The organism is Streptantibioticus parmotrematis (genome assembly GCF_019890615.1).
Taxonomy (GTDB): domain Bacteria; phylum Actinomycetota; class Actinomycetes; order Streptomycetales; family Streptomycetaceae; genus Streptantibioticus_D; species Streptantibioticus_D parmotrematis.
Genome location: NZ_JAINVZ010000003.1, coordinates 1 through 56,502 on the forward strand (window position 1 = coordinate 1; position 56,502 = coordinate 56,502).

Consider the following 56,502-nt stretch of genomic DNA (forward strand, 5'->3'; position numbering starts at 1 on the left):
ACCGGAAAGCGAGGAGGGACGTCAGGCGGGCAGCACGACCGCCGCCCGCGGCGGCCCCCTGGAGACGATGGCGTTGGCGAGCAGCAGCACGAGCGGTGAGAACAGCCGGACGGCGACCGCCCGGCCGAGCTGGAACGCGGCACGCTCCCCATAGGCCAGCCAGACACCGCAGAGCACGGCGGCCAGCATGCCTCGTCCGCAGCGAGCGCCACCGCGAGGTCGTCGGGACCGCCTTCGTCACCGCCCGGTCAGCACACCCCCACGTCTCGCAGCGCGTCGCGCTGGGCCGGTGAGGCGTCGGTCGGCCAGTACAGGTACACCACCCCGCCCGACCCGCTCCCCACCTGGCCGTTCGCCAGGTAGCGCTTGGTGCGCAGCCAGATGTTCTCGAACTGCCGTCGCTGGTAGACGTGGCGGACCGCCGCGTCGTCGGGGCTGGCGGGGTCGTTGACCACCACGTCGCCGGTCGTGGTGAATCCCGCGACGCACATCAGGTGGCCCGCCGTGCTGTAGCCGGAGCCGTCGAGTTCCGAGGCCAGGAAGGACTGGGACGTTATCACCGGGATGTCCGCGGCGATCAGCCGTTCCACGTCGTTCAGGGAGCGCAGCCGGGTGATGACGGCGTTCATGTCGCGGTAGCTCGCCGCGTAGGCCGCGTTGAACGGCCAGTTGCCGCAGCCCTGGTACTGGTAGTCGTAGGTGTAGCGGGCGGCCTGGTCGACCTGGGGGTCGGCGTAGGAGGGGTCGACCCAGGCGAGGCCGGCCGGGGTGGGCTTGCGGCCCCAGTACTCCAGGGCCATCTGCGAGGAGGTCGGGCTGCACCACGCCTCGCCGCCGTTGTCGTACTGCGGGTACTGGCCCTTGTGGATGTCCTGCGAGTAGCACGGCACCGGCAGCCGCTTGCCGAGCGCCAGCCGGGGGGTGGACGCCGGGACGGTGAAGCGGTCGGGGATGTCGGAGGCCATCGCGCCGAGCCGCCACACCACCGGGGTGAGCCGGGTGCCGGGCTTGCGGTACAGCGTCAGGCGCAGCCGGTACGCGGCCAGCCGCAGGCCGCTCGCGGGCTTGTCGACGGCGAAGGTGTCGGTGGAGATCGCGCTGCGTCCGTCGCCCTGGCCGTCCACGGAGGTGCGCCTGATGTCGCCGTCGCCCGCCGCCCAGCGGCCCATCACGTACCACGGGGTCGCGGTGCCGTCGCTGTAGGTGCCGCCCAGTTCGACCTGGATCCAGGTGCCGGCCGGAGTGTCCGCGTTCCAGGACGCGACGAGTTCGGTGGCCGGGTGCGGGAGCCCGCGTTCCGGCGAGGTCCACACCGCGTACTCCCACTCGGCGGTGGTCCCGGTGTGCGGGTCGGTGTACGAGGTCGTCCCGGCCGGGCGGTCGACGGCGACGCCGGGGCGGGATCCGGCGCGCACGGTCGTTCCGCGTCCGGCGCCGCAGCGCCAGTCGGTGTACGAGGTCCAGGCGTGGTAGTCCACGGGTGCCGCCTCCCCGGCGGTTCCGGGCGCGGTCGCCGCCCGGTCCGGGCCGGTGGCCGCGGCCGCCCGCGCCGGGACGGCCACGGCGGCGGTCGCGGCGGCGGCGAAGGCGGCGGCCAGAACGGTGCGGCGCGGCGCGGGTCTCGTCATGGCTGGGCCCCGTCTCCTTCGTCGTCGTGCGGCCGACGCGCCGCCTTGCGGCAACTATCGCCCCTGCGCCCGCCGTTCGGAACCGTTCCCACGCGGCCCGGCGATGTTCATTGGCGCAGACCACTGGCATGGCTCAGCCGGGCAGCACCACCAGGTCGCGCCCGGTGACGTTGAGCCGTTCGCCGCCGTCGGCCGTGCAGACCGCGATGTCCTCGATACGGGCGCCGAACCTGCCGGGCAGGTAGATGCCGGGCTCGATGGAGAAGGCCATGCCGGGTTCCAGCGCGAGGTCGCTGCCCGCCACGATGTACGGCTCCTCGTGCGTCTCCAGGCCGATGCCGTGGCCGGTGCGGTGGATGAAGTGGTCGCCGAAGCCCGCGTCCTCGATGATGTCGCGGCCGACCGCGTCCAGTTCCTGCGCGGTGATCCCGGGCCGTACCGCCTCGGTCTGCGCCTGCTGGGCCCGTCGCAGTACGGCGTACAGCTCGCGGAAGTCGGAGTGCGGCTCGCCGACCGCGTAGGTGCGGGTGGAGTCCGAGCAGTACCCCTCCGGCGTGGTGCCGCCGATGTCGACCACCACCGGGTCACCCGGGCGGATCACCCGGTCGGAGACCTCGTGGTGCGGGCTGGCGCCGTTGGGCCCCGATCCGACGATGACGAAGTCGCAGGTGGCGTGGCCGGCCTGGAGGATGGCGTCGGCGATGTCGCGGGCCACGTCGCGTTCGGTGCGACCGGGCTTGAGCCACTCGCCGATCCTGCGGTGCACCCGGTCGATCGCCGCCCCGGCCCGGCGCAGCGCCTCCACCTCTGCGGGGCCCTTGCGCATCCGCAGCTCCCGCAGCACCTCACCGGCGAGGGACTGTTCGGCGTCCGGCATGGCGGCCCGGAAGGCCAGCAGCTTCTCGGCCCACATGTGGTTGTCGACGGCGATCCGCTTCACGTTCCTCGGCAGCCGCTCGGCGACCACCGCGTACGGGTCGTCGGTCTCCGCCCAGCCGATGACCTCCAGGTCGAGGTCGCCGGCCGGGGAGGCCTCGGCCGCGGGCTTCTCCAGCGCGGGCACCACCAGCAGCGGGTCGCCGTCGGCCGGGATCACCAGGCAGGTCAGGCGCTCCAGCGGATGGGCGTGGTATCCGGTCAGATAGCGCAGGTCGGCGCTGGGTGAGACGAGCAGCGCGTCGAGCCCGGCCTCGGCGGCGGCCCGGCGGGCCCGCTCGATCCGGTCGGCGGGGTAGAGGTCGGTGGCGGCTGGGGAGCCCGGGGTGTCAGTCACGACGATCACGTTAGACGCCCGGTGCCGCCGCGGGCGCCGGGCACGCACGAGCCGCCGCGACGCGCAGGGGGCGGCCCGGGGGCTCCGCGTCCGATGGCCGGATTCGTGCGCACGCACCGTAGGCTGGAGCGCGATGGACCGGACCACGAAGGACGCCTCCCCCGAGGCGCCCACCCCGCTGCCCGCCTACGCCGCCGGGCTGCGCGCCCTCGCCCCGTCCTGCGGCCCGGTGCGGCTGGTCGCCGTCGACGGGCACGCGGGCTCGGGGAAGTCCACGTTCGCCGCACGGCTGTCCGGCGCCCTCGGCGGTGCTCCCGTGGTCCACCTCGACGACCTCGCCACCCACGACGAACCGTTCGGCTGGACGCGGTCGCTGCGCGAACGGGTGCTGGAGCCGTTGTCGCGCGGCGCGGACGCCGTCTGCCCGGTCTACGACTGGACGGCGCGCCGCTTCGGCCCGGGCCGCCCGGTGCCGTGCGCCCCGGTGGTGATCGTCGAGGGCGTGGGGGCCGGACGGGCCGCGCTCCGGCCGTTCCTGGCCAGGACGCTGTGGATGGAGATGGCCCCCGAGTCGGCCTGGGCGCGCGGCCGGCACCGCGACGGTCCGGCGCTGCGGGAGTTCTGGGACGGCTGGATGCGGGCGGAGACCGAACACTTCGCGGCCGATCCGACACGCCCGTTCGCCGACGAGGTGGTGCGGCAGGTACCCGGCGGTCACCAGGTGCTCTCGGGGCCGATGGGCCCGCGCTGAGCAGCCCGGTGCCTCACGTACCGTGACGGCGCGCAGCCGGTGTGCCGCCGGACACGATTCACTCCCGGCCAGTGGCTCAACGTGGCTTGACCTGGGGGGCGTACAGGACTTACGTTCTCAATGCGCGGTCCGTCACGGATCGCCCCGAGCACGAAGCCCCCGGTTGTTCCCCCGTGACCGGGGGCTTCGTCCTGTTCCGGGCGGACGGGTATTTCCGTTTCGCCGGATAACGCCCTCCGGCGGTCCTCACCCTCCGTCACGATGTCGCGGAAGCCGGTGCACAGGCCGGTTCCTGGCCCGTTCCGCCGCCGGGCGGTGCGCCTCCCCCTCCCAGGCGCCAACACCGCAGGTACGATGCCCAAGGGAGCGCGGCAGGTTGTCACGGCGGTCGCTCCGGCGCCAACTTCCGTACGGAGAGCCGCTGTTCGGCCCCGGCCGGAGCGCGGCGGCAGGCCACCGGGGGCACGGTAGTGGGGGACCTGATGGACTTCGGCACTGAGGCGGTACCCCCGCAGGGCGGGGCTGGCTCCGGCGCCCCCGCCGACCTGGCGTGGCTGCGCGGCGTGGACGCCTACACGGTCGGCGCGTACGCGCAGGCGGAGGAGGAGTTCCGGGCGGCGGTGCGGCTGGACCCGGGCATGGCCGACGCCTGGCTCGGGCTGCACGCGCTGCGCGCCGACACCTCGACGGCGCTGCTGCGGATGTACCGGCACCGGGACCGCTTCGGCGAGCAGCGGCGCCGCTATCTGCGCGCCCTCAACTCCTGGTACTGGCTGGGGTGGTGGGTGCAGCCGGTGCTGGAGACCCCGCGCGACCTGCTGCTGGCGCACGCCTCGCACTGGCTGGACGGCCGGCACGTGGCCGACCTCGACCGGGCGCTGGCGGACTGTCCCCCGGTGGACACCGATCCGCAGGTGCGCTTCCTGCACGCGTGTCGCGCGTACCTGGTCAAGGACTGGGAGCAGCTGATACGCCACGCGGAACCGCTGCTGGAGGACCCGGTGCTCGGCATAGAGGCGGGGCTGTTCGGCGGGATGGCCCGGGTGCGGCTGGAGATGTGCGGGCAGGCGGAACCCCTGCTGGCCACCGCGCTGATGCGCTGCCGCAGCGAGCAGCCGCAGCGCAAGGAGCTGCGGTACTGGCTGGCCCGCGCCTACGAGGGCACCGGACGCACCGCGGCCGCCCTGCCGCTGTACCGGGCGGTGCACCGGGTGGACCCGGCGTTCATGGACACCGCCGCGCGGCTGGCCGCGATCACGGAGGCCGAGGACGGGCTGCACGAGTCGCAGGACCTGGCCGCGATCTCCCTGCCCGGCTACGGGCAGACCGCCCCGGACGGCCTGCCGGACACCGACCCCGGCGCGCCGTGCGACTCCCCCGGCGAGATCGGCGGGCCGGGCGGGCCCGGCGAGACGGCGGGCGAGGGCGGGGACGCGGCGGGGGGCCCGGGCGGTGCGGTGACCGGGTCGGCGCCGGTGGACGACGCCGGAGCGCGGCGCAAGGCACTGCTGCCGGTCTCCCCCATCACGCCGCCGGGCGTGCCGCTGGGCACCGCCGATCCCGCGCTGCTGGCCGACGCGCTGGCCGAGCTGGAGCGGATGGTGGGGCTGGAGCCGGTGAAACGGCAGGTCAAGGCGTTGTCGGCGCAGCTGAGGATGGCCCGGTTGCGAGCCGGCCAGGGCCTACCGGTGCAGCCGCCGAAGCGGCACTTCGTCTTCTCCGGCCCGTCCGGCACCGGCAAGACCACGGTCGCCCGCATCCTCGGCCGGGTCTTCTACGCGCTCGGGCTGCTCGGCGGCGACCACCTGGTGGAGGCCCAACGCGCCGATCTGGTGGGCGAGTTCCTGGGCCAGACCGCGGTGAAGGCCAACGAGCTGATCGACTCGGCGCTGGGCGGCGTGCTCTTCGTCGACGAGGCGTACAGCCTGTCCAACTCCGGCTACGGCAAGGGCGACGCGTACGGCGACGAGGCGTTGCAGGTGCTGCTCAAACGGGCCGAGGACAACCGGGACCGCCTGGTGGTGATCCTCGCCGGGTACCCGGAGGGCATGGACCGGCTGCTGGCGGCCAACCCGGGGCTCGGCTCGCGGTTCACCACCCGGGTGGACTTCCCCAGCTACCGCCCGCTGGAACTGACCCGCATCGGCGAGGTACTGGCGGCCGACGGCGGCGACCACTGGGACGAGGAGGCGCTGGAGGAGCTGCGCAGCATCAGCGGACACGTCGTCGCCCAGGAGTGGATAGACGAGCTGGGCAACGGCCGCTTCCTGCGGACGCTGTACGAGAAGAGCTGCGCCTACCGCGACCTGAGGCTGTCGGCGTACACCGGCGCCCCGACCCGCGAGGACCTGTCCACCCTGCGGCTGGCGGACCTGATGCAGGCCTACGGTGAGGTGCTCTCCGGCCGCGGTCCGGGGCAGCCGCCGCAGTGACGGTCGCCCCGGTCCGCTCCGGTCCCCGGCGGGGTCAGCCCGCCAGCGCCCGCGACTGGGCGCCGGAGCGGGGGCCGGGCGCGGCGTGGCCCGCGGCGTCCCGGTGGGCGGGGTCGCGCACCTCCCCGACCAGCATCTCCAGCACGTCCTCCAGCGCGACCAGGCCCAGCACCTCACCGTCCGCGTCGGCGACCGCCGCCAGATGGGAGGCGGCCCGGCGCATCGCGGTGAGCGCGTCGTCCAGCGGCAGCTCGGCCTTGAGCGTGGTCATCGGGCGCCACAGCCTGCGCGGCACCGGCCGGTCGCCCTCGTCGTTCTCGGCCGGTTCCAGGACGTCCTTGACGTGCAGGTAGCCCAGGAAGCCCCCGTCGGGCCCGGCGACCGGGAAGCGGGAGTAGCCGGTGGAGACGGTCAGCTCCTCGACCTGGTGCGGGGTGACCTCGGGGCCGACGGTGACCAGTTCGCCGGGGCGCAGCAGCACGTCGGTGACCGGGCGGCTGCCCAGCTCCAGCGCGTCGGACAGGCGCTCCTGCTCGGCCCGGTCGAGCAGGCCCGCCTGCCCGGAGTCCTCCACCAGGTAGGTGAGCTGCTCGCTGGTGTAGACGGCCTCGATCTCGTCCCTCGGCTCGACCCGGAAGATCCGCAGCACCAGCCGGGCGCAGGCGCTCAGCACCACGATGACCGGCCGGAAGACGCGGGCGCAGCCGACCAGGCCGGGGCCCAGCCACAGCGCCGCCTTCTCCGGGGAGGCCATCGCGAGGTTCTTCGGCACCAGCTCTCCGACCACCAGGTGGAAGAAGATCACCACGGCGAGCGCGACGACGTAGCCGATCGGGTGGACCAGCTCGCCGGGCACGCGCAGCGCGGAGAAGACCGGCTCCAGCAGACGGGAGACGGTCGGCTCGGCGACGGCACCGAGGGTCAGCGAGCAGACGGTCACGCCGAACTGCGCGGCGGCCATCATCCGCGGCAGGTTCTCCAGGCCGTGCAGCACGGTGCGGGCCCGGCGCTGGTCCGCGGCGAGCGGTTCGATCTGGCTGCGGCGCACCGAGACCATGGCGAACTCGGCGCCGACGAAGAAGCCGTTGCCGAGGACCAGCAGCGCCGCGAAGAACAGTTGCAGCACACTCGTCATGACCGCTCCTCGCGCCCCGCGCCCACGCGCGTCAGCCGGATGCGTTCGGCCCGGTGGTGGCCGACCTCCAGCACCTCGATCCGCCAGCCGGGCAGCTCGGTCACGTCACCGGCCTGCGGGATGCGTCCCAGCAGGTCGGCGACGAGCCCGGCCACCGTCTCGTACGGGCCTTCCGGTGCCTCCAGGCCGATCCTGGCCAGGATGTCGGTGCGACAGGCACCGTCGGCGTCCCACGCCGGGTGGCCGTCCTGCGCCGGTGCCTGGGCCAGCTCGGGCGTGTCGGCGTCGGCGTCGTCGTGCTCGTCGCGGACCTCGCCGACGAGTTCCTCGACGATGTCCTCCAGGGTGACCACCCCCGCCGTGCCGCCGTACTCGTCCACGACCACGGCGATCGGCTGCTCGCTGCGCAGCTGCTCCAGCAGCGGCTGCACCGGCAGCGTCTCGGGGACCAGGAGCGGCGCCACCGCGATCCGGCCCACCGGGGTGCGGTCACGCAGGTGCTTGGGCACCGACAGCGCATCTTTGAGGTGGACCATGCCGACCACCTCGTCGAGCCGCTCGCGGTAGACCGGGAAGCGGGACAGGCCGGTGGCCCGGGTCAAATTGAGCACGTCGGCCGCGGTGGTGGTGTCCTCCAGGGCGCTGACCTTGACGCGGGCGGTCATCACCGACTGCGCGGTCAGCTCGCCCAGGCCCGCGGTGCGCACGAACAGGTCCGCGGTGTCCTGCTCGATGGCTCCGGCCAGGGCGGAGTGCCGGGCCAGCGAGACCAGCTCGCCCGGGGTGCGGGCGGAAGCCAGTTCGTCGGTGGGCTCCACGCCCAGCGCGCGGACCAGGCGGTTGGCGGAGGCGTTGAGCAGTTCGATGACCGGGCGGAACAGGCGGCTGAAGGCGCGCTGCGGTCCGGCCACCATGCGGGCGACCGCCAGCGGCCGGGAGACCGCCCAGTTCTTGGGCACCAGCTCGCCGATGACCATCTGCACGCTGGAGGCCAGGACCATGCCGAGCACCACGGCGACGCCGGACGCGGCCTCGCCCAGGCCGATGGCGGTGAGCGGGCCGGTGAGCAGGTGGGAGAGGGCCGGCTCGGCGAGCATGCCGACCACCAGCGAGGTGATGGTGATGCCCAGCTGGGAGCCGGAGAGCTGGAAGGAGAGCCGGCGCAGGGCGGCGACGACGCCGCGGGCCCGGCGGTCACCGGCCGCGGCGGCCCGTTCGGCCTCGGGCCGGTCGACGGTCACCAGACCGAACTCGGCGGCGACGAAGAAGCCGTTGGCCAGGATGAGCAGGAGTGCCGCGCCGAGCAGCAGAAGGGAACTCATGCCGCCACCACCGCGCGCGGGGCGCTTCGGTCGGGGGCGGCGCAGGTACTACAGGACGATTCGTCCATCGCCGGAAAAGTGTCACTCCTCGGATCGTTCCGGTTCCCCGCGAGCCGCGCTCGGGGCGCGGCTCGTACACGGCGGGGGCGGGCGCACCGGCGCCTCGCTCTTCCAGAGTAGTCAAGCCATGCCCTGCGGCGGGAGTCACGACGGGCCGCCGCCGCGCCGGATTCCACCCGCGGTGGCGGACCGGTTACGCGGCGTCCGCGGGACCGGTGCCCAGCGCGTCGGCGAGTGCGCGCAGCCTGCGCGCGTCGCTGACCGCCTGCTGGCGGGCGATACCGGGCTGGATGCCCATCGCCGCCAGGCTGGTGCCGTCGGCGAGGTCGAGGTAGACCCACGGGTCACCGGCCCGCAGGTTGACGCGCAGCACCTCAGCCCACGCCAGCCGGCGCACCGTGGTGAGGTTCACCACCGTGACGCCGTCCCGGGTGGCGACCACCTTCGGGCGGCTGAGCAGCGCCAGCACGGCGAAGATGATCAGCCCGGTGCCGATCATGGTGGCCCGGTCCGCCGCGGCCCAGGGCGCGGGCATGGCCAGCGCGACGGTGGCGAAGGTGATCAGCATGACGCTGCCCACCGTGAGCAGCACCACCCGGGTGCGCACCGGGCGGAAGGTCACCGGCAGCGCGGTCGGTTCGTCGGGTGCGGGCATGTCGGCGGTCTTCCCGGTACGGGACGCGGCGGAGGTCATGGTGGGCGCTTCGCAGGAGTTCGGAGGGCGGGTGGAACGGGACGGGCGCGGGCCGGTGGCGGCCCCGGCACGACGCCGGGGCCGCCCGGGGTCACAGGCGGCAGGCGTGGATGCCGGTGGTCAGGATGGCACGGGCGCCCAGCTCGTAGAGGTCGTCCATGATCCGCTGGGCCTCGCGGGACGGGACCATGGAGCGCACGGCGACCCAGCCCTCGTGGTGCAGCGGGGAGATGGTGGGCGACTCCAGGCCCGGGGTGAGCGCCACGGCCTTCTCGACCTTCTCGGCGCGGATGTCGTAGTCCATCATCACGTAGCGCCGGGCGACCAGGACGCCCTGCATGCGGCGCAGGAACTGCTGGACCTTCGGCTCGTCCTGGGGCGCGCCGACACGGCGGATGACGACCGCCTCGGACTCCAGGATCGGCTCGCCGATGATCTCCAGGCCCGCGTTGCGCAGGGTGGTGCCGGTCTCCACGACGTCCGCGATGACCTCGGCGACGCCGAGCTGGATCGCGGTCTCGACGGCGCCGTCGAGGTGGACCACGGAGGCGTCCACGCCGTTGTCGGCGAGGTGCTTCTCCACCAGCCCGGCGAAGGAGGTGGCGATCGTCATGCCGCCGAACTCCTTGACGCCGGTGGCCGTCCCCGGCCGGGTGGCGTAGCGGAACGTGGAGGCGGCGAAGCCCAGTTGGAGGATCTCCTCCGCCTGCGCCCCGGAGTCCAGCAGCAGGTCGCGGCCGGTGATGCCGATGTCGAGACGGCCGGAGCCGACGTAGACGGCGATGTCCCTGGGGCGCAGGAAGAAGAACTCCACCTGGTTGTCGGAGTCGACCAGGACCAGTTCGCGGCGGTCCTTGCGCTGCCGGTAGCCGGCCTCATGCAGCATCGCCGACGCAGGCTCGGACAGTGAACCCTTGTTGGGGACGGCGATGCGCAGCATGGAGCGGTTTCCTTTACGACTCGTTGATCACGGAACGTACGGACGCACTACGGACGGTCACAGGTGAGCGTATACGTCGTCGAGGGAGATCCCCCGCGCGACCATCATCACCTGAACGTGGTACAGGAGTTGGGAGATCTCCTCGGCGGTGGCGTCGGCGCCCTCGTACTCGGCGGCCATCCACACCTCGGCGGCCTCCTCGACCACCTTCTTGCCGATGGCATGGACGCCCTTGCCCACCAGCTCCGCGGTGCGGGAGGTGGCGGAGTCGCCCGAGGCGGCCTTGTCCTTCAGCTCGGCGAAGAGCTGCTCGAATGTCTTGTTCGCCATGGTGGTCCTACTCTACGTGCTCGGACCGCCGCGCTCAGCGCCAGGGCTCGGACACGGACCGCAGGATCGCCGCCGTGGCGAGCGCCGCGGTGACCGCCTCGTGGCCCTTGTCCTCCGACGAGCCGGGCAGCCCGGCACGCTCCAGCGCCTGCGCCTCGGTGTCGCAGGTCAGCACGCCGAAGCCGACGGGCACCCCGGTCTCCACCGAGACCTGGGTGAGCCCCGCGGTGACGCCCTGGCAGACGTAGTCGAAGTGCGGGGTGCCGCCGCGGATGACCACGCCGAGGGCGACGATGGCCTCGTAGCCGCGGGAGGCCAGCGCCTTGGCGACGACCGGTAGTTCGAAGCTGCCCGGCACCCGCAGCAGGGTCGGCTCGTCGATGCCCAGTTCGCGCAGCGCCCGCAGCGCGCCGTCGACCAGGCCGTCCATGACCTGCTGGTGCCACTGCGCGGCGATCACCGCGACCCGCAGGTCACTGCAGCTCTTCACGGTCAACTCGGGGGCGCCCTTACCGCTCACGTCTCTCCTCGGTGCTTCGGTGCTTCGGTGCTGTCGTCGGTGCTTCGCGTTGGTGCTGGTGGTGGTCGGTGCAGTCTGTCGTACCGGTCACTGGTTGCCGCAGGCGCCCGTGGGGCCGCCGTCCAGCCAGGGCAGGTCGTGGCCCATGCGGTCCCGCTTGGTGCGCAGGTAGCGCAGGTTGTGCTCACCGGCCTGGACCGGCATCGGCTCGCGGCCCTCCACCCGCAGTCCGTGCCGGACCAGGGCGTCCACCTTGTCGGGGTTGTTGGTCATCAGCCGCACCGAGCGCACCCCGAGGTCGGCGAGGATGCGCGCCCCTGCGCCGTAGTCGCGCGAGTCGGCGGGCAGGCCGAGTTCCAGGTTGGCGTCGAGCGTGTCGCGCCCGCGTTCCTGGAGTTCGTACGCGCGCAGCTTGTGCAGCAGGCCGATGCCGCGGCCCTCGTGCCCGCGCAGGTAGATCACCACACCGCGGCCCTCGGTGGCCACGCGTTCCAGCGACGCCTGCAACTGCGGGCCGCAGTCGCAGCGCAGCGAGCCGAAGACGTCGCCGGTCAGGCACTCGGAGTGCACCCGCACCAGCACGTCCTCGCCGTCGCCGATGTCCCCGGTGGCGAGCGCGATGTGCTCCACGCCGTCCACCGTGCTGCGGTAGCCGTAGGCGCGGAAGTCGCCGAAGGCGGTGGGCAGCCGGGTGACGGCCTCGCGGCGCACCGTCGGCTCGCTGGTCTCGCGGTAGGCGATCAGGTCCTCGATGGAGATGATCGTCAGGCCGTGCTTGCGGGCGAACGGGACGAGTTCGGGCAGCCGCGCCATGGTGCCGTCCTCGTTGGCGATCTCGCAGATCGCGGCGGCCGGGCGCAGTCCGGCGAGCCGGGCGAGGTCGACACCGGCCTCGGTGTGCCCGTTGCGGGTGAGGACACCGCCGGGGCGGGCGCGCAGCGGGAAGACGTGGCCGGGGCGCACGAAGTCGCCGGGGGCGCTCGCCGGGTCGGCGAGCATCCGCAGGGTCAGCGCGCGGTCGGCGGCGGAGATGCCGGTGCTGGTGCCACGCGCGGGGGCGGCGTCGACGCTGACGGTGAAGGCGGTGGTCATCGACTCGGTGTTGCGGGCGACCATCTGCGGCAGGTCGAGCCGCTCCAGCGTGTCGGCCTCCATCGGGGCGCAGATCAGGCCGCGGCACTCGGTCATCATGAAGGCGACCAGTTCGGGGGTGGCGAGTTCGGCGGCGAAGATCAGGTCGCCCTCGTTCTCCCGGTTCTCGTCGTCCACCACGACGACCGGGCGGCCGGCGGCGATGTCGGCGACGGCCTGCTCCACGGAGTCGAGCAGCGGGGTGCCGTCGCCCCTTGAGTCCTCGGGGTCGTACCAGGTCGGCGCGGTCGTCATGCCGGCGCTCCTTCCAGGGCTCCCGCGTCCGGGCGGGAGGTTCGGGTCCGCAGCCACCAGGCCCGCAGGCCGAGCAGGACCAGGACGAAGTAGATGACGTAGACCAGGGCGGAGAACTTCAGGTCGCTGCTCCAGGCGAGCGGCACGCCGACCAGGTCGACGGCGAGCCAGGCGAACCAGAACTCGACCCAGCCGCGGGCCATGGCGACCATCGCGGCGAGGGTGCCGACGAAGATGTACGCGTCCGGCCAGGGATTCCACGACAGCGACGGGAAGAGGGTGAACAGCCCGACGACGGCGAGGGTGCCGACCGCCGTGCCGCCGACCAGCCAGCCGCGTTCGCGCCAGGTGGCGAAGCGCACCTCGACCTGTCCGGACTCGCGCCGGCCGCGGCGCCACTGGATCCAGCCCCAGGCGGCGACCACGACGACGAGCAGCTGTTTGCCGACGCCGCCGGTCAGGTGGGCCGACCAGTAGGCGATCACCAGCACGGCGCCGGACAGGAGTTGGACCGGCCAGGCCAGCAGCGCGCGGCGCCAGCCGAGCGCGAGCCCGGCCAGGCCCAGCAGGTTGCCGGTCATGTCGGCCCACTTGACGTGTTCGCCGAAGACGGAGAACGCGACGCTGTTGAGCGAGTCGAGGGAACTCACCGCCCGGCCTCCGTCCCGGGGGTCAGCGGGGCGGGCGCTCCGGCGCCGGGCGCGCGGTCGCCGAGCAGCCGCTCGACGTACTTGGCGAGCACGTCGACCTCCAGGTTGACCGGGTCGCCGGGCTGCTTGATGCCGAGGGTGGTGAGCGCGAGGGTGGTCGGGATGAGGCTGACGGTGAAGTAGTCGTCGGCGGCGTCCACGACGGTGAGGCTGATGCCGTCGACCGTGATGGAGCCCTTCTCGACCACGTACCGCGAAAGCTCCTGCGGCAGGCCGACCTTGACGATCTCCCAGTGCTCGCCGGGGACGCGCTCCAGCACGGTGCCGGTGCCGTCCACGTGGCCCTGGACGAGGTGGCCGCCGAGCCTGCCGCCGAGCGCCATCGGCCGCTCCAGGTTGACCCGGGTGCCGACGTCCAGCGCGCCGAGGCTGGAGCGCTTGAGGGTCTCGGCCATCACGTCGGCGGTGAAGGCGCCGTCGGCGGTGTCGACCACGGTGAGGCAGACCCCGTTGACGGCGATCGAGTCGCCGTGCTCGGCGTCCTCGGTCACCAGCGGGCCGCGCAGGGTGAACCGGCAGGAGTCACCGAGGTTCTCGACGGCGGTGACCTCACCCAGCTCTTCGACGATTCCGGTGAACACTCAGTTCTCCTCAGTGCGGCGGGGATACGCGGTGACGCGCAGATCGGGGCCGAGCGTGGCGGTGGCGGCCACGTCGAGCCGCAACGCCCGCGCGATGGTGGTGATTCCGGCGTCGGCGAGGACCGCGGGTCCCGCGCCGAGCAGGGCGGGGGCGAGATAGCCGGTGACCTTGTCGACGGCGTCCGCCGCGACGAAGGCACCGGCGAGGGTGGGGCCGCCTTCCAGCAGCACCGAGCGCACGCCGCGTTCGTACAGCGCGGCCAGCAGCGCGGGCACGTCCAGCCCGCGTCCGCTCGCGGCTCTGGGCAGCCGTACGACGTCGGCCCGTCCCTTCAGGTGGTCGGCGTCGGTGTCGTCGGCGACCGCGATCAGGGTGGGCGCGGCGTCGTCCAGCACGCGGGCGGCGGGCGCGACGGTGGCGTGGGTGTCGAGGACGACGCGCAGCGGCTGGGTGACGTCGCCGTCCAGGCCGCGTACGGCGAGCTGCGGGTCGTCGGCGCGCAGGGTGCCGGAGCCGACGAGCACGGCGTCGGACTCGGCGCGCAGCCGGTGGACGTCGGCGCGGGCCGGTCCCGAGGTGATCCAGCGGCTGGTGCCGTCGGCGGCGGCGCTCCTGCCGTCCAGCGTGGCGGCGTACTTCCAGTGCACGAAGGGGCGGCCGAGGCGGATCGCGGTCAGCCACGCCTCGTTGCCGCGCGCGGACTCGGCCTCGAGCAGCCCGCTTTCGGTGTCGATCCCGGCGGCGCGCAGGGTGGCGGCGCCGCCCGCGGCCGAGGGGTTGGGGTCACTGACGGCGTGCACGACGCGGGCGATCCCGGCGTCGACGAGCGCCTGGGCGCACGGGCCGGTGCGGCCGGTGTGGTTGCAGGGCTCCAGGGTGACGACGGCGGTGCCGCCGCGGGCCCGCTCGCCCGCCTCGCGCAGCGCGTGGATCTCGGCGTGCGGTCCCCCGGCCCGGCGGTGCCATCCCTCGCCGACGACCCGGCCGTTGACGTCGAGGACGACGCAGCCGACGACCGGGTTGGGGCTGGTGGAGCCGAGGCCGCGGGCGGCGAGCGCGATCGCGCGCCGCATCGCGTCGGTTTCCTCGGGGGTGGCCACCGGGTCCTCCTGCCTCTTCGGGCACGGACTCCGGGGCGATAGGGGAATGCCACGGGACGCTTCGCACGGGGAACGCCGGGACGGCCGAGGAACGTCGCGTACGGCGGGGAGCCGGTGGCGACGACCGCTCGGGGCGGCGTACCCGTGAGGTCCCGCCGCGCACTGCCTCCCATCCGGACTTTAACCGTCGGTCCAGGAATTTCACCTGGTCAACCGGCCGCTGGCAGCGGACGGGTCGCGGACTGTAACCGCCGGTTCGGACTTTCACCGACCCCGGAGTGCGCCAAACGTCACTGGTACGTCTTCAGTCTGCCACGGACGGCGCAACCCATGCGGCCGGACCCTTGTGGCCTGGGTCACATGAGCACGACAAGTCAGGATGTTTCGGCGCTTGTCCCGGCGCGCCCCGGCCGGACTCCAGCGCGGCGCGCCGGGCCCGCGAGGCGCGGGCCGGTCGACGGCCGTCGCGGAGCGCCGAACTACGATGTCGGGCGGTTCATCCCGCGAAGATCCGGATCGTCCCCGCGGGAGGGCCGCCGACACCGACCGACGAAGGACACGGAGCACCACGAATGGGCCTGGGCGTGCGCTGGACCCTCCACGGCGACGGGCGCACCCCCGCCCCCGGCGCGGTCGTCAGACCCGACGAGCGGCTGAGCTGGCCCCGCACGGTGGGCCTGGGCGCCCAGCACGTGGTGGCGATGTTCGGGGCGTCGTTCGTGGCGCCGGTCCTGATGGGACTCAACCCGAACCTGGCGATCATGATGTCGGGCGTCGCGACGATGATCTTCCTGCTGGCGACGCGCGGCCGGGTGCCCAGCTACCTCGGCTCCAGCCTGTCGTTCGTCGGGGTGGCGGCGGTCATCCGCGCCCAGGGCGGCGGCACGGCGGCGGTGACCGGCGCGATCCTGGTGGTCGGAGCGGTGCTGTTCGCGGCGGGTCTCGCGGTGCGGCGGTTCGGCGCCCGGGTCGTCCACGCGGTGATGCCCCCGGTGGTGACCGGCGCGGTGGTCATGCTGATCGGCTTCAACCTGGCGCCGGTGACGGCGACCACGTACTGGCCGCAGGACCAGTGGACGGCGCTGCTGACCATGCTGGTGACCGCGCTGGCCATCATCGGGCTGCGCGGCTTCTGGTCGCGTATCGCGATCTTCCTCGGGCTGGTCTTCGGCTACGCGATCTCCTGGCTCTTCGACCGCGTCTTCGGCCGCATCCACTCGGTGGACGGCTCGGGCCACGTGACGTCCCACTGGCGGCTGGACCTGTCGGGCGTGGGCAGGGCGCACTGGGTCGGGCTGCCGCCGCTGCACGGGCCCGCCTTCCACTGGTCGGCGGTGCTGGTGGCGCTGCCGGTGGTGATCGCGCTCATCGCGGAGAACGCGGGCCACGTCAAGGCCGTCGGCGAGATGACCGGCGATCCGCTGGACGACAGCCTGGGCACGGCGATCGCGGCGGACGGCGCGGCGACGGTGCTCTCCACCTCGTTCGGGGGCCCCGCGACCACGACGTACTCCGAGAACATCGGGGTGATGGCGGCGACCCGCGTCTACTCCACCGCCGCCTACTGGGCGGCCGCGTGCTTCGCCCTGCTGTTCGGCCTGTGCCCGAAGTTCGGCGCGATCGTCGCGGCGGTCCCCGGCGGCGTGCTCGGCGGCATCACGGTGATCCTCTACGGCATGATCGGCCTGCTGGGCGCGCAGATCTGGACGCACAACCGGGTGGACCTGCGCAATCCGCTGCACCTGGTGCCGGTCGCGGCGGGCGTCATCATCGGCATCGGCGGGGTGGGCCTGCGCATCAGCGGCGACTTCGAGCTGAGCGGCATCGCGCTGGGCACGATCGTCGTCCTCGTCGGCTACCACGGCCTGCGGCTCCTGGCCCCGGCCCACATGAAGCGGCCCGTCGGCGAACCACTGCTGGACGAGGGCACGTCCGGGTACGACGAGGGCCCGGCCGAGGGCTGACGGCCCCGCGTCGGGCCCGGCGCGGATCGCTCGTCGTCCGGCGCGGATCGCGGATCGTCCGGCGCGGATCGCTCGTTGTGGGGACGCGGCGTCGCGTCGTCGTGGCGGGGTACCCCGGCGCTGCCAGTCTTGCGCCATGACTTCCGTGGACGCCGTGGTGGCGCGGATGACCGCGCTGTCGGCGCGACTACCCCCGCACGACGGGGTCGCGGTGTTCAACGCGGTGTACCTGTCGGTGACGCGCGAGCTGAACGGGCGCCTGGGAAGCGGCTTCTTCCCGCACCCGGGCCGCACCGCCGAGCTTGGCGCCCGGTTCGCGGCGCGCTATCTGCTGGCCGTCGAGGCGGAGGAGGCCGGGAGCCGTCCGCCCGACTGCTGGCGCCCGCTGTTCCGGCTGCGCCACCACCGCGACGTCCGCCCGACGCAGTTCGCGCTGGCCGGGATCAACGCCCACGTGGGGCACGACCTGCCGCTCGCGGTGCTGGACACCTGCGTGGCGCTCGGGGTCGAACCGCCCGCGCTGGAGACCGACTTCGAGCGGGTCGGCGACGTGCTGGAGGCGATCGAGGAGCGGGTCCGCGAGGAGCTGATGCCGGGGCCTGACCTGCTGGAGCTGGCCGATCCGCTGACCCATCTGCTGGGCTCGTGGAGCCTGGAGCGGGCCAGGGACGCGGCCTGGTCGACGGCGGGCCTGCTGTGGCGGCTGCGCGAACTCCCCGTGGTGTACGAGGAGTTCGCGCGGCGTCTGGACGCGGGCGTGGGCCTGGTGGGCCGCTGCCTGCTGACCCCGTTGCCGTACGGACCGGACCGGGGGCCGGTCGTCCCCGGGCGGCTGCCGTATCCGATCTCCCGTCAGTCCTCCGGGAGTTCGACCGGGGCGATCTCGTCGTAGACGTCGCCGGGGCCGGGGTTGGACGGGTCGGTGGCGCCGCCGAGGTGGTGCATGACGCCCCACACGGCGTTGAGCGCGGTCTGCACGGCGCCCTCGGCCCAGCCCGCGGTCCAGGAGATGTCGTCGCCGGCGAGGAAGATGCCGCGCTTGTCCTGCGGCAGCCGGTCCTGCATGAAGTGGGTGAACAGCCGCCGCTGGTAGCGGTAGTGGCCCGGCAGATTGGCCTTGAACGCGCCCATGAAGTAGGGCTCGTCCTCCCAGGAGATGGTGACCGGGTTGCCGATGACGTGCTTGCGGATGTCGACCTTGGGATAGATCTCGCCGAGCGACTTGAGCATGACCTCCAGCCGCTCGTTGGGGCTCAGCGGCAGCCACTTGAGGCTGTCGTCGCACCACGTGTACGACAGGCAGATCACGGCGGGCTTGTCCGGGCCGTCGTCCAGCAGGTAGGTGCCGCGGGTCATGCGGTCGGTGAGCGTCATGCTCATGGTGTCGCGCCCGGTCTCCGGGTCCGGGTCCAGCCAGAACGGCCGGTCCACGGGCACGAAGAGCTTGGAGGACTCCATGTAGTGGGTGCGCTCGATGGCCGTCCAGTGGTCGATCGGGAAGAGCGCGTCGTCGCAGTCGATCTTCGACAGCAGCATCCAGCTCTGCGCGGTGAACACGACCGCCTTGTACGAGCGGATGTCGCCGGAGGCGTCGGTGACGGTGGTGCGGTTGCCCGCGGTGCGGTGCAGCCGGGTCACCGCCGGGCGCGGGGTGCCGCCGTGCAGCGAGGCGAGCGAGGTGCCGGGCGCCCAGTGCACCAGCTTGGCGGGTTCCTCCTCCCACAGCCGCAGCGGCAGTTGCTGGCTGCCGCCGACGATGCCGCGGTGGTCGTCGTCCGCGCCGGTGTAGACGACGCGCAGGATCTCCAGGATGGAGTTGGGGAAGTCGGTGTCCCAGCCGCCGGTGCCGAAGCCGACCTGGCCGAAGATCTCCCGGTGGCGGAAGCTCTTGAAGGACGGGGAGTCGCACAGGAAGCCGTAGAAGGTCTGGTTGTCGAGCCGGTCGACCAGCTCCGCCCAGATCTCGCGGATCGTGGCCACGTCGCGCTCACGGATGGCGCGCTGCATCTCGGAGAAGCGGGCGCCGTCCTCCAGGCAGGCGTTCCAGGCGTCCATCACCTGGTGGTAGACCGCGGGCAGGTCGTCCAGGGTGCGGGCGTAGTGCGACTCGCCCTTGAGGTCGACGACCGTCGAGGGGGTCTCGGGCGCCAGCGGGTTGGGGAACGCCTTGGTGGTCAGGCCCACCCGGTCCACGTAGTGCTGGAACGCGGTCGAGCACGGCGGGAAGCGCATCGCGCCCATCTCGGCGGTCAGGCTCTCGTCGCAGCCGTCGAAGCCCTCGGTGCGCAGCCGTCCGCCGATCCGGTCGGCCTCGTAGACGACGGGCTTGAGGCCCATCTTCATCAGCTCGTACGCGGCGACGATGCCGGACAGGCCGCCGCCGATGACCGCCACCTCGGTGCCGTGCTCGGTCGCCGGGACGGAGCCGAGCCCGGCCGGGTGGGCCAGGTAGTCGTCGTAGGCGTAGGGGAAGTCCGGGCCGAACATGGTGACCGGCCGGGCCACGGGCTGCTCCTGCTCGTCGTGGACGGCGGTGGGCACGGTGGAGGTCATGGGCGTGGTTCTCCTTGGAGCGGGCGGTACGTGAAGGCGCGGCGGCGGACCGGGACCGGGCGGCGGGACTCCGGCCAGGGGCTCAGGTGAGCGGCCCGTACAGCTCCGGGCGGCGGTCGAGCAGGTAGGGCAGTTCCTCGCGGGAGGCGGCGAGCAGGGCCGGGTCGACGTCGGCGAGGACCAGGTCCTCCCCGGTCCCGGCACGCGCCCGTACGACGCCATCGGGACCGGCGAGGCAGCTGAGCCCGGTGAAGTGGAACTCGCCCTCGGCGCCGCAGCGGTTGGCGTAGGCCACGTACAGCTGGCTTTCGTACGCGCGGGCCGGGACGAGGGTCTGGGGGACGAACTCGAAGGGACGCATCAGGGCGGTGGGCACGACCAGCAGGTCGGTGCCGGCCAGCGCGTGCGCCCGCACGGTCTCGGGGAACTCGACGTCGTAGCAGATCAGCAGGCCCACGATGAGCCCGCCGAGGTCGGCCTGGACGACGGCGGTGTCGCCCGCGGTGAAGTGGGCGGCCTCGAAGTCGCCGAACAGGTGGGTCTTGCGGTAGTCGGCGAGGACGGCACCGTCCGGGCCGGTCAGCCGCACCGAGTTGAAGACCGCGTCGCCCGCGCGCTCGGGGTAGCCGTGGGCGATGGCGATCCGGTGCGCGGCGGCGATCTCGCGGACCCGGTGGGCGGAGGGGCCGTCGGCGGTCTCGGCGCGGTCGGCCACCGCGTCGCCGATCGCGTAGCCGGTGAGGTACATCTCGGCGGTGACCAGCAGTCCGGCTCCCCCGGCGGCGGCACGGCGGGCGGCGTCGTCCAGCGCGGCGAGGCTGTCGGCGGCGGACGCCGGAACGCCCGCGGGGCCCTGGTACAGCGCGATGCGCAGCGGCGGCGTCATGGAACCTCGTCATGTCGAATGCCGGTCGGTGGAGCGGGATCGATACGACGGTACGGGCGCGCACCGGACGCCAACAAGGCCGTCCCGTTGCGCGTGGACGGGCGATTCGTTGCGTCTTCACCCACTGGAGCGGCGATTCGTTGCGCGCGGGCGGAACGCGAGCTGTCGACAGCCCGACGAAGCGGTTACGCGGGCGCGCCCGCGCCGTACCTGCGCAGCAGCGGGGACAGGACCAGGACGGACTTGGTGCGCTCGACGAAGGGCTCGCCCGCGATCCGTTCCAGGACGCGTTCGAAGTGCCGCACGTCCTCGGCGTAGATCTGCACCACGGCGTCGGCCTCGCCGGTCACCGTGGACGCGGCCGCCACCTCCGGGTAGCGCTCCAGGCCGCGCTTGATCGCCTCGGGCGAGGTCTTGTGGCGGCAGTAGATCTCGACGAACGCCTCCGTCTCCCAGCCGAGCGCGGCGGGGTCGACGCGGACGGTGAAGCCGGTGATCGCGCCGGTGGCCAGCAGCCGGTCGACGCGGCGTTTGACGGCGGGGGCGGACAGCCCGACCTCGGCGCCGATGTCCGCGTAGGAGCGGCGGGCGTCCTCGGCGAGGGCGTGCACGATGCGTTCGTCGAGATCGTTCAGGGACACGGCGGGCGGTTCACTTCTCCGGTTCGGGGCGGGCGAGCCGGGAGCGGCGCAGCCCGTAGGCGAAGTAGATCACGAGGCCCACGGCCATCCATCCGCAGAACACCATCCAGGTGGTGAACTCCAGGCTCGTCATCATCCACAGGCACAGCCCGAAGCCGATCAGCGGCGTGACCGGGCTGAACGGCGTGCGGAACGACCGCTTCAGCTCAGGCCGCCTGCGGCGCAGCACCAGCACGGCGAGGTTGACCAGCGCGAACGCGAACAGAGTGCCGATGCTGGTCGCGTCGGCGAGCTGGCCGAGCGGCACGACGGCGGCCAGCACCCCGCAGAACAGCGAGACGATCACGGTGTTGGCGCGCGGCACGCCGGTGCGGGCGTGGACGGTGGAGAAGACCTTGGGCATCAGGCCGTCGCGGGACATCGCGAACAGGATGCGGGTCTGCCCGTACAGCACGGTCAGCACGACGCTGGCGATCGCGACGACCGCACCGAGGGCCAGCAGCACGGCCCAGAAGCCCTGTCCCGTGACCTGCTGCATGATCGTGGAGAGCGTGGCGTCGACGTCGCCGAACGCCTTCCACGGCATCGCGCCGACCGCGACGAGCGCGACCAGGCAGTACAGCACGGTGACGATCAGCAGCGAGAGCATGATGGCGCGCGGCAGGTCGCGCTGCGGGTTCTTCGCCTCCTCACCGGCCGTGGAGGCGGCGTCGAAGCCGATGTAGGAGAAGAACAGGGTGGCGCCCGCCGCGCTGACCCCGCCGACGCCCAGCGGCATGAAGGGCGCGTAGTTGCCGGACTTGATGCCGGTGAAGGCGACCGCGCAGAACAGCAGCAGGGAGACGATCTTCACCGCGACCATGACGGTGTTGGCCCGGGCGCTCTCCTTGGCGCCGCCGAGCAGGAAGCCCATGGCGAGCAGCACGACCAGCAGCGCGGGGACGTTGACGATGCCGCCGCCGCCCGGCGGGGCGGACAGCGCGGCGGGCAGGGTGACGCCGAGGGTGCCGTGCAGCAGTTCGTTGAGGTACTGGCCCCAGCCGACCGCGACCGCGGCGACCGAGACGCCGTACTCCAGGATCAGGCACCAGCCGCAGATCCAGGCGACCAGCTCGCCGAGGGTGGCGTACGCGTAGGAGTAGGAGGATCCGGCGACCGGGATGGTGCCGGCCAGTTCCGCGTAGGACAGGGCGGAGAACAGCGCGGTGAAGCCCGCGATGACGAAGGAGATCACGACGGCGGGCCCGGCCTTGGGGACCGCCTCGCCGAGCACCACGAAGATGCCGGTGCCGAGGGTGGCGCCGATGCTGATCATGGTGAGCTGCCACATGCCCAGCGAGCGCCGCAGCGTGCCACCGGTGCCGGTGCCGCCCTCGGCGACCAGCCGCTCGACGGGCTTGCGGCGGGCCAGCGCGGCGCCCAGGCCCGCGCGGGCCGGTGCGGCGGGTGCCGTCGCCTGCTTCGCCGGCCGCGTGCCGGTATTCACCACTGACCTCCATCGGGATGCGGACGCGGTCTGCATACTCATGCGGAACCGCAGGTACCTATGCTAAACGGTACCTGCGGTTCCCTGCCCGTATGAGGTTGTGGCCTGCGTCTCAGAGGGCGGACACCCTCTGCTGCCTTACGACCAGCTGCTGTGCAGCGGCTTGCCCTCGGCATAGCCGGAGGCGCTCTGCACGCCGACCACGGACCGCTCGTGGAACTCGGCCAGCGATCCGGCGCCCGCGTAGGTGCAGGAGCTGCGCACGCCCGCGATGATCGAGTCGATCAGGTCCTCCACCCCCGGGCGGGCCGGGTCGAGGAACATCCGCGAGGTGGAGATGCCCTCCTCGAACAGCGCCTTGCGGGCCCGGTCGTATCCGGACTCGTCGCTGGTGCGGTTGCGCACGGCGCGGGCCGAGGCCATGCCGAAGCTCTCCTTGTACAGCCGCCCGTTGGCGTCCTGCTGGAGGTCGCCGGGCGACTCGTAGGTGCCGGCGAACCACGAGCCGATCATCACGTTGGACGCGCCCGCGGCCAGCGCCATCGCCACGTCGCGCGGATGGCGCACGCCGCCGTCCGCCCACACGTGCTTGCCGTACTTGCGTGCCTCGGCGGCGCACTCCAGCACCGCGGAGAACTGCGGGCGGCCCACGCCGGTCATCATCCGGGTGGTGCACATCGCGCCGGGGCCGACGCCCACCTTGATGATGTCGGCGCCCGCCTCGATCAGGTCGCGCACGCCCTCGGCGGCCACGATGTTGCCCGCCACGATCGGCACCCGCGGGTCGAGGCCGCGCACCGCCCTGATGGCGGAGATCATCGACTCCTGGTGGCCGTGCGCGGTGTCGATGACGAGCGTGTCCACGCCCGCGTCGAGCAGCTGCTTGGCCTTGCCCGCGACGTCGCCGTTGATGCCGACCGCGGCGGCGACGCGCAGGCGGCCGTCGGCGTCGACGGCCGGGGAGTACAGGGTGGCGCGCAGGGCGGCCTTGCGGGTGAGGATGCCGACCAGGCGGCCGTCGGCGTCCACCGCGGGGGCGAGCTTGCGGTGGGCGTCCTCCAGGCGGTTGAACGCCTCGCGCGGGTCGATGTCCGCGTCCAGCAGGAGCAGGTCCCTGGACATGATCTCGCCGAGCTGGGTGAAGCGGTCCACCCCGGACAGGTCCGTCTCGGTGACCACGCCGACCGGGCGGCCGTCGGCCACCACCACGCCCGCGCCGTGCGCCCGCTTGGGCAGCAGCGCGATGGCGTCGGCGACGGTGTTGTTCGGGGCGAGCACGATGGGGGTGTCCAGCACCAGGTGGCGCTGCTTCACCCAGGAGATGACCTCGGTCACCACCTCGATGGGGATGTCCTGCGGGATGACGACCAGGCCGCCGCGGCGGGCCACCGTCTCGGCCATCCTCCGCCCGGCGATCGCGGTCATGTTGGCGACGACGAGCGGAATGGTGGTGCCCGTACCGTCCGGCGACGACAGGTCCACCGCCTGCCGGGACCCCACCGCGGAACGGCTGGGGACCATGAAGACGTCGTCGTAGGTCAGGTCGTACGGGGGCTGAGCATCATTGAGAAAGCGCACGTACTTCATTTTTGCACGGGAGGGGGGAAATCCCTGCTTGGAGGAACCTCCCGGATCGCCGGAACGTTGTTGGGGCATGATCCGAGACAGTGTTCCGGGACGCGGTTCCGGGCAGTGTCCTGGGGCCGCTCGGGGCTTGTACGGTCACGACGGAGAGACAATCGAAGCAGGCGTCCTCCGGCCAGACGTGACCGGCCGGGCCCTCGGACCCCGGGAGGGGATATGAACCGCACGCGCTTTGCCCCGGACCGGGGGCTGTCCAGTCGCATGGTCGTCACCATGTTTCTCATCGGCCTGCTCTACGTGGTCTTCGTGGGCGCGCTCCTCGCGCTGCTGCGCGGCGCCTGGCCGATCATCCTGATCATCGCGGGCGGCCTGTTCATCGCGCAGTTCTGGTTCAGCGACAAGATCGCCGCGTTCAGCATGGGCGCCCGGGAGGTCACTCCTGAGGAGTTCCCGCAGCTGCACGGCGTCGTCGACCGGCTCTGCGCGCTGGCCGACATGCCCAAGCCGCGGGTCGCGGTCGCCGACAGCGACGTGCCCAACGCCTTCGCCACCGGCCGCAACGCCGACAAGGCCATCGTCTGCGCCACCACCGGCCTGCTGCGCCGGCTGGAGCCGGAGGAGCTGGAGGGCGTGCTCGCCCACGAGCTGTCCCACGTGGCGCACAAGGACGTCGCGGTCATGACGATCGCCTCGTTCCTCGGCGTGCTGGCCGGGATCATCACCCGCATCGGTCTGTGGGGCGGCTTCCGCTCCCGGGGCAACAACCAGAACGCGGCCATCGTCGCCCTGCTGATCCCACTGGTCAGCGCGGTGGTCTACGCGATCAGCTTCCTGCTGACCCGGATGCTGTCGCGGTACCGCGAGCTGTCCGCCGACCGCTCGGCCGCCCAGCTGACCGGCCGCCCGTCCGCGCTGGCCTCGGCGCTGACCAAGGTGAGCGGCACGATGGCCCGCATCCCGACGGAGGACCTGCGCAAGGCGGAGCCGTTCAACGCCTTCTACTTCGCGCCGGCCATCGCCTCCAAGGAGAGCCTGTCCAACCTGCTGTCCACCCACCCGACGCTGGAGCAGCGCCTGGAGCAGCTGGGCCGGATCTCCACCGAACTGAACGAGGCCTGAGCCCCGGTCCACCGCCTCGCGGCCCGGGTCCTGGGGTACCCGGGCCGGGGCGTGCCGGCGTCGTCGTGGCACCGGCGCCCTGGGCGCCTTCGCCCGGCGGCCGACCGCCCCGCCGCTTCCGCGGTCCCTCCCGCCCTTCCCCGTCTCGCCGTCCCCCTCGTTCGCCAAGGAGCTACCGCCCGTGGGATTCCTCGACACCCTGCTCGGTCGCAGCAAGCCGGTACGTCCCGACCTCGACCAGCTCTTCGGACTGCCCTCGGCCGCGGTGACCCTCCAGGCCGCCGCCGGGTTCCAGCCCACCGGTGAGGGCTCGGTGTGTTTCGCGGCCGTCGAGGGCGGCGCCTTCGCCCAGGCCCGGGAGGAGGTGCAGGGGCTGCTGGACGCGGACGTGGAGACCGGCGGGATCCCGGTGGAGTTCCACCAGGACGACTACCACTACACCTGGCTGCTCTCCCGGCACACCCCGGACGACGTGGCGGGCCTCGTCAACGACCTGCACGCGGTCAACACCATCCTCCAGGACGGCGGCTTCGGCCCGCAGTTGCTGTGTTCGCTGGTGGGATTCCGCAACGCCGAGGGGCAGTCGCTGGCGCTGGTCTACCTCTACAAGCGCGGCACGTTCTACCCGTTCGCGCCACGCCCGGGCGAGAAGCGGGACAACGCGCTGGAGTTGCAGATCAAGGCGATGGTCGCCAACGACCTGCGGGTGGAGGACGACCTGAGCCGCTGGTTCCCGGTGTGGGGAGCCCCGGGCATCGCGGACTGACGGCCGGTGCACCCGCCGGCAAACTGACTGACGCCCCGTCAACCACCTCACGCGGCAAGCCTTTTGAAGCCCTGTCAGGTCGGCACGGGGTCCTAGGCCTCGCCCGGGTCCGCGCGGTCCAGGGCCGGACGGGAGCCCGGGGACTGCTGGTCGAGCAGGTGGTCGGCGGCCGCGGTGTCGGTGACCAGGCTGGTGACCAGGCCGGAGCGCAGCACCGCGCCGACCGCGTTGGCCTTGCGGATGCCACCCGCGATGGCGACCACCTCGGGCACCGCGCGCAGCCGGTCGGCGTCCACGGTGATGCAGCGCTCGCGCAGGTCGCGGCCGACGCGGCGGCCCTCGGCGTCGAAGAGGTGGGAGGACATCTCGGCGGCCACGCCCAGGTCCGCGTAGTGCTTGCGCTCGGCGTCGGACAGCGCGTCGTACACCGTCGAGACCCGCGGTTCCCACGAGCCGATGGAGACCACCGCGACGGTGACCTTGTCGAAGTAGCCCATGGCCGCGGCGATCCCGGTCTGCTGGCGCAGCGCGGCGGCGGTCGCCGCGTCGGGCAGCACCATCGGCGCGTACAACGGGTGTGCCTCCCCGCCGGAGACGGCGGCGGCCCGGCGCACCGCCTCGACCGAGCCGCGTTCCGCGGTCCCGGCGTCGTACACGCCGGTCAACTGCACGACGGTGCACGGCGGGAGGCGGTCCAGCGCGTTCGCCATGGTGATGATGGAACGGCCCCAGGCCAGCCCCAGCACGTCGCCCTCGGTGACCAGCTCGCCGAGCAGTCCGGCGGCGACCGCGCCGAGGTTCTCCGGGTCCGGGGAGTCCTGGTCCTGGTCGGCGGGGGACTCCACCACGACGGCGTGTCTCAGCCCGTAGCGGGCGCGCAGCGCGTCGGAACGCTCGGCGTCGAGTTCGGCGGGGACGCGGATCTCGATGCGGACCAGATCACGCTCCAGCGCCGATTCCAGGACCCGGGCCACCTTGAAGCGGCTGACGCCGAACTCCTCGGCGATCTGGATCTTGGACTTGCCTTCCAGATAGAACCGGCGGGCCATCGCTGCCGCCTGCACCATCTCGGCGGGGCCCATGCGGACCGGTGAGCGGCCAGTGGTCACGTCACCCTCCCCTGGGGGTCCCCCTGCGGGCACAGGGGGCTCATCTGATTGCCAACACGCTCATTCTTGCAGATTACGCGGCGTCCTGACCGGTACGACGATGACTACTTCCCGGTCTTTCGCTCCGCCGCCCTCCTCAACATACGGGAACGGCGCCTCCCCGGCTCGGGCCCGCGAGCCCGCTTACCCGGCTGTGCCCCCGTGCGCCGTCCGCTGTTCAGCGAGGGTTCAGTGACCGCAGGCCCAGGGGGCCGAGGCCGCCGCGGACTCCGCCTGGGCGCGCAGCCCGCGCACCGCCTCGGCCGGATCACCGGCTCCGTAGACGGCGGATCCGGCCACGAAGACGTCCGCCCCGGCCTCGGCGCAGCGCTCGATGGTGGACTGCGAGACGCCGCCGTCCACCTGGAGCCACAGGTCCAGTCCGTGCTTGGCGATCAGCTGCCGGGTGCGGCGGATCTTGGGGAGCATGATGTCGAGGAAGGACTGGCCGCCGAAGCCCGGCTCGACCGTCATCACCAGAAGCATGTCGAGCTCCGGCAGCAGGTCCTCGTACGGCTCGATCGGGGTGGCCGGGCGCAGGGCCATCGCCGCACGCGCGCCCTTCGCGCGGATCTCCCGGGCCAGCTTCACCGGCGCGGCCGCCGCCTCGGCGTGGAAGGTGACGGATCCGGCGCCCGCCTCCACGTATTGCGGGGCCCAGCGGTCCGGGTCCTCGATCATCAGGTGGCAGTCGAGCGGGGTGCCGGTGGCCTTGCGCAGCGACTCCACGACGGGCACGCCGAGCGTCAGGTTGGGCACGAAGTGGTTGTCCATCACGTCGACGTGGAGCCAGTCGGCCCCGGAGACGGCCTCCGCCTCCTCGGCGAGCCGGGCGAAGTCGGCGGACAGGATGCTCGGGTTGATCTGCGCGCGCATGCGCCCAGTATGGCGGGTCGAACGCCCCGCCGAGGAAACGGGGGCGGCGGGATGGGCGCCGCCCCCGCCGGTCACGCGGTGCGCCGCAGCAGCGCCAGGTACATCGCGTCGGTGCCGTGCAGATGCGGCCACAACTGCACGTCCGGGCCGTCACCCAGCTCCGGCACGCCGTCCATCGTGGGGCGGGCGTCGAGGAACTCGGCGGTGATGTCCGCGCCGGGCCGGGCCAGCACGTCGTCCACCACGGCCCGGGTCTCGGCCGGGTGCGGCGAGCAGGTCGCGTAGCCGACCACCCCGCCGACGCGGACCGACCGCAGCGCGGAACGCAGCAGCTCCCGCTGGAGCGGCGCGAACCCCGGCACGTCCTGCGGGCGCCGCCGCCAGCGCGCCTCGGGCCTGCGCCGCAGCGCGCCGAGCCCGGTGCACGGCACGTCCACCAGCACCCGGTCGAACGCGCCCTCCCGCCAGGCCGGACGCGTGCCGTCGGCGGTGACGACCTGGTACGGGCCCGGGTTGCCGTCCAGCGCGCGGGCGACCAGCCGGGCGCGGTGCGGCTGCTTCTCGGCGGCGACCAGGGCCGCGCCGCGCTGCGCCGCCAGCGCCGCGAGCAGCGCCGCCTTGCCACCGGGACCGGCGCAGCCGTCCAGCCAGAGCCGGTCGGGGCCCTCCAGCGGCGCGCCGGCCAGCGCGAGGGCGACCAGCTGACTGCCCTCGTCCTGGACTCCGGCGCGGCCGTCGCGTACCGCCTCCAGCGCGGCCGGGTCGCCGCCGTCCGCCATCCGCAGCGCGTACGGCGACCAGCGGCCCGGCTCCGCCTCCTCGCCCACCTCGGCGGCGAGTTCGGCGGGGGCGCAGCGTCCTGGACGGGCCACGAGCGTCACCTCGGGGCGCTCGTTGTCGGCCGCGAGCAGGTCCTCGATGCCCTGCCTGCCGCCGCCGAGCGCGTCCCACAGCGCGGAGACCACCCAGCGGGGGTGCGAGTGGACGACCGCGAGGTGTTCCTCGGGGTCCTCGTCGTACGGCGGCGCCACCCGGTCCAGCCAGCCGTCGAGGTCATCGGCGGCGATCTTGCGCAGCACCGCGTTGACGAAGCGGGAGCGCCCGTCGCCGACGACCGCGCGGGCCAGCTCGACGGTGGCGGAGACCGCGGCGTGCGGCGGGATGCGGGTGCCCAGCAACTGGTGCGCGCCGAGGGTCAGCACGTCGAGGACCGGCGGGTCGACCTCGCCCAGCGGACGGTCGACGCAGGAGGCGATCACCGCGTCGTAGGTGCCCTGGCGGCGCAGGGTGCCGTAGACGAGTTCGGTGGCGAGCGCCGCGTCCCGGCGGTCGAAGTCCCCGGCGCGCTCGGCGTCCCGCAGCAGCGCGGGCAGCACGAGGTTGGCGTACGCGTCCCGCTCGTCCACCGCGCGCAGCGCGTCGTAGGCGAGCTTGCGGACCGGGTCGGGCGCGGGCTTGCGGTAGGGCTTGCGCTGCGGCGTGCCGTGCGGCCTGGCCTGCGGACGGCGGCGGGGGTGGTCGTTCAAGGAAAGGTGCTCCGGAAGAGGATCGGCGGTGGCGCGAGCCGCCTCGCGTCGTGCGGCCGCCCTGCGCCACCAGCGTACGGCGTCACTCCCCCAGGCGATCACCGGAGGCCAGCCGGACCCCGCGGGCCCAGTCCGCCGCGCGCATGCGCTTCTTGCCCTGCGGCTGGACTTCGGTCAGCTCGACGGGGTGCGAGCCGGTGCCGACGTGCACCGCGTTCTTGCCCACGGCCAGCTCACCGGGGGCGAGGCCCAGGTCCGCCCGGTCGGCGGCGAGGGTGACGGGGGCGAGCTTGAGGCGTTCGCCGTGCAACAGCGTCCAGGCACCGGGCGCCGGGGTGCAGCCGCGCACCACCCGGTCGACGCGCAGCGCGGGGGCCTCCCAGTCGACCCGGGCGTCGTCCACCGTGATCTTCGGGGCGAGGGTGATGCCGTCGGCGGGCTGGGGGCGGGCGACCAGGCTGCCGTCCTCGATGCCGTCCATCGTGGCCACCAGGAGTCCCGCGCCGCTGTGCGAGAGCCGTTCCAGCAGGTCGCCGCTGGTGTCGCGGGGACGCACCGTCTCGGTGGTGACCCCGTAGACCGGGCCGGAGTCCAGGTCCTGTTCGATGAGGAAGGTCGCCGCGCCGGTCACCTCGTCACCGGCCAGCACCGCGTGCTGAACGGGGGCCGCGCCGCGCCAGGCGGGCAGCAGCGAGAAGTGCAGGTTGACCCAGCCGCGCGCGGGGATCTCCAGCGCCGCCTTGGGCAGCAGGGCGCCGTAGGCGACGACCGGGCAGCAGTCCGGGGCGATCTCGCGCAGCCGGGCGAGGAAGTCCTCCTCCTTCGGGCGGCCCGGCTTGAGCACCTCGATCCCGGCCTCCTCGGCCCGCTGGGCCACCGGACTCGCCACCAGCCTGCGGCCCCGCCCGGCGGGCGCGTCGGGCCGGGTGACCACCGCGGCGACCTCGTGCCGGTCGGACGCCAGCAGCGCGTCCAGGGCGGGAACGGCGACCTCGGGGGTACCGGCGAAGACGAGCCTCATCGTGGGTGGGATGCCTTTCGGGAACGGTGGATTGGCGAGCCGGGCAGTCGGCGGGGGTCGGCAGGTCGGACGGTCAGGGAACCGGGCGGGGAGCTGGGGCGGCGACCAGCGGTCTCACAGGGCTCGTCCGAAGGTGCTGTGCGGGGAGTCCTTGACCTGGAGCGGTGCCTCGCCCGCCCATTCCGCCTCGCGTATCGCCCGCAGCGCGGCCTCGCGCTGCTCGGGGTCGAGGCGGTCGATGAAGATGATGCCGTCGAGGTGGTCGGTCTCGTGCTGGACGCAGCGGGCCAGCAGTTCGGTGCCCTCGACGACGACCGGGTCGCCGTACATGGTGAAGCCCCGGGCGACCACGCCGTGGGCGCGCTTGCAGTCGTAGCGCAGGCCCGGCAGCGACAGGCAGCCCTCGGGGCCGTCCTGCTCCTCGTCGGTGAGGGTGAGGTCCGGGTTGACCAGGTGGCCCAGCTCGCCGTTGACCCGGTAGGTGAACACCCTCAGCGACACCCCGAGTTGGGGCGCGGCGAGACCGGCGCCGGGGGCGTCGACCATGGTGTCGGTGAGGTCCTTGACGAGGGTGCGCAGTTCCTTGTCGAAGACGGTCACCGGCTGGGCCTTCATGCGCAGCACCGGATCGCCGAACAGCCGGATCGGCAGGACGGACACGGGCGGACTCCTGTCGACGGGCGACGGCACGGAAGGAACGGAGGAACGAGGGAACGGAGAATCGGCCCAAGTCTATGTCCCGCCCGGCGTGTCCAGGGGCGCGGGCGAGCCGTCCAGGGGCTCGAACAGCGCGTTCCCCGCCCACCGGTCACGACCGGCTCGTCCCGGGGGCGTACGAAGCCGTGCGCGCCTCCTGGCCGCCCCGGTACGCCCCTGGTGCGTGACCCCACGGGCGGCTGGCGCGTTGGTCAAGAGAGATTGACCGGACGGGTCGCCCGGCGGCCCGTCGTCTCCTGGACCCTCAGGTTTCCGTACACACTCACAGCATCGCCGGTTCGAGAGGCTTGTTCATGGCCGACCACGCAACCCACGACGCCCAGGCACGGGCCAGCCTGCACCTGCTGGTGCGGGACATCGAGCGGGTCCGCCGGCAGGTGGACGCACTGCGTACCCTCACCGCGCAACTGGGCAATGTGTATCGCCCCAGGCGCAGCGGGCCTGCCGCGGGATTCGTCGTCTACGGGCGCGCCCCCGCGCCGACCGTCCGCCTGGCCCAGGAACTGCGGGACAGCGTCGAGACCCTGGTGACCGCCGCCGTCGACTTCGACCGGTCGCTCGGCTTCTCGTGGGACGCGGTGGGCTCCGCCCTCGGTGTGACGAAGCAGGCGGTGCACCGGCGTTACGGGACGCGCCGGGCCACCGCGCCGGGGGCGCAGGAGGAGGCGCCGCGCGGCACGGTCCCGGCGGCCCGCACGATGCCGATGGGACCGCAGCCCGCGCCGGGAGTGCGCGACGACGCCTTCCCCGGGGCGCTGCCGGGGCCGCGCAACGGCTGACGCGAGCCGACAGGCCGCACGACGGCTGACAGGACCGGGTCCGGCCCGCGCCCGAACGATCCACCCCCGCACGCGCCGCGTTCCGCACCGCCGCCCGCCACGCCGACAGGTCGGGCGCCGGAGCGGACGCGAGCGCCGGGTGCGCGCCCCCCGATGACAACCACCGACAACTGCTGACAACCGCTGACAACCGCGCGTCCGCCGCGTCACCCGATGTCGGGCGGGTCGATCCGTACCCGCACCGGATCCGTCTGCCGGCGGGCCGTGCGCGCGATCTGGGCCGTCTTCAGCGCCGCCGCCAGCGCGCCCCCGTTGCCCGGGCGCACCCGCAGCAGTACCCGGTCCCACCGCTCCCCCGGCGGCGGGTCGCCGGCCCGCCGGGGCCTGCCGGGCGGCGCCTCGGGCAGCGGCACCGGGCCCAACACGTCCGTGTCGTCCGGCAGTTCCGCGGTCTCCAGCAGGTCCGCCACCGCGGCGGGGAGCCCGGTCAGCGAGGCCATCCGGGAGACCGGGGGGAAGCCCAGCTCGGCCCGGTCGGCGAGTTCGCGCGCCGCGTGCCCGGCCGGGTCCCAGCGCACCAGGGCCTGCACCGGCCGCAGCGTGGGCTCGGCGAGCGCCACCACGGTGCCGCCTTCGTGCCCGGGCCGGACGAGCGCGGAGGCCAGCAGCCAGCGGCGCAGCGCCTCCTCACCGGCCCGCAGGTCGGGACGGCCCAGCAGCGCCCAGCCGTCGAGCAGCAGCGCCGCCGCGTATCCGGGGCCGTCCGCCACCGGTTCGGCGCCCGGCGTGGAGATCACCAGGGCGGGCCGGTCCGGCACCCGGGTGAGGACCGCGTCCCGCCCGGAGGTGCGCACCGGGACGGCGGGGAAGGCGCGGCCGAGTTCGTCGGCGGTGCGCCGGGCGCCGACCACCTGCGCGCGCAGCCGCGTACCGCCGCAACTCCCGCAGTTCCAGGCCGCCTCGGGCCTGCCGCACCAGCCGCAGTGCAACGTGCCGCCGCCCTCGCGCGGCGCGTCCGCCAGCTCCAGCGGTCCGGCGCAGTGCGCGCAGCGCGCGGGTTCCCGGCAGCGCTCGCAGGCCAGCCGGGGCACGTAGCCGCGCCGGGGCACCTGCACCAGCACCGGCCCGTGCTGGAGGGCGTCGCGGGTGACCTGCCAGGCCAGCGACGGCAGCCGGGCCGCGCGCGCGGCGGCGTCCCGTGCCTGGTCGCCGTCGCCCACCGTCCGGATCAACGGCGCGGCCTCGCGGACCCGTTCACGGTCGGCGGTCAGGGGCGCGGCCCAGCGGCGCTCCAGCAGTTGGGCGCCCTCGACGGTCATCGCGTGGCCGCCGAGCAGGAATCCGGCGCCCTCGTCGGCGGCGCGCAGCAGCAGCACGTCACGGGCGTGCGGCTGCGGGGCGTGCGGTTCGGCGTGGCTGGAGTCGCCGTCGTCCCACAGCGCGGCGAGTCCGAGGTCGCGGACGGGGGCGAAGACGGCGGCGCGGGTGCCGACGACGGCGCGCACGGTGCCGCGGTTGACGGCGAGCCAGCGGCGGTAGCGCTCCTCGGGGCCGCTGTCCGCGGTGAGCACGACGTGGTGGCCCTCCCCCAGCAACGCGGTCAGGGCGGCGTCGGCCCGGGCGACCGCCCGGCCATCCGGCAGCACGGCGAGCGCGCCACGGCCCGATGCGAGGGTGGCGGCCATCGCGCGGGCCAGCTCGTCGGGCCAGCCCGGCCCGGGCAGCGCGGTCCACACCGCGCGCGGCGACCCGCCCCCGGCCAGGGCCTCCAGGTAGCCGGGGCCGGTGGGGTACCGCGTCCAGCCGCCGGGCGCGGGCGGCGCGGGAACGGGCGGCGGCTCGCCGGGCGCCGCGTTCTCCGGCCGGACCCGGCGCGGTGGCACCGCCAGTTGCACGACGTCGGCGAGCGCCCCGGCGTAGCGGTCGGCCACCGCCCGGCACAGCCGCAGCAGCGCGGTCCCCAACACCGGCTCAGGGGACAGCACTTGGGCGAGCGGGGCGAGCGGGCCCGGGTAGTCGCTGGACGGCAACCGCTCGATCACGAAGCCGTCGTGCAGCTCACCGCCCTCCCGGCGCCCCTTGACCACCCGCGCCCCGAACCGCACCCGCACCCGCACGCCCGGCTGCGCCTGCTCGTCCATCGCCTCGGGCACGGCGTAGTCGAAGTACTGGTCGAGGTGGAGCAGCCCCTTGTCGACCAGCACCCGGGCCACCGGCAGCTCAGGCGCCAGCGCCACCCCCCGCCAGCTGCGCGGCTTGGCCCGCGGCTGCTTGGCCTTGCGCACCTCTTCCCGGATGAGCGCGAGCTGCTCCCCCCCGGCCCCCGCCCCCGGGGCACCCGGCGCTTCGTCGTCCTCGCTGCTCACAACGCCATTCCTACCAGAGGGGTCGGACAGTAACGGGCGCGTGGGGAGCCGTTCCGGGGAACGCCCGGGGCCCGGACGGCTGGTCGCCGTCCGGGCCCCGGAAGGTGGTGCGTGGTGCGGGCGCGCCCCCTACAGCCCCGCTGCCGCGCGCAGGGCGTCGACGCGGTCGGTGCGCTCCCAGGTGAAGTCGGGGAGTTCGCGGCCGAAGTGGCCGTACGCGGAGGTCTGGGCGTAGATCGGGCGCAGCAGGTCCAGGTCGCGGATGATGGCGGCCGGGCGCAGGTCGAAGACCTGGGAGATGGCCTGCTCGATCTTCTCGACGTCCGCCTTGGCGGTGCCGAAGGTCTCCACGAACAGGCCGACCGGCTCGGCCTTGCCGATCGCGTACGCGACCTGCACCTCGCAGCGGGAGGCGAGGCCCGCGGCGACCACGTTCTTGGCGACCCAGCGCATCGCGTAGGCGGCCGAACGGTCGACCTTGGACGGGTCCTTGCCGGAGAAGGCGCCACCGCCGTGGCGGGCCATGCCACCGTAGGTGTCGATGATGATCTTGCGGCCGGTGAGGCCGGCGTCGCCCATCGGGCCGCCGATCTCGAAGCGGCCGGTCGGGTTGACCAGCAGCCGGTAGCCGTCGGTGTCGATCTTGATGCCCTCGTCCAGCAGCGCCTTCAGCTCCGGCTCCACCACGAACTCGCGGATGTCCGGGGCCAGCAGGGAGTCCAGGTCGATGTCGGAGGCGTGCTGCGAGGAGACGACCACGGTGTCGAGGCGGACCGCCTTGTCGCCGTCGTACTCGATGGTGACCTGGGTCTTGCCGTCGGGACGCAGGTAGGGGATCGTGCCGTTCTTGCGGACGTCGGTGAGCCGCTTGGACAGCCGGTGCGCCAGCGTGATCGGCAGCGGCATGAACTCGGGCGTCTCGTCGCACGCGTAGCCGAACATCAGGCCCTGGTCGCCCGCGCCCTGCCGGTCCAGCTCGTCCTCATCGCCCTCGACCCGGGACTCGTACGCCGTGTCGACACCCTGCGCGATGTCGGGGGACTGCGAACCGATGGACACCGACACACCACAGGAGGCGCCGTCGAAGCCCTTCTTGGAGCTGTCGTACCCGATCCCGAGGATGGTGTTGCGGACCAGGGTCGCCACGTCGGCGTAGCCCTTGGTCGTCACCTCTCCGGCGACGTGCACAAGACCGGTCGTGATCAGCGTCTCCACGGCGACCCGGGAGGTCGGGTCCTCCTTCAGGAGCGCGTCGAGAATGGTGTCGCTGATCTGGTCAGCGATCTTGTCGGGGTGACCCTCGGTCACGGACTCCGAGGTGAACAGGCGGCGAGACACATCGCTCCCTGGGGTTGCAGCGGCTGCTGGCTGATAGGAGAAGTCCGCATGCGGGGCTGCGCCCGTCGGACCACGGCCAGTTTAACGGTCGTGTCGAGCGGACGGACACCGCGTCTCGGTCCGTGGATGGCTCCATGGACCCGATGACCTGCGTCTCCCGCTCGAACACTACGACGATACGCCTTTCACCGTACGGAAACGGGGGTATTCGCCCGGTCAGGCGTGCCGCATGCCGCACCCGATCGCGACGGCGCGCCGCACCCGATGCGCGACGGCACGCCGCACTCATTCGGCGACGGTGTGCCGCACCGATGCGTGATCGCGCCCCGTACCCGATGCGCGATCACGCGCCGCGTGCGGCGCATGTCTCCGGTCCGTGCCGCACCCCCGGCCGAACGGTCACCAGCGCCGGGCAACCAGGTCCCACACCACGTCGGCCAGGGCTTCCTTGGGTCCGTACGGCACGGGCGTCTCGGTGCCGTCGGCGGCGAGCACCACGGCCTCGTTCTCCTCCGAGCCGAAGGTCCTGCGCTCCCCCACCTCGTTGACGACCAGCAGGTCGCAGCCCTTGCGGGCGAGCTTGGCGCGGCCGTTGGCGAGCACGTCGTCGGTCTCGGCCGCGAAGCCCACGACGACCTGCCCGGCATGGGGGCGGTCGGCGGCCAGCTCGGCCAGCACGTCGGGGTTGCGGACCAGCTCGACGGGGGCGGGCTCCTGGCCCTCCCGCTTCTTGATCTTGCCGGCGGCGTAGGTGGCGGGCCGGAAGTCGGCCACCGCGGCGGCCATGACCACGGCGTCCGCGTCCGAGGCGGCCTTGAGCACCGCCTCGCGCAGCTGGACGGCGGTGCCCACGCGGACCACGTCGGCGCCCGCCGGGTCGGCCAGGTCGGTGTTGGCGGCCACCAGCGTGACCCGGGCGCCCCGGGCGACGGCGGTCCGGGCGAGGGCGTAGCCCTGCTTGCCGGAGGAGCGGTTGCCGAGGAAGCGCACCGGGTCCAGCGGTTCGCGGGTGCCGCCCGCGCTGACCACGACGTGCCGCCCGGCGAGGTCGGCGCTCCCGCCCTCGGCACCCCGGGCCAGCACGCGGCGGCAGACCTCGAAGATCTCGGCGGGGTCGGGCAGCCGCCCCTTGCCGGTGTCGACGCCGGTCAGGCGGCCCACCGCGGGCTCGATGACGACCGCGCCACGGCGGCGCAGGGTGGCGACGTTCTCCCGGGTGGCGGGGTTCTCCCACATCTCGGTGTGCATGGCGGGCGCGAAGACGACCGGACAGCGTGCGGTGAGCAGCGTGTTGGTCAGCAGGTCGTCGGCGAGGCCGTGGGCGGCGCGGGCCAGGGTGTCGGCGGTGGCGGGGGCGACGACGACCAGGTCGGCGGCCTGCCCGATCCGCACGTGCGGCACCTCGTGGACGTCGTCCCACACCTGCGGGGAGACGGGGTTGCCGGACAGCGCCGACCAGGTGGGCTCGCCGACGAAGCGCAGGGCGGAGGCGGTGGGCACCACGCGCACGTCGTGACCGGACTCGGTCAGCCGCCGCAGCAGCTCGCACGCCTTGTACGCGGCAATGCCGCCGCTCACCCCCAGGACGACCTTCGGCCTGTCCATCGCCTCTCCCCACTGTCGCGTCACTGTCGCGTCGCCGGTGTGATCCGGCGGGACCGTACCGTTCCATGACACACCACGGGCCCGGCGGTGGTGGCCGCCGGGCCCGTGGTGGTGATGCCTTCGCGTGCGCGCGAAGCGCCGTCCGCGTCGCCCTGACGGGCTGATTACCGCGCGGATTTACTGGGCCGATTTACTGGGCCGACTCGACGGCCTCGGAGGTCAGCAGGCCCGCGTTGATCTCGCGCAGCGCGATCGACAGCGGCTTCTCGTGCACGTGGGTGTCCACGAGCGGGCCGACGTACTCCAGCAGGCCTTCGCCGAGCTGGGAGTAGTAGGCGTTGATCTGCCGCGCGCGCTTGGCCGCGTAGATCACGAGGCTGTACTTCGAGTCGGTGGCCTCGAGCAGCTCGTCGATCGGCGGGTTGATGATGCCCTCGGGCGTGGTGATGGAAGAGGACACGCTCTGCCTTTCGCTGCTGGGGTTGACTGGACTGCCGCGGGAAACGCGGAACGCGGTTCCGTCAGCTGTCCACCATCAAGGCTAGCAGCTCACGCGCCACGTCCTCGACGGAGGTGTTGACCAGGGTGGTGTCGAACTCCGACTCGGCGGCCAGTTCGGTACGGGCCACCGTCAGACGCCGTTCGATCACCTCGGGCGACTCGGTGCCGCGGCCTGTGAGCCGGCGCACCAGCTCGTCCCAGCTGGGCGGCGCGAGGAAGACCAGCCGGGCCTCGGGCATCGACTGGCGGACCAGCCGGGCGCCCTGCAGGTCGATCTCCAGCAGCACCGGCACACCCTGCGCGAGGTGGTCGGCCACCGCCTGCCGGGGGGTGCCGTAGCGGTTGCCCGCGAACTCGGCCCACTCCAGCAACTCACCGTTGGCGATCAGCTTGTCGAAGACGTCGTCGTCGACGAAGTGGTACTGCACGCCGTCCCGCTCGCCCGGCCGGGGCTTGCGGGTGGTCGCGGAGACCGACAGCCAGATCTCCGGATGAACGGTGCGCAGATGAGCGACGACCGTGCTCTTGCCGACCCCGGAGGGGCCGGAGAGCACGGTCAGCCGCGGACGTACGTCCGGGGGTACGGGGGACGTCCCCCGGGAGTGTGCAGCCATGGAGCGATTATCCCGGTTCTCCGCCCAGGCGGAAAACGGCGACGGCCGTCAGGCGGCGCCGCCGCCGAACTCCCGCTCCAGGGAGGCGATCTGGTTGGAACCGAGACCGCGCACGCGGCGGCTCTCGGAGATCCCGAGCCGCTCCATGATCTGCTTGGCGCGGACCTTGCCGACGCCCGGCAGGGACTCCAGCAGGGCGGAGACCTTCATCTTGCCGATGACCTCATTCTCCTGGCCCGACTTGATGACCTCGTGGAGGGAGGCGCCGGAGTGCTTGAGACGATTCTTGACCTCGGCGCGCTCCCGGCGAGCCGCGGCGGCCTTCTCGAGCGCGGCAGCGCGCTGTTCAGGGGTAAGGGGCGGAAGAGCCACGCCTACGTCACCTCGGATGTAGAACTGTCGGATACTGACCGGTGTGGAACCTAGTTGCTCCGCACTCGCAGAGCAACGAGCAACGCGCTTACGTGCGTTCTCCTGTCGGAGACTAGCGGGCGAACCCGCTCCCGTCAGCGAGAACAGACGAAAAGTCCTGGTCAGACTCGATTCCCTGACGATCTGAGGTCACTTTTCGGACATAAGTGACGCCAGTCGCGGCCGGTCAGGCCTCGACGACCGCCCGGACGTCCTCCACGATCCGGGCCGCGGCGGCCGTCAGCGCCGTGACGTCAGGGCCGTGGCGCAGGACGTCGCGGCTGACGCTCGGCAGCACGTTGGGCAGCGCGGCGCCGAAGACCACCGGCAGATCGGCCGGGGTCGCGCCCTGCGCCCCGATGCCGGGGGCGAGCAGCGGCCCGCCGGTGTCGAGGTCGATGCCCGCCGCGGCGATCGTGTCGCCCAGGGTCGCGCCGACCACCGCGCCGAACGAGCCCATCGGCCGCTCCCCCGCGTTCTCGGCGCGCAGGTGGCCCAGGACGGATCCCGCGACCGTGGTGCCGTCCGGGCGCAGGGCGTGCTGGACCTCGGCGCCCTCCGGGTTGGAGGTGAGCGCCAGCGCGAAGATCCCGCAGCCGGACTCCCGGGCCGCCTCGACGGCCGGGCGCAGCGACCCGTAGCCGAGGTAGGGGCTGACGGTGACCGCGTCGGAGAACAGCGGGCTCGCCGGGTCCAGGTAGGTCGCGGCGTACGCGGCCATGGTGGAGCCGATGTCGCCGCGCTTGGCGTCCATCAGCACCAGGGCGCCGGCCGCGCGGGCCTCGGCGACCGTGCGCTCCAGCACGGCGATGCCGCGCGAGCCGAACCGCTCGTAGAACGCGGACTGCGGCTTGAGCACCGCGATCCGACCGGCCAGCGCCTCGACGGCGGTCAGCGAGAAGCGTTCGAGGCCGTCGGGGGTGTCGTCCAGGCCCCAGGCGGCCAGCAGGGAGGCGTGCGGGTCGATGCCGACGCACAGCGGCCCGCGGGTGTCCATGGCGCGGCGCAGCCGGGCACCGAAGCTCTCCGTCGTCACGATGCGTTCTCCTTGCGGACGTCCGCGCCGACGGCGTCGGCGAGGGTGGCGTGGGGGCTCGCGGCGAGGCGCTCGGCGAGGCCCCGGTGGATGGCGCGGCACCAGAAGGGGCCCTCGTAGATGAAGGCGCTGTAGCCCTGGACGAGGGTGGCCCCGGCGAGGATGCGCTCCCAGGCGTCGTCGGCGGTGGTGACGCCGCCGACGCCGACCAGCGTGACGCGGTCGCCGACCCGGGCGTACAGCCGCCGCAGGACGTCGAGGGAGCGGGCCTTGAGGGGGGCGCCGGACAGGCCGCCGGTCTCCGCGACGAGCGCGGGAGCGCTCGTGAGGCCCAGGCCCTCGCGGGCGATGGTGGTGTTGGTGGCGATGATGCCGTCCAGGCCGAGTGCGACGGCGAGGTCGGCGACCGCGTCGACGTCCTCGTCGGCGAGGTCCGGCGCGATCTTGACCAGCAGCGGGACGCGGCGGGAGGTCACGGTGCGGTCGGCGGCCTCGCGGACGGCGGTCAGCAGCGGGCGCAGGTGGTCGACGGCCTGGAGGTCGCGCAGGCCCGGGGTGTTGGGTGAGCTGACGTTGACGACCAGGTAGTCGGCGTGGGCGGCCAGTCGCTCGGTCGAGGTCACGTAGTCGCCGACGGCTTCCGCCTCGGGGACGACCTTGGTCTTGCCGATGTTGACGCCGACGACGGCCTTGAAGGCCGCCCGGCGCTCCGCGAGGCGGGCGGCGACGGTGGCCGAGCCGTCGTTGTTGAAGCCCATGCGGTTGATCAGGGCGCGGTCGGCGACCAGGCGGAAGAGGCGCTTGCGCGGGTTGCCGGGCTGGGGGTGCGCGGTGACGGTGCCGATCTCGACGTGGTCGAAGCCGAGCATCGCCATGCCGTCGATGGCGACCGCGTTCTTGTCGAACCCGGCCGCGAGCCCGAACGGGCCGTGCATGCGCAACCCGAACGCCTCGGTGCGCAGGCGTACGTCGCGCGGGGCGAGGACGGCGGCGACGTACGTGCGCAGCACGGGGACGCGAGCGGCCAGCCGGATCCAGCGGAACGCGAGGTGGTGGGCCTTCTCGGGGTCCATGCGGCGGAAGATCAGACGGAAGAACAACTGGTACATAAGGGACTCTCCACGGCAGGGTGCGGCCAAGGCGGGACGGGCGAGGGGCGAGCCGGGCGGCGGGGGCGGCGCGGCGGGCCGCCGGGCTCACGCGGAGGGGACACCGCTTCGGTGTCCCCCTCGCGTCGCGTCACGCCTCCCGGGCCGCGATCAGGTGCTCGGCGTGTTCCTGGAGCGACCTGACGCCGATGTCGCCCCGGCCCAGCGCGTCGATGCCCTGCACCGCGGCGGCGAGCGCCTGCACGGTGGTCAGGCACGGCACGCCGCGGGCGACGGCGGCGGTACGGATGTCGTAGCCGTCGAGGCGGCCGCCGGTGCCGTAGGGGGTGTTGACGATCAGGTCGACCCGGCCGTCGTGGATGAGCTGGACGATGGTCGGCTCGCCGTTCGGGCCGGGGCCCTCGCTCTGCTTGCGGACCACGGTGGCCTCGATGCCGTTGCGCTTGAGCACCTCGGCGGTACCGGAGGTGGCCAGCAGCTCGAAGCCGTGGGCGGCCAGCGCCCGGGCCGGGAAGATCATCGCCCGCTTGTCCCGGTTGGCGACCGAGACGAACGCCCGGCCCTTGGTCGGCAGCGCGCCGTAGGCGGCGGCCTGCGACTTGGCGTAGGCGGTGCCGAAGACCGAGTCGATGCCCATGACCTCGCCGGTGGAGCGCATCTCGGGGCCGAGGATGGTGTCCACCCCGCGCCCGGAGGCGTCCCGGAAGCGGCTCCAGGGCAGCACGGCCTCCTTGACCGAGATCGGCGCGTCCAGCGGCAGCGTGCCGCCGTCGCCGTTCGCGGGCAGCAGGCCCTCGGCGCGCAGTTCGGCGACGGTGGCGCCGAGCGAGATGCGGGCGGCGGCCTTGGCCAGCGGCACCGCGGTCGCCTTGGAGGTGAACGGCACGGTGCGCGAGGCGCGCGGGTTGGCCTCCAGCACGTAGAGGATGTCGCCGGCCAGTGCGAACTGGATGTTGATCAGCCCGCGTACCCCGACGCCCTTGGCGATGGCCTCCGTCGAGGCGCGCAGCCGCTTGACGTCGTAGCCGCCGAGCGTCATCGGGGGCAGGGCGCAGGCGGAGTCGCCGGAGTGGATGCCGGCCTCCTCGATGTGCTCCATCACGCCGCCGAGGTACAGCTCGGTGCCGTCGTAGAGCGCGTCCACGTCGATCTCGATCGCGTCGTCGAGGAAGCGGTCGACCAGCACCGGGCGGTCCGCGCTGATCTCGGTGGACTCCGCGATGTAGGAGGCGAGGCGGGTCTCGTCGTAGACGATCTCCATGCCGCGTCCGCCCAGCACGTAGGAGGGGCGCACCAGCACCGGGTAGCCGATCTCGTCGGCGATGGCCTTCGCCTCGCCGAAGGTGGTGGCGGTGCCGTGCTTGGGCGCGGGCAGGCCGGCCTCGGCGAGCACCCGGCCGAAGGCGCCGCGGTCCTCGGCGAGGTGGATCGCCTCGGGCGAGGTGCCGACGACGGGCACGCCGTTGTCCTTCAGGGCCTGCGCCAGGCCCAGCGGGGTCTGGCCGCCGAGCTGGACGACGACGCCCGCGATCGGGCCGGCCTGTGCCTCGGCGTGCACGATCTCCAGCACGTCCTCCAGGGTGAGCGGCTCGAAGTAGAGCCGGTCGGAGGTGTCGTAGTCGGTGGAGACGGTCTCCGGGTTGCAGTTGACCATGACGGTCTCGTAGCCCGCGGCCGACAGCGCGAAGGAGGCGTGCACGCAGGAGTAGTCGAACTCGATGCCCTGGCCGATGCGGTTGGGCCCGGAGCCGAGGATGATCACGGCGGGCTTGGTCCGCGGCGCGACCTCGGACTCCTCGTCGTAGGACGAGTAGAAGTACGGGGTGCGGGCGGCGAACTCGGCGGCGCAGGTGTCGACCGTCTTGTAGACCGGGCGGATGCCCAGCGCGTGCCGCACCTCGCGCACGACGTCCTCGCGCAGCTCGCGGATTCCGGCGATCTGGGCGTCGGAGAAGCCGTGCCGCTTGGCCTCGGCGAGCAGTTCGGGGTCCAGCTCGGGGGCGGCGGCCAGCTCGTCGGCGATCTCCTTGATCAGGAAGAGCTGGTCGACGAACCACGGGTCGATGGCGGTGGCCTCGAAGACCTCCTGCGCCGTCGCGCCCGCGCGGATGGCCTGCATGACGGTGTTGATCCGGCCGTCGGTGGGCACCCGGGCGGCCTCCAGCAGGGCGCCCTTGTCGCCGGGCGCGCCGGTGAAGGCGAACTGCGAGCCCTTCTTCTCCAGCGAGCGCAGCGCCTTGTTCAGTGCCTCGGTGAAGTTGCGGCCGATGGCCATCGCCTCGCCCACCGACTTCATGGTGGTGGTGAGGGAGGCGTCGGCGGCCGGGAACTTCTCGAAGGCGAAGCGCGGGACCTTCACGACCACGTAGTCGAGCGTCGGCTCGAAGGAGGCCGGGGTCTGCTCGGTGATGTCGTTGGGGATCTCGTCCAGCGTGTAGCCGACGGCGAGGCGGGCCGCGATCTTGGCGATCGGGAAGCCGGTGGCCTTGGACGCCAGCGCCGAGGAGCGCGAGACGCGGGGGTTCATCTCGATGACGATGACCCGGCCGTCGGCGGGGTTGACGGCGAACTGGATGTTGCAGCCGCCGGTGTCCACGCCGACCTCGCGGATGACGGCGATGCCGATGTCGCGCAGGATCTGGTACTCGCGGTCGGTCAGCGTCATCGCCGGGGCGACGGTGATGGAGTCGCCGGTGTGCACGCCCATCGGGTCGAAGTTCTCGATGGAGCAGACGACCACGACGTTGTCGTGCTTGTCGCGCATCAGCTCCAGCTCGTACTCCTTCCAGCCGAGGATGGACTCCTCCAGGAGCACCTCGGTGGTGGGCGAGAGCGTCAGGCCCTGGCCCGCGATGCGGCGCAGTTCCTCCTCGTCGTGCGCGAAGCCGGAGCCCGCGCCGCCCATGGTGAACGACGGGCGCACCACGACCGGGTAGCCGCCGAGGGTGTCGACGCCCGCGAGGACGTCCTCCATGGAGTGGCAGATGACGCTGCGGGCCGACTCGCCGTGGCCGATCTTGGCGCGGACCGCCTCGACGACGGTCTTGAACTGGTCGCGGTCCTCGCCCTTGTGGATGGCCTCGGGGCGGGCGCCGATCAGCTCGACACCGTACGTCTCCAGGACGCCGGACTCGTGCAGGGAGATCGCGGTGTTGAGCGCGGTCTGGCCGCCGAGGGTCGGCAGCAGGGCGTCCGGACGCTCCTTGGCGATGATCTTCTCGACGAACTCCGGGGTGATCGGCTCGACGTAGGTGGCGTCGGCGATCTCCGGGTCGGTCATGATCGTGGCCGGGTTGGAGTTGACCAGGATGACCCGCAGGCCCTCGGCCTTGAGCACCCGGCAGGCCTGGGTGCCGGAGTAGTCGAACTCGGCCGCCTGGCCGATGACGATCGGGCCGGAGCCGATGACCAGAACGGACTGGATGTCGGTGCGCTTAGGCACGCTGGCCCTCCATCAGGGTCACGAAGCGGTCGAAGAGGTAGGCCGCGTCATGCGGGCCCGCCGCCGCCTCGGGGTGGTACTGGACGCTGAACGCGGGCTTGTCGAGCAGCCGCAGCCCCTCGACCACGTCGTCGTTGAGGCAGACGTGGGAGACCTCGGCGCGGCCGTAGGGCGTGTCGCTGACCCGGTCGAGCGGCGCGTCGACGGCGAAGCCGTGGTTGTGGGCGGTGACCTCGACCTTGCCGGTGGAGCGGTCCTGCACCGGCTGGTTGATGCCGCGGTGGCCGTACTTGAGCTTGTACGTGCCGAAGCCCAGGGCGCGGCCCAGCAGCTGGTTGCCGAAGCAGATGCCGAACAGCGGGGTGCCGCGCTCCAGCACCGCCTGGATGACGGTCAGGTCGGCGGTGGCCGGGTCGCCGGGGCCGTTGGACAGGAAGACGCCGTCCGGGGCGACCGCGTAGACGTCCTCGGCGGTCGCGGTGGCGGGCAGGACGTGCACCTCGATGCCGCGCTCGGCCATGCGGTGCGGGGTCATGCCCTTGATGCCGAGGTCGAGGGCGGCCACGGTGTACTTCTTCTCGCCGATCGCCGGGACGACGTACGCCTCGGCGGTGGCGACCTCGCGCGACAGGTCGGCGCCGGTCATCTCGGGGGCCTGGCGGACCCGCTCCAGCAGGGCCGCGTCGTCGGCGACCGCGTCGCCGGAGAAGATCCCGACGCGCATGGCGCCGCGCTCGCGCAGGTGGCGGGTGAGGGCGCGGGTGTCGACGCCCTGGATGCCGACGACGCCCTGGGCGGCCAGCTCCTCGTCGAGGGTGCGCACCGAACGCCAGTTGGACGGCACCCGGGCGGGGTCGCGGACCACGTAGCCGGAGACCCAGATGCGCTTCGACTCCGGGTCCTCGTCGTTGACGCCGGTGTTGCCGACGTGCGGCGCGGTCATCACGACGACCTGGCGGTGGTAGGAGGGGTCGGTCAGGGTCTCCTGGTAGCCGGTCATGCCGGTGGAGAACACCGCTTCGCCGAAGGTCTCCCCCACCGCCCCGTAGGCGCGGCCGCGGAAGGCGCGGCCGTCCTCCAGGACGAGTACGGCGGGGGTGCGGTCCCCCCTGGTGGAGGTGGTCATCGTGCGCCTTCCCTCGTGGTGTTCAGGTTGTTGACGGCCTCGACCCACGCGGGGTGCTCGGCGGGGTGTTCGGAGCGGAAGCCGGAGTCGATCACTCGGTCGCCGTGGCTCCAGGTGATGACCAGCAGGCCGCCCTCGGGGACCACCTTGCCCGCGATGCCCTTGTCGAGGCGGGCGCCGCGCAGTGCGGCGGACGGGATGAAGAAGTCGGTGGCGGCCGGACGGCGTACCACCACGCCCTGTTCGGTCAGGGTCAGGTCGACCAGGCTGCGGGTGCCCAGGCCCCGGGCGGCGATCCGGTCCAGCCAGTCACCGGCGGTGGTGCTGGCGTGGTAGCGGCCGGACAGCTCGGCGACGGGCGTGCCCGGGTCGGCCGGGATCGCGGGCAGCTCCGGCAGGTCGGACTGGCGGGCGGCGCGCTTGCGCCAGGCCCGCCACATCAGCCAGTAGACGAGCGCGACCAGCACGACGAAGACGGCGAGCCATTCCAGCCGTCCGCTCAGGTCGGTGATCTTCGCCGAGTGCTTCGCCTCGGCCAGCAGCAGTGTGGTTGCGTTCACGTGAGCTTCCCGTCCATGACCGTCGCCTTGCCCCGCAGGAAGGTGGCGGTCACCCGGCCCGGCAGCTCGAGACCCTCGTACGGGGTGTTGCGGCTGCGGGAGGCGAAGCCGGCGGGGTTCACCACCCCACGGTATGCCGGATCGACCAGCGTCAGGTTGGCGGGCTCGCCCGCCGCGACGGGACGGCCGTGACCGGCGAGGCGGCCGATGGCGGCCGGGCGCAGCGACATGCGGTCGGCGACGCCCGCCCAGTCCAGCAGGCCGGTGTCGACCATGGTGTGCTGCACCACGGCCAGCGCGGTCTCCAGGCCCACCATGCCCATGGCGGCGGCGCCCCACTCGCAGTCCTTGTCCTCGTGCGGGTGCGGGGCGTGGTCGGTGGCGACGCAGTCGATGGTGCCGTCGGCCAGCGCCTCGCGCAGCGCCATCACGTCGGCCTCGGTGCGCAGCGGCGGGTTGACCTTGTAGACCGGGTTGTAGGTGCGCACCAGTTCGTCGGTGAGCAGCAGGTGGTGCGGGGTGACCTCGGCGGTGACGTTCCAGCCCTTGGACTTGGCCCAGCGCACGATCTCCACCGAGCCTGCGGTCGACAGGTGGCAGATGTGCACGCGGGAGCCGACGTGCGCGGCGAGCAACACGTCGCGGGCGATGATCGACTCCTCGGCGACCGCGGGCCAGCCGCGCAGGCCCAGTTCGCCGGAGACCGCGCCCTCGTTCATCTGGGCGCCCTCGGTCAGCCGGGGCTCCTGGGCGTGCTGGGCGACGACGCCGTCGAAGGCCTTCACGTACTCCAGGGCGCGGCGCATGATGACCGCGTCGTCCACGCACTTGCCGTCGTCGGAGAAGACCCGTACGGCGGCGGCGGACTCGGCCATGGCGCCCAGTTCGGCGAGCTTGTTTCCCTCCAGGCCGACGGTGACGGCGCCGACCGGCTGCACGTCGCAGTAGCCGGACTCGCGGCCGAGCCGCCAGACCTGCTCGACGACGCCGGCGGTGTCGGCGACGGGGAAGGTGTTGGCCATGGCGTGCACGGCGGTGTAGCCGCCGACGGCGGCGGCGCGGGTGCCGGTCAGCACGGTCTCGGAGTCCTCGCGGCCCGGCTCGCGCAGGTGGGTGTGGAGGTCGACCAGGCCCGGCAGCGCGACCAGGCCCTCGGCCTCGACCACCGTCGAGCCCTCGGGGGCGGTCAGGCCGGCGCCGACGGCGGCGACGGTCTCCCCGTCGATCAGGACGTCCGTCGGCTCACCGCCGAGGAGCTTCGCGCCGCGGATCAGGGTGGTACTCATGCTTGCTTGGTCTCCTCGGTGCGGGGGGTGGCGGTGGCGACGGCGGGCTCGTTGCCGCCCAGCAGCAGGTAGAGCACGGCCATGCGGACGCTGACGCCGTTGGCGACCTGCTCGACGACGGTGCAGCGGCCGGAGTCGGCGACCTCGGCGGTGATCTCCATGCCGCGGTTCATCGGGCCGGGGTGCATCACGATGGCGTGCTCGGGCAGGGCGGCCATCCGGGCGCCGTCCAGGCCGTAGCGGCGGGCGTACTCGCGCTCGGTGGGGAAGAAGGCGGCGTTCATCCGCTCGCTCTGCACCCGCAGCATCATCACGGCGTCGGACTTGGCGAGCACCGCGTCGAGGTCGTAACTCACCTCGCAGGGCCAGGACTCGACCCCGATCGGCAGCAGGGTGGGCGGCGCGACGAGGGTGACGTGGGCGCCCAGGGTGCCCAGCAGCGCGACGTTGGAGCGGGCGACGCGGCTGTGCAGGACGTCGCCGACGATGGTGATGCGGCGGCCTTCGAGGTCGCGCCCGGTGCCGTCGCCGGGGCCGCGGTGGAAGGTCGGGCCGCCGTCGGGGGCGCCGGCCAGGTGGCGGCGCATGGTGAAGGCGTCCAGCAGGGCCTGGGTGGGGTGTTCGTGGGTGCCGTCGCCCGCGTTGACCACCGAGCCGCCGATCCAGCCGGAGGTGGCGAGGCGGTGCGGGGCGCCGGAGGCGTGGTGGCGGATCACGACGGCGTCGGCGCCCATCGCCTCCAGGGTGAGCGCGGTGTCCTTGAGGGACTCGCCCTTGGAGACCGAGGAGCCCTTGGCGGAGAAGTTGATCACGTCCGCGGACAGCCGCTTCGCGGCGGCCTCGAACGAGATGCGGGTGCGGGTCGAGTCCTCGAAGAAGAGGTTGACGACCGTGCGGCCGCGCAGGGTGGGGAGTTTCTTGATCGGCCGGTCGGCGACCCGGGCCATCTCCTCGGCGGTGTCGAGGACCAGCAGGGCGTCGTCACGGGTGAGGTCGGCGGCCGAGATGAGGTGACGCTTCATCAGATATGACTCCGGATGGGTACGAAGCGGTGGCAGGGAGCGGCTGGTCGCGGGCGCGCAGGGGTGAGCGGACCCGCGGGCGGACGGGCCCTATTCGTCCCGTGCGCCGAGCAGCACGGCGTCCCGGCCGTCGTTCTCGGCCAGTTGGACCTTGACGGTCTCGCGCAGCGAGGTGGGGAGGTTCTTGCCGACGTAGTCGGCGCGGATGGGCAGCTCGCGGTGGCCGCGGTCGACCAGCACGGCCAGCTGGACCGCGCGGGGGCGGCCGATGTCGCCCAGGGCGTCGAGCGCGGCGCGGATGGTGCGGCCGGAGAAGAGCACGTCGTCGACGAGGACCACCAGGCGGCCGTCGATCCCGTCGCCGGGGATCTCGGTGCGCTCCAGGGCGCGGGCGGGCTTCAGGCGCAGGTCGTCGCGGTACATCGTGATGTCGAGCGAGCCGACCGGGGTCTGGCGGCCGGTGATGCCGGCCAGCTTGTCGGCGAGCCTGCGGGCGAGGAAGACGCCGCGGGTGGGGATGCCGAGGAGCACCACGTCGTCGGCGCCCTTGGCGCGTTCGACGATCTCGTGGGCGATGCGGGTGAGGACCCGCGCGATGTCCGGCGCCTCCAGGACGGGACGCGCCGAAACGTTACGGTCTTCGACCATGGGTCGGTGACCTCCTTCCCCGCCTCACTGGACGGGCCTTAAAGGACGTCTGGGTTACGCGCTCCACCGTACCAGGCCTGGTCGGAGGGGCCGCCGGGGGCCTTGCGTGGCCCGTTCGGCTTGACGAAGCCAAATTACGCTGCGTAACCTCACAGTGAGTTACCACGTGTCCATCCGGGGAGCCTTATGTCCAGCGATTACGCCAAACAGCTCGGAGCCAAGCTCCGGGCCATCCGCACGCAGCAGGGTCTCTCCCTCCACGGTGTCGAGGAGAAGTCCCAGGGCCGCTGGAAGGCGGTCGTCGTCGGCAGTTACGAGCGTGGCGACCGCGCGGTGACCGTGCAGCGGCTCGCCGAGCTGGCGGACTTCTACGGTGTCCCCGTGCAGGAGCTGCTGCCCGGTACCGCGCCCGGTGGCGCCGCCGAGCCGCCGCCGAAGCTCGTCCTCGACCTCGAGCGGCTCTCCCAGGTGCCGTCGGAGAAGGCCGGGCCGTTGCAGCGTTACGCGGCGACGATCCAGAGCCAGCGCGGCGACTACAACGGCAAGGTGCTGTCGATCCGCCAGGACGACCTGCGCACCCTCGCCGTGATCTACGACCAGTCGCCCTCGGTCCTCACCGAGCAGCTCATCGGCTGGGGCGTCCTGGACGCCGACGCGCGCCGCGCGGTCCAGCACGACGAGGTCTGATCCGAGCGGACCGGGCCAGCCTTCGACGCTGCGGCGCAGAAACGTCCCAGCTCAGGCGGCACACGGGCATATGACGCCGCAAGGGGTGGGCCCCGGAGCACATCGCTCCGGGGCCCACCCCTTGGTCGTCTCCCGGCCGCGGAGGCCGGAACAGCAGGACGCGGCCGGGTGACGTGCACCCGGCCGCGTCCGCGCGGTCCTGGAGGGCCCTCAGGCGCCCTCGGGAGCCTGCGCGCCGTCCTGGCGGTCCGAGCGGGCCAGGGTGGGCTTGAGGTCCTTCAGACGGGCCAGCAGGCCGTTGACGAAGGCGGGCGACTCGTCGGTGGAGAACTCCTTGACGAGCTGCACGGCCTCGTCGAGCACGACGGCGTCCGGGATCTCGTCCTCCCAGACCAGCTCGTAGGTGCCCAGCCGCAGCACGTTGCGGTCCACGACCGGCATCCGGTCCAGGGTCCAGCCGACCGCGTAGGTGGAGATCAGCTCGTCGACCCGGGCGGCGTGGGCCTCGTAGCCCTCGACCAGGCGCATCGTGTACTCGGTCACCGGCGGCTGCCGGTCGTCGGTCCGCCCGAGCCGGATCCAGTCCGCCATGACGGTCACCGGCTTGGCACCGCGCTGGTCCGCCTCGAAGAGGATCTGGAAGGCACGCTTGCGGGCCTTGGTACGAGCGGCCACGGTTAGCTGTTCACCCGGCCGAGGTAGTCACCCGTGCGGGTGTCGACCTTGATCTTCTCACCGGTGGTGATGAACAGCGGCACCTGGATCTCGTAGCCGGTCTCCAGGGTGGCGGGCTTGCTGCCACCGGTGGAGCGGTCGCCCTGCAGGCCCGGTTCCGTGTGCTGGATGGTCAGCTCGACGGCGGCCGGGAGCTCGACGTACAGGACCGAGCCCTCGTGCGTCGCCACGACGGCCTCGAAGCCTTCCAGCAGGAAGTTGGCGGCGTCGCCGACGGACTTGCGGTCGACGTGGATCTGGTCGTAGGTGTCCATGTCCATGAAGACGAAGTACTCGCCGTCCATGTACGAGAACTGCATGCCGCGCTTGTCGACGGTGGCCGACTCGACCTTCACGCCCGCGTTGAAGGTCTTGTCGACGACCTTCCCGGAGAGCACGTTCTTGAGCTTCGTACGGACGAAGGCCGGGCCCTTGCCGGGCTTGACGTGCTGGAACTCGACGACGGACCACAGCTGGTCACCGTCGAGCTTGAGCACCATGCCGTTCTTGAGGTCGTTCGTGGATGCCACGGTTGCGGAATCTCCTGAGAAAGTGCTGCATCGGACCGAAGGAGACACGCTACCGCGTACGGCGTCCGCCGCTCACAGCGCGAGCAGCTCCTTGGTCGTGATGGTGAGTAGCTCGGGCCCGCCGTCCGCCGAGGGACGCACGACGAGTGTGTCGTCGATCCTGACTCCGCCCCGGCCCGGGAAGTGGACCCCCGGCTCGACGGTGACCGGCACACAAGCGTCCAGTTTACCCATGGCCGACGGGGTCAGACGCGGGTCCTCACCGATTTCGAGGCCCACGCCGTGTCCGGTGCACGCCTGGGCCGCCTCCGCGTGCCCCGCCCGCTCCAGCACCTGCCGGGCCGCCCGGTCCACGTCGCGGCAGGCCACACCGGGGGCCAGCGCCTCCCGCCCGGCCCGCTGCGCCTCGAAGACCAGGTCGTACAGCTCGATCTGCCAGGCGGCGGGCGCGGTGCCGATGACGAACGTGCGGCCGACCTCGCAGCGGTAGCCGCGGTAGCAGGCGCCCAGGCAGACGCTGAGGAAGTCGCCCTCCTCGACCCTGCGGTCGGTCGGCACGTGGCGAGCGGCGCCGGAGTTCGGTCCGGTGCCGACACAGGTGGGGAACGCCGGGCCGTCGGCGCCGTGGTCGGCCAGACGGCGCTCCAGCTCCAGGGCGAGGTGGCGCTCGGTGCGGCCGACGAGGATGGACTCCAGCAGCTCGCCGAGGGCCTGGTCGGTGATCTCGGCGGCGATCCGCAGGCAGGCGATCTCGTCGTCGTCCTTGATCAGCCGCAGCTGCTCCACCGCCTGGCCGAGGTCGGCGAGGCGGATGCCGGGGGTCACCGAGGAGATCGCGCGGTGCCGGGCGACGGTGAGGTGGTGCTCCTCGACGGCGAGGCCGTCCGCGCCCAGCTCGCCCACCAGGTCGGCGGCGGCCACCGCCGTGTCGCCGTCCACGCACTCCACCACGACCCGGCGCAGGTCGCCGGGCGGTGTGCCCTCGCCGGGCTCGACGGTGCCGGGGCGCGGGTGGACCAGCACGTCCTGGCGGGGGGTGAGCAGCAACGCGGCTCCCGGTGGGGCCCAGCCGGCCAGGTAGCGGATGTTGGCGGGCCGGGTGACCAGCGCGGCGGCGGTCCCGGAGGCCGCGCAGCGCTCGCGCAGACGCGTCCGGCGGGAAGCGTGCACCTCGGACATGTGCCGAGCCTACGTCGGCGGCCCGGCGCCTACCTCCGGGCGGGTCCGGACGGGTCGCGTACCGGCCACCGCGCGCCGCGGGGACGGGGGCGGCGCGGCCGGGCGGGGCTAGCGGGCTCCGGCGAGGGTGCGGGCGACGACCTGGTCGAGCGCCTGCGCGGTGGCGGAGACGTCGAGGTGGGAGTTGTCGATGATCGGCAGGCCCGAGCCGTACCAGCCCGCCATGCGGCCGTGGATGCGGGCCACCTCCTCGTCGGTCAGCCTCCGGTTGCCGGAGCGCTCGGCGTTGCGGGCGAGGACGATCTCCAGGCCGGGCAGCAGGACCACCGGAAGCAGTCCGGGGCCGACGTGCCGCTTCCAGCCGCCGAGGCCCACCACCGGACGGTCGGGGAAGACGGCGTCGTCGATGATGCAGGAGATCCCGTTGGCCAGGAAATTGCGGGCGGAGAAGCCGCAGGTGCGGCGGGCCAGCCGGTACTGCGCCTCGGAGTGGTCGTTCCACCCCGACTGCGGGTCGGCGAAGCCGGAGCGCACCCATTCGCGCACGTCGTCCAGGCTGATGTGGGCGGTCGGCACGCCGCGGTGGTCGGCCCAGTGCCGGGCCACCGTCGTCTTGCCCGCACCGGCCGGGCCGATCAGCAGCACGGCGACCGGGGCCGGCGGCGCGGTGGGCTGCGGCGGCGCCGGGGCGGGAGCGGGCACCGGGGCGCCGGGCGGCATCGGGAAGTGCCCGGTGACCGCGGGCGGCGGCGGGACGGCGGCCTGCGGGGGCAGCTGCGGGCCCGGAGCGGGATACGTGCCGGGGGCCGGGGGCACGGGCGGGCCCCCGGGACCGGCGGCAGAAGGCGCCCATCCTGCTGCGGCGGGCTGCGGGGCGCCGTGAGGCGGTGACTGCGGCACCCCCGCGGCATGCTGCATCTCGGCTCCGTCCCTACCGGTCGCACGCCGGTCGTCTGCCGGTCGTACGCCGGTCGTTCGGTGTCACTGACGTGCCGGTGACAGCCCGTCGACACCGAACCGTACCGTCCCCGGCCGGTGTTGTGTGAACGGCCGGGGGCGGTGTGGCGGCGTCAGCCGGCCGGCTCCTCGGCCAGCGCGCGCAGCGCCAGCCGGTAGGAGCCGATGCCGAAGCCCGCGACGGTCCCGCTGGCCACCGCCGCGACGACGGAGGTGTGCCGGAACTCCTCGCGGGTGTACGGGTTGGAGATGTGCACCTCGATCAGCGGCGCGGTGCGCTGGGCCGCGGCGTCCCGCATGCCGTACGAGTAGTGCGTGAACGCGCCGGGGTTGAGGACGACGGGGATCCGGCCGTCGGCGGCCTCGTGCAGCCAGCCGATCAGGGTGCCCTCGTCGTTGGTCTCCCTGACCTCGACCTCGAAGCCGAGTTCCTCGCCGAGCGTGGTGCACGCCTCGACCAGGCCCGCGTACGAGGTCGACCCGTAGACCTCGGGCTCGCGGCTGCCGAGGCGGCCGAGGTTGGGGCCGTTGAGCACCAGGACGCGGCGGGTCACTTCGCGACCTCCGCGTACGCGGCGAGCAGCACCGCCGGGTCCGGGGCCTCCAGGACGACCGGCTTGCCGAGCCCGGCCAGCACGATGAAGCGCAGCCGGTCGCCGCGGGACTTCTTGTCGACCTTCATGGTCTCCAGCAGCTTGGGCCACTGGTCGCCCCGGTAGGTCAGCGGCAGTCCGACCGACTCCAGCACCGCGCGGTGCCGGTCGGCGGTCGCGTCGTCGAGACGGCCCGCGAGACGGCCGAGTTCGGCGGCGAAGACCATGCCGACGGAGACCGCGGCGCCGTGCCGCCAGCTGTAGCGCTCGTTCTTCTCGATGGCGTGCGCGAGGGTGTGGCCGTAGTTGAGGATCTCCCGCAGACCGGACTCCTTGAGGTCCTGCGAGACCACGTCGGCCTTGACCCGCACCGAGCGCTCGATCAGCTCGGCGGTGTACGGGCCCGCCGGCGTGCGGGCGGCCTGCGGGTCGGCCTCGATCAGGTCGAGGATGACCGGGTCGGCGATGAAGCCCGCCTTGATGACCTCGGCGAGTCCGCTGACGTAGTCGTGCACCGGCAGCGACTCCAGGCTCGCCAGGTCGCACAGCACGCCCGCCGGGGGGTGGAAGGCGCCGACGAGGTTCTTGCCCTCGGCGGTGTTGATCCCCGTCTTGCCGCCCACCGCCGCGTCGACCATGCCCAGCACGGTGGTCGGCACCGCGATCCAGCGCACGCCGCGCAGCCAGGTGGCGGCGACGAACCCGGCCAGGTCGGTGGTGGCGCCGCCGCCGATGCCGACGATCACGTCGGTGCGGGTGAAGCCGGTCTGCCCCAGCACGCTCCAGCAGTACGCGGCGACCTCCGCGGACTTGGCCTCCTCGGCGTTGGGCAGCTGCACGGCGATCGCCTCGTAGCCCTGCGCCGCGAGGTCCTCGCGGATGGCCTCGCCGGTGGCGGAGAGCGCCTCGGGGTGCAGTACGGCGACCCGCTTGGCGTCGGGGCCGATCAACCCGGGCAGCTCATCAAGGAGTTGACGGCCGATCAGGACGTCGTACGGCGCGGTGCCCGCGGTGCCGCCGACCCGGATGCGGACGGGCTCTCGCGGCTCTTGCTCTGTCATGCGTTCTTCAGCTCCAGTACGTCCATGACCTCGTCGGCGACCTGTGCCGGGGTGCGCCCGTCCGTGGTGACCACCGCCCGTGCCACCTCGGTGTACAGCGGGCGGCGCAACTCCATCAACTCCCGCCAGCGGGCCCTGGGGTTGACCGCCAGCAGCGGGCGCGGGGTGTCCAGGCCGACCCGGCGCACCGCGTCGGCGAGGGCCACGTCGAGGAAGACCACCGGCAGTCCGGCGAGCGCCGCGCGGGTGCCGTCGTCCATCACCGCGCCGCCGCCGAGCGCCAGCACGCCGTCGTGGTCCGCGAGGGCGGCGCGCACCGCGTCGCGTTCCAGGGCGCGGAAGTGCTCCTCGCCGTCCTCCACGAAGATGTCCGGGATCGAGCGGCCGGTGCCGGTCTCGATGTCGGCGTCGGTGTCGCGGAAGGCGCGGCCGAGCCGTCCGGCCAGCGCCCGGCCCACCGTGGACTTGCCCGCGCCGGGCGGCCCGACCAGGACGACCAGGGGGCCCGCGCGGTGCCCGGCGGTCACCGGATCGCCAGGTGGTCGAGGTAGCCGGTGACGTTGCGCCGGGTCTCGGCCACGCTGTCGCCGCCGAACTTCTCCGCGACCGCGTCGGCCAGGACCAGCGCGACCATCGCCTCGGCGACGATCCCGGCGGCCGGGACCGCGCACACGTCGGAGCGCTGGTGGTGGGCCTGCGCGGGCTCGCCGGTGGAGACGTCCACGGTGGCCAGGGCGCGCGGCACGGTGGCGATCGGCTTCATCGCGGCGCGCACCCGCAGCAGTTCGCCGGTGGACAGTCCGCCCTCGGTGCCGCCGGAGCGGCCGGAGGAGCGCCGGATGCCCTCGGGGGTGGCCAGGATCTCGTCGTGGGCCTTCGACCCGGGGACGCGGGCCAGCTCGAAGCCGTCGCCGACCTCGACGCCCTTGATGGCCTGGATGCCCATCAGGGCGGCGGCCAGGCGGGCGTCGAGCCTGCGGTCCCAGTGCACATGGGAGCCGAGGCCCACGGGCACGCCGTACGCGAGCACCTCGACGACTCCGCCGAGGGTGTCGCCGTCCTTGTGGGCCTGGTCGATCTCGGCCACCATCGCCTCGCTCGCGGCCTCGTCCAGGCAGCGCACCGGGTCGGCGTCGAGCTTCTCCACGTCGGAGGGCTTGGGGTAGACGCCGTAGGGCGCCTTGGCGGCGGCGAGTTCGACCACGTGGGAGACGATCTCGATGCCGGCGGTCTCCTTCAGGTACGACTGGGCGACGGCGCCGAGCGCCACCCGGGCCGCGGTCTCGCGTGCCGAGGCCCGCTCCAGGATCGGGCGCGCCTCGTCGAAGCCGTACTTCTGCATGCCCGCCAGGTCCGCGTGACCGGGCCGGGGGCGGGTCAGGGGCGCGTTGCGGGCGAGTTCGGCGAGCTGCGCCGGGTCGACCGGGTCGGCGGCCATCACCTGTTCCCACTTGGGCCACTCGGTGTTGCCGACCATGATCGCGACGGGGCTGCCGAGGCTGAGGCCGTGCCGCACGCCGCCGAGGAAGGTGACCTCGTCGCGCTCGAACTTCATCCGCGCGCCGCGACCGTAGCCCAGCCGCCGCCGCGCGAGGGCGTCGGCCACCATGTCCGTGGTGACCGGCACACCGGCGGGCAGCCCCTCCAATGTGGCCACCAGGGCCGGACCGTGCGACTCCCCCGCCGTCAGCCAGCGCAACCTGCTCAACGGTGCTTCCTCTCTCCTGCGCCCGTCGGAAGTTCTCGCCCCGATCCTCCCACGTGCGGGCCGCGGGACGGGCATCCGTC

General features: G+C 73.1%; 53 protein-coding genes and 1 riboswitch. Of the genes, 8 read left to right on the plus strand and 45 right to left on the minus strand.

The features are described 5' to 3' along the window. Positions 1-21: 21 nt before the first annotated feature. The 3 genes from K7472_RS05130 to K7472_RS05140 form a co-directional block, all read right to left on the minus strand. The gene (locus K7472_RS05130) at positions 22-189 is read right to left on the minus strand and encodes a hypothetical protein (protein WP_222975295.1); all 168 of its coding nucleotides are present in this window, start codon (positions 187-189) and stop codon (positions 22-24) included. A gap of 59 nt (positions 190-248) precedes the next feature. Beyond that, complete coding sequence (locus K7472_RS05135; RefSeq protein WP_222974430.1) at positions 249-1,628, minus strand: C39 family peptidase; 1,380 nt, start codon at positions 1,626-1,628, stop codon at positions 249-251. A 133-nt stretch (positions 1,629-1,761) separates the two neighbouring features. Beyond that, a complete protein-coding gene (locus tag K7472_RS05140; protein WP_222974432.1) occupies positions 1,762-2,910 on the minus strand; it encodes a M24 family metallopeptidase in 1,149 nt (382 codons plus the stop codon). A 124-nt stretch (positions 2,911-3,034) separates the two neighbouring features. Here K7472_RS05140 and K7472_RS05145 point away from each other — a divergent pair, with 124 nt between their 5' ends. Beyond that, positions 3,035-3,652, plus strand: a complete 618-nt coding sequence (locus K7472_RS05145) for a uridine kinase family protein (RefSeq protein ID WP_222974434.1) — start codon at positions 3,035-3,037, stop codon at positions 3,650-3,652. A 482-nt stretch (positions 3,653-4,134) separates the two neighbouring features. Next, positions 4,135-6,084 carry an AAA family ATPase gene (locus K7472_RS05150; protein WP_222974437.1) on the plus strand — a complete coding sequence of 650 codons (1,950 nt, stop codon included), beginning with the start codon at positions 4,135-4,137 and terminating at the stop codon, positions 6,082-6,084. Positions 6,085-6,118: 34 nt separating this feature from the next. Here the strand turns inward: K7472_RS05150 and K7472_RS05155 are convergent, their stop codons facing one another. The 10 genes from K7472_RS05155 to ribD all read right to left on the minus strand — a co-directional run bounded on the left by K7472_RS05155 (position 6,119) and on the right by ribD (position 14,863). After that, on the minus strand, positions 6,119-7,219 hold the full coding sequence (locus K7472_RS05155) for a hemolysin family protein (RefSeq protein ID WP_222974440.1): 1,101 nt from the start codon (positions 7,217-7,219) through the stop codon (positions 6,119-6,121). Then, positions 7,216-8,541 carry a hemolysin family protein gene (locus K7472_RS05160; RefSeq protein ID WP_222974442.1) on the minus strand — a complete coding sequence of 442 codons (1,326 nt, stop codon included), beginning with the start codon at positions 8,539-8,541 and terminating at the stop codon, positions 7,216-7,218. Before K7472_RS05160 ends, K7472_RS05155 begins: the two co-directional genes overlap by 4 nt. 253 nt (positions 8,542-8,794) lie before the next feature. Continuing rightward, positions 8,795-9,295 carry a PH domain-containing protein gene (locus K7472_RS05165; RefSeq protein WP_372457918.1) on the minus strand — a complete coding sequence of 167 codons (501 nt, stop codon included), beginning with the start codon at positions 9,293-9,295 and terminating at the stop codon, positions 8,795-8,797. A gap of 91 nt (positions 9,296-9,386) precedes the next feature. Beyond that, positions 9,387-10,235: an ATP phosphoribosyltransferase gene (gene hisG / locus K7472_RS05170; protein ID WP_222974444.1), complete on the minus strand. Its 849-nt coding sequence runs from the start codon at positions 10,233-10,235 to the stop codon at positions 9,387-9,389. A 57-nt stretch (positions 10,236-10,292) separates the two neighbouring features. Further along, positions 10,293-10,565 (minus strand): phosphoribosyl-ATP diphosphatase, encoded by a 273-nt coding sequence (locus K7472_RS05175; protein WP_222974446.1) that lies wholly within the window; start codon positions 10,563-10,565, stop codon positions 10,293-10,295. A 34-nt stretch (positions 10,566-10,599) separates the two neighbouring features. Continuing rightward, complete coding sequence (gene ribH, locus K7472_RS05180; protein WP_222974448.1) at positions 10,600-11,085, minus strand: 6,7-dimethyl-8-ribityllumazine synthase; 486 nt, start codon at positions 11,083-11,085, stop codon at positions 10,600-10,602. 87 nt (positions 11,086-11,172) lie between these two features. After that, positions 11,173-12,471, minus strand: coding sequence for a bifunctional 3,4-dihydroxy-2-butanone-4-phosphate synthase/GTP cyclohydrolase II (locus tag K7472_RS05185; protein ID WP_222974450.1), 1,299 nt, complete (start codon positions 12,469-12,471; stop codon positions 11,173-11,175). Continuing rightward, positions 12,468-13,121: a nicotinamide mononucleotide transporter family protein gene (locus K7472_RS05190; protein ID WP_222974452.1), complete on the minus strand. Its 654-nt coding sequence runs from the start codon at positions 13,119-13,121 to the stop codon at positions 12,468-12,470. Before K7472_RS05190 ends, K7472_RS05185 begins: the two co-directional genes overlap by 4 nt. Beyond that, positions 13,118-13,762 (minus strand): riboflavin synthase, encoded by a 645-nt coding sequence (locus tag K7472_RS05195; protein WP_222974454.1) that lies wholly within the window; start codon positions 13,760-13,762, stop codon positions 13,118-13,120. Before K7472_RS05195 ends, K7472_RS05190 begins: the two co-directional genes overlap by 4 nt. Beyond that, positions 13,763-14,863, minus strand: a complete 1,101-nt coding sequence (ribD, locus tag K7472_RS05200; RefSeq protein ID WP_308013779.1) for a bifunctional diaminohydroxyphosphoribosylaminopyrimidine deaminase/5-amino-6-(5-phosphoribosylamino)uracil reductase RibD — start codon at positions 14,861-14,863, stop codon at positions 13,763-13,765. Between the two features lie 155 nt (positions 14,864-15,018). Next, a riboswitch (FMN riboswitch) is annotated at positions 15,019-15,149 on the minus strand. A 286-nt stretch (positions 15,150-15,435) separates the two neighbouring features. On the opposite strand from ribD, the gene K7472_RS05205 reads away from it, so the two are divergent. Both K7472_RS05205 and K7472_RS05210 read left to right on the plus strand, forming a co-directional pair. After that, positions 15,436-16,827, plus strand: a complete 1,392-nt coding sequence (locus K7472_RS05205) for a uracil-xanthine permease family protein (protein WP_222974456.1) — start codon at positions 15,436-15,438, stop codon at positions 16,825-16,827. A gap of 136 nt (positions 16,828-16,963) precedes the next feature. After that, positions 16,964-17,719, plus strand: coding sequence for a DUF5995 family protein (locus K7472_RS05210; protein ID WP_222974458.1), 756 nt, complete (start codon positions 16,964-16,966; stop codon positions 17,717-17,719). Here the strand turns inward: K7472_RS05210 and K7472_RS05215 are convergent. From K7472_RS05215 to K7472_RS05235, 5 genes are all read right to left on the minus strand, one after another. After that, positions 17,680-19,380, minus strand: a complete 1,701-nt coding sequence (locus tag K7472_RS05215) for a flavin monoamine oxidase family protein (protein ID WP_222974460.1) — start codon at positions 19,378-19,380, stop codon at positions 17,680-17,682. The two genes, K7472_RS05210 and K7472_RS05215, sit on opposite strands and share 40 nt — an antisense overlap. 82 nt (positions 19,381-19,462) lie before the next feature. Further along, positions 19,463-20,266, minus strand: coding sequence for a carbon-nitrogen hydrolase family protein (locus tag K7472_RS05220; RefSeq protein ID WP_222974473.1), 804 nt, complete (start codon positions 20,264-20,266; stop codon positions 19,463-19,465). Positions 20,267-20,451: 185 nt separating this feature from the next. After that, positions 20,452-20,907, minus strand: coding sequence for an Lrp/AsnC family transcriptional regulator (locus tag K7472_RS05225; RefSeq protein WP_109454190.1), 456 nt, complete (start codon positions 20,905-20,907; stop codon positions 20,452-20,454). A gap of 10 nt (positions 20,908-20,917) precedes the next feature. Further along, positions 20,918-22,393: an amino acid permease gene (locus K7472_RS05230; RefSeq protein WP_372457920.1), complete on the minus strand. Its 1,476-nt coding sequence runs from the start codon at positions 22,391-22,393 to the stop codon at positions 20,918-20,920. Positions 22,394-22,531: 138 nt separating this feature from the next. Continuing rightward, positions 22,532-23,980 (minus strand): GuaB1 family IMP dehydrogenase-related protein, encoded by a 1,449-nt coding sequence (locus tag K7472_RS05235; protein ID WP_222974476.1) that lies wholly within the window; start codon positions 23,978-23,980, stop codon positions 22,532-22,534. 213 nt (positions 23,981-24,193) lie between these two features. Here K7472_RS05235 and htpX point away from each other — a divergent pair, with 213 nt between their 5' ends. Together htpX and pspAB are read left to right on the plus strand one after the other, a co-directional pair. Beyond that, complete coding sequence (htpX, locus tag K7472_RS05240; protein WP_222974479.1) at positions 24,194-25,096, plus strand: zinc metalloprotease HtpX; 903 nt, start codon at positions 24,194-24,196, stop codon at positions 25,094-25,096. 181 nt (positions 25,097-25,277) lie between these two features. Beyond that, positions 25,278-25,862, plus strand: a complete 585-nt coding sequence (gene pspAB / locus K7472_RS05245; protein WP_222974481.1) for a PspA-associated protein PspAB — start codon at positions 25,278-25,280, stop codon at positions 25,860-25,862. Between the two features lie 92 nt (positions 25,863-25,954). Here pspAB and K7472_RS05250 read toward each other — a convergent pair whose 3' ends face one another. The 5 genes from K7472_RS05250 to def form a co-directional block, all read right to left on the minus strand. Further along, positions 25,955-26,944 (minus strand): sugar-binding transcriptional regulator, encoded by a 990-nt coding sequence (locus K7472_RS05250; protein ID WP_222975221.1) that lies wholly within the window; start codon positions 26,942-26,944, stop codon positions 25,955-25,957. Between the two features lie 255 nt (positions 26,945-27,199). After that, on the minus strand, positions 27,200-27,886 hold the full coding sequence (gene rpe, locus K7472_RS05255) for a ribulose-phosphate 3-epimerase (RefSeq protein WP_222974483.1): 687 nt from the start codon (positions 27,884-27,886) through the stop codon (positions 27,200-27,202). Positions 27,887-27,957: 71 nt separating this feature from the next. Further along, the gene (locus tag K7472_RS05260) at positions 27,958-29,412 is read right to left on the minus strand and encodes an RsmB/NOP family class I SAM-dependent RNA methyltransferase (protein ID WP_222974485.1); all 1,455 of its coding nucleotides are present in this window, start codon (positions 29,410-29,412) and stop codon (positions 27,958-27,960) included. 82 nt (positions 29,413-29,494) lie between these two features. Then, positions 29,495-30,433, minus strand: a complete 939-nt coding sequence (fmt, locus tag K7472_RS05265) for a methionyl-tRNA formyltransferase (RefSeq protein ID WP_222974487.1) — start codon at positions 30,431-30,433, stop codon at positions 29,495-29,497. Between the two features lie 114 nt (positions 30,434-30,547). Then, positions 30,548-31,093 carry a peptide deformylase gene (gene def, locus K7472_RS05270; protein WP_222974489.1) on the minus strand — a complete coding sequence of 182 codons (546 nt, stop codon included), beginning with the start codon at positions 31,091-31,093 and terminating at the stop codon, positions 30,548-30,550. A gap of 350 nt (positions 31,094-31,443) precedes the next feature. Here def and K7472_RS05275 point away from each other — a divergent pair, with 350 nt between their 5' ends. Next, positions 31,444-31,929, plus strand: a complete 486-nt coding sequence (locus K7472_RS05275) for a hypothetical protein (protein ID WP_222974491.1) — start codon at positions 31,444-31,446, stop codon at positions 31,927-31,929. 206 nt (positions 31,930-32,135) lie between these two features. Here K7472_RS05275 and K7472_RS05280 read toward each other — a convergent pair whose 3' ends face one another. From K7472_RS05280 to pyrR, 14 genes are all read right to left on the minus strand, one after another. Then, entirely contained in the window at positions 32,136-34,295 is a 2,160-nt protein-coding gene (locus K7472_RS05280) for a primosomal protein N' (RefSeq protein ID WP_222974493.1), read from the minus strand. Between the two features lie 129 nt (positions 34,296-34,424). Then, positions 34,425-35,633, minus strand: a complete 1,209-nt coding sequence (metK, locus tag K7472_RS05285; protein WP_222974495.1) for a methionine adenosyltransferase — start codon at positions 35,631-35,633, stop codon at positions 34,425-34,427. A gap of 399 nt (positions 35,634-36,032) precedes the next feature. Beyond that, positions 36,033-37,238 carry a bifunctional phosphopantothenoylcysteine decarboxylase/phosphopantothenate--cysteine ligase CoaBC gene (gene coaBC / locus K7472_RS05290; protein ID WP_222974498.1) on the minus strand — a complete coding sequence of 402 codons (1,206 nt, stop codon included), beginning with the start codon at positions 37,236-37,238 and terminating at the stop codon, positions 36,033-36,035. A gap of 190 nt (positions 37,239-37,428) precedes the next feature. Continuing rightward, on the minus strand, positions 37,429-37,698 hold the full coding sequence (rpoZ, locus tag K7472_RS05295; RefSeq protein ID WP_109454176.1) for a DNA-directed RNA polymerase subunit omega: 270 nt from the start codon (positions 37,696-37,698) through the stop codon (positions 37,429-37,431). Between the two features lie 61 nt (positions 37,699-37,759). Next, the gene (gene gmk, locus K7472_RS05300; protein ID WP_222974500.1) at positions 37,760-38,353 is read right to left on the minus strand and encodes a guanylate kinase; all 594 of its coding nucleotides are present in this window, start codon (positions 38,351-38,353) and stop codon (positions 37,760-37,762) included. A 48-nt stretch (positions 38,354-38,401) separates the two neighbouring features. Next, positions 38,402-38,725 (minus strand): integration host factor, encoded by a 324-nt coding sequence (locus K7472_RS05305; RefSeq protein ID WP_109454174.1) that lies wholly within the window; start codon positions 38,723-38,725, stop codon positions 38,402-38,404. A gap of 226 nt (positions 38,726-38,951) precedes the next feature. Next, positions 38,952-39,800 (minus strand): orotidine-5'-phosphate decarboxylase, encoded by an 849-nt coding sequence (pyrF, locus tag K7472_RS05310; protein ID WP_372457921.1) that lies wholly within the window; start codon positions 39,798-39,800, stop codon positions 38,952-38,954. Next, the gene (locus K7472_RS05315; RefSeq protein ID WP_222974502.1) at positions 39,797-40,909 is read right to left on the minus strand and encodes a quinone-dependent dihydroorotate dehydrogenase; all 1,113 of its coding nucleotides are present in this window, start codon (positions 40,907-40,909) and stop codon (positions 39,797-39,799) included. Before K7472_RS05315 ends, pyrF begins: the two co-directional genes overlap by 4 nt. Before the next feature lie 130 nt (positions 40,910-41,039). Beyond that, the gene (gene carB / locus K7472_RS05320) at positions 41,040-44,351 is read right to left on the minus strand and encodes a carbamoyl-phosphate synthase large subunit (RefSeq protein WP_222974504.1); all 3,312 of its coding nucleotides are present in this window, start codon (positions 44,349-44,351) and stop codon (positions 41,040-41,042) included. Continuing rightward, positions 44,344-45,477, minus strand: coding sequence for a glutamine-hydrolyzing carbamoyl-phosphate synthase small subunit (gene carA, locus K7472_RS05325; protein WP_222974506.1), 1,134 nt, complete (start codon positions 45,475-45,477; stop codon positions 44,344-44,346). The genes carB and carA overlap by 8 nt, the downstream gene beginning before the upstream one ends. Beyond that, a complete protein-coding gene (locus tag K7472_RS05330; protein WP_222974508.1) occupies positions 45,474-46,037 on the minus strand; it encodes a PH-like domain-containing protein in 564 nt (187 codons plus the stop codon). Before K7472_RS05330 ends, carA begins: the two co-directional genes overlap by 4 nt. Next, positions 46,034-47,323 (minus strand): dihydroorotase, encoded by a 1,290-nt coding sequence (locus tag K7472_RS05335; RefSeq protein WP_222974510.1) that lies wholly within the window; start codon positions 47,321-47,323, stop codon positions 46,034-46,036. Before K7472_RS05335 ends, K7472_RS05330 begins: the two co-directional genes overlap by 4 nt. Next, positions 47,320-48,345, minus strand: coding sequence for an aspartate carbamoyltransferase catalytic subunit (locus tag K7472_RS05340; protein WP_222974512.1), 1,026 nt, complete (start codon positions 48,343-48,345; stop codon positions 47,320-47,322). The genes K7472_RS05335 and K7472_RS05340 overlap by 4 nt, the downstream gene beginning before the upstream one ends. A 90-nt stretch (positions 48,346-48,435) precedes the next feature. Continuing rightward, the gene (gene pyrR, locus K7472_RS05345) at positions 48,436-48,993 is read right to left on the minus strand and encodes a bifunctional pyr operon transcriptional regulator/uracil phosphoribosyltransferase PyrR (protein ID WP_109454166.1); all 558 of its coding nucleotides are present in this window, start codon (positions 48,991-48,993) and stop codon (positions 48,436-48,438) included. A 186-nt stretch (positions 48,994-49,179) separates the two neighbouring features. Between pyrR and bldD the strand changes: the two genes are divergently transcribed. Further along, positions 49,180-49,680, plus strand: a complete 501-nt coding sequence (bldD, locus tag K7472_RS05350) for a transcriptional regulator BldD (protein ID WP_109454165.1) — start codon at positions 49,180-49,182, stop codon at positions 49,678-49,680. 210 nt (positions 49,681-49,890) lie between these two features. Here bldD and nusB read toward each other — a convergent pair whose 3' ends face one another. From nusB to aroC, 8 genes are all read right to left on the minus strand, one after another. Continuing rightward, the gene (gene nusB, locus K7472_RS05355; protein WP_222974514.1) at positions 49,891-50,355 is read right to left on the minus strand and encodes a transcription antitermination factor NusB; all 465 of its coding nucleotides are present in this window, start codon (positions 50,353-50,355) and stop codon (positions 49,891-49,893) included. A gap of 2 nt (positions 50,356-50,357) precedes the next feature. Then, entirely contained in the window at positions 50,358-50,924 is a 567-nt protein-coding gene (gene efp / locus K7472_RS05360) for an elongation factor P (protein ID WP_222974516.1), read from the minus strand. 72 nt (positions 50,925-50,996) lie between these two features. Continuing rightward, positions 50,997-52,103 carry an aminopeptidase P family protein gene (locus K7472_RS05365; protein WP_222974518.1) on the minus strand — a complete coding sequence of 369 codons (1,107 nt, stop codon included), beginning with the start codon at positions 52,101-52,103 and terminating at the stop codon, positions 50,997-50,999. Between the two features lie 108 nt (positions 52,104-52,211). Continuing rightward, positions 52,212-53,021: an AAA family ATPase gene (locus K7472_RS05370; RefSeq protein ID WP_222974520.1), complete on the minus strand. Its 810-nt coding sequence runs from the start codon at positions 53,019-53,021 to the stop codon at positions 52,212-52,214. A gap of 152 nt (positions 53,022-53,173) precedes the next feature. Continuing rightward, positions 53,174-53,614, minus strand: coding sequence for a type II 3-dehydroquinate dehydratase (aroQ, locus tag K7472_RS05375; RefSeq protein WP_222974522.1), 441 nt, complete (start codon positions 53,612-53,614; stop codon positions 53,174-53,176). Next, the gene (gene aroB / locus K7472_RS05380) at positions 53,611-54,714 is read right to left on the minus strand and encodes a 3-dehydroquinate synthase (RefSeq protein ID WP_222974524.1); all 1,104 of its coding nucleotides are present in this window, start codon (positions 54,712-54,714) and stop codon (positions 53,611-53,613) included. The genes aroQ and aroB overlap by 4 nt, the downstream gene beginning before the upstream one ends. Then, the gene (locus K7472_RS05385) at positions 54,711-55,241 is read right to left on the minus strand and encodes a shikimate kinase (protein ID WP_308013781.1); all 531 of its coding nucleotides are present in this window, start codon (positions 55,239-55,241) and stop codon (positions 54,711-54,713) included. The genes aroB and K7472_RS05385 overlap by 4 nt, the downstream gene beginning before the upstream one ends. After that, positions 55,238-56,422, minus strand: a complete 1,185-nt coding sequence (gene aroC / locus K7472_RS05390) for a chorismate synthase (protein ID WP_222974526.1) — start codon at positions 56,420-56,422, stop codon at positions 55,238-55,240. The genes K7472_RS05385 and aroC overlap by 4 nt, the downstream gene beginning before the upstream one ends. Positions 56,423-56,502: the final 80 nt, after the last annotated feature.

Excerpts from the sequence above, each read along its gene's own strand:
- K7472_RS05370 (WP_222974520.1), bottom strand. The coding sequence starts at position 53,021 with ATGCAGCATGCCGCGGGGGTGCCGCAGTCACCGCCTCACGGCGCCCCG.
- K7472_RS05250 (WP_222975221.1), bottom strand. The coding sequence starts at position 26,944 with ATGGGCCCCGCCGAGATGGTGCAGGCGGCAGCGATGGCCCGCCGGTTC.
- bldD (WP_109454165.1), top strand. The coding sequence starts at position 49,180 with ATGTCCAGCGATTACGCCAAACAGCTCGGAGCCAAGCTCCGGGCCATC.
- aroB (WP_222974524.1), bottom strand. The coding sequence starts at position 54,714 with ATGACAGAGCAAGAGCCGCGAGAGCCCGTCCGCATCCGGGTCGGCGGC.
- K7472_RS05220 (WP_222974473.1), bottom strand. The coding sequence starts at position 20,266 with ATGACGCCGCCGCTGCGCATCGCGCTGTACCAGGGCCCCGCGGGCGTT.
- K7472_RS05165 (WP_372457918.1), bottom strand. The coding sequence starts at position 9,295 with ATGACCTCCGCCGCGTCCCGTACCGGGAAGACCGCCGACATGCCCGCA.
- K7472_RS05275 (WP_222974491.1), top strand. The coding sequence starts at position 31,444 with ATGGCCGACCACGCAACCCACGACGCCCAGGCACGGGCCAGCCTGCAC.
- K7472_RS05365 (WP_222974518.1), bottom strand. The coding sequence starts at position 52,103 with ATGTCCGAGGTGCACGCTTCCCGCCGGACGCGTCTGCGCGAGCGCTGC.
- K7472_RS05335 (WP_222974510.1), bottom strand. The coding sequence starts at position 47,323 with ATGAGTACCACCCTGATCCGCGGCGCGAAGCTCCTCGGCGGTGAGCCG.
- htpX (WP_222974479.1), top strand. The coding sequence starts at position 24,194 with ATGAACCGCACGCGCTTTGCCCCGGACCGGGGGCTGTCCAGTCGCATG.
- K7472_RS05145 (WP_222974434.1), top strand. The coding sequence starts at position 3,035 with ATGGACCGGACCACGAAGGACGCCTCCCCCGAGGCGCCCACCCCGCTG.
- coaBC (WP_222974498.1), bottom strand. The coding sequence starts at position 37,238 with ATGGACAGGCCGAAGGTCGTCCTGGGGGTGAGCGGCGGCATTGCCGCG.
- gmk (WP_222974500.1), bottom strand. The coding sequence starts at position 38,353 with ATGGCTGCACACTCCCGGGGGACGTCCCCCGTACCCCCGGACGTACGT.
- K7472_RS05340 (WP_222974512.1), bottom strand. The coding sequence starts at position 48,345 with ATGAAGCGTCACCTCATCTCGGCCGCCGACCTCACCCGTGACGACGCC.
- hisG (WP_222974444.1), bottom strand. The coding sequence starts at position 10,235 with ATGCTGCGCATCGCCGTCCCCAACAAGGGTTCACTGTCCGAGCCTGCG.
- K7472_RS05215 (WP_222974460.1), bottom strand. The coding sequence starts at position 19,380 with ATGACCTCCACCGTGCCCACCGCCGTCCACGACGAGCAGGAGCAGCCC.
- rpe (WP_222974483.1), bottom strand. The coding sequence starts at position 27,886 with ATGCGCGCGCAGATCAACCCGAGCATCCTGTCCGCCGACTTCGCCCGG.
- carA (WP_222974506.1), bottom strand. The coding sequence starts at position 45,477 with ATGACCACCTCCACCAGGGGGGACCGCACCCCCGCCGTACTCGTCCTG.
- K7472_RS05315 (WP_222974502.1), bottom strand. The coding sequence starts at position 40,909 with ATGTACCAGTTGTTCTTCCGTCTGATCTTCCGCCGCATGGACCCCGAG.
- K7472_RS05155 (WP_222974440.1), bottom strand. The coding sequence starts at position 7,219 with ATGACGAGTGTGCTGCAACTGTTCTTCGCGGCGCTGCTGGTCCTCGGC.
- fmt (WP_222974487.1), bottom strand. The coding sequence starts at position 30,433 with ATGAGGCTCGTCTTCGCCGGTACCCCCGAGGTCGCCGTTCCCGCCCTG.
- K7472_RS05135 (WP_222974430.1), bottom strand. The coding sequence starts at position 1,628 with ATGACGAGACCCGCGCCGCGCCGCACCGTTCTGGCCGCCGCCTTCGCC.
- pyrR (WP_109454166.1), bottom strand. The coding sequence starts at position 48,993 with ATGGTCGAAGACCGTAACGTTTCGGCGCGTCCCGTCCTGGAGGCGCCG.
- K7472_RS05205 (WP_222974456.1), top strand. The coding sequence starts at position 15,436 with ATGGGCCTGGGCGTGCGCTGGACCCTCCACGGCGACGGGCGCACCCCC.
- K7472_RS05130 (WP_222975295.1), bottom strand. The coding sequence starts at position 189 with ATGCTGGCCGCCGTGCTCTGCGGTGTCTGGCTGGCCTATGGGGAGCGT.
- K7472_RS05150 (WP_222974437.1), top strand. The coding sequence starts at position 4,135 with ATGGACTTCGGCACTGAGGCGGTACCCCCGCAGGGCGGGGCTGGCTCC.
- K7472_RS05160 (WP_222974442.1), bottom strand. The coding sequence starts at position 8,541 with ATGAGTTCCCTTCTGCTGCTCGGCGCGGCACTCCTGCTCATCCTGGCC.
- K7472_RS05210 (WP_222974458.1), top strand. The coding sequence starts at position 16,964 with ATGACTTCCGTGGACGCCGTGGTGGCGCGGATGACCGCGCTGTCGGCG.
- K7472_RS05175 (WP_222974446.1), bottom strand. The coding sequence starts at position 10,565 with ATGGCGAACAAGACATTCGAGCAGCTCTTCGCCGAGCTGAAGGACAAG.
- K7472_RS05235 (WP_222974476.1), bottom strand. The coding sequence starts at position 23,980 with ATGAAGTACGTGCGCTTTCTCAATGATGCTCAGCCCCCGTACGACCTG.
- K7472_RS05185 (WP_222974450.1), bottom strand. The coding sequence starts at position 12,471 with ATGACGACCGCGCCGACCTGGTACGACCCCGAGGACTCAAGGGGCGAC.